Origin of the sequence: Oribacterium sp. FC2011, from assembly GCF_000701645.1 — a bacterium.
Lineage (GTDB): Bacteria > Bacillota > Clostridia > Lachnospirales > Lachnospiraceae > Oribacterium.
Map to the genome: position 1 here is coordinate 1 of NZ_JNJM01000025.1, position 55585 is coordinate 55585.

Consider the following 55585-nt stretch of genomic DNA (forward strand, 5'->3'; position numbering starts at 1 on the left):
GTAAGGCAGGTTACCCACGCGTTACTCACCCGTCCGCCACTCGCTTGAGAATCACTAGGTTTCATCTCTCGCTCGTTCGACTTGCATGTGTTAGGCACGCCGCCAGCGTTCATCCTGAGCCAGGATCGAACTCTCATATTAAATACGAAAGAGATTTCTCTCTTTTAAGTTCTTCCCGTTCAGAACTAAAAGCTTGGCTTTATTTGTTCTGTCCGTTTTCTTTACTGCGATTGTATTATTCGCTTTAGACCTTTTGGTCTCGCTTCAGATCTTTAAAGATCCTCCGCTTCTGAATCTTCTTTATAGAATCTTCAGGGTCTGTGTATTAATCGATCTTTGATTTTCAAGGTTCTGTTGCGTTTGCAACTCGGACATAATATCAAAGTTATGATAGTTTGTCAAACGCTTTTTTAACTTTTTTTAAAAGTTAAAACGGAGCAGGAGGGATTTGAACCCTCGCGCCGGTTTTATCCGACCTACACCCTTAGCAGGGGCGCCTCTTCGGCCTCTTGAGTACTACTCCACTTTGAATCATAGAGTTTAATCTATTATTCTTCAAACGTCCCTACCAAGGTTTTTGTTTAAGGATCGTTTATATCACCCCTTTTTTGAGGTGCCTTAGTATATTAACAATAAAACATTTGTCTGTCAACTAGTCTTTATACAATTTTTATATACTTGATATGTATAAATCTTTGAAATCTGAATATAAAAAATGACATGGTCTTTTCTATGACCATGTCATTTTAAGTTTAATCCTGAATAACTATTTGGAAACCCCGCTAAGTTCTGTAAATCCTATTTTTTATACATAAATCTGTATAAAATAAATATCTTTATCAAAACCTGATTAACGATTGATCATTTTACTCCTGATCATTATCGGACTCTTCATTCAGTTGTTCTTCTTTCTTTAAATCAGCTTCTGTTGTTGATTCTCTGACTTTGGCAATTGAAGCTATAACAACATTTGAAGCAGGATCTATATTCATGAATTTAACACCTGAAGTATTTCTTCCGATATCCTTGGCATCCTTTAAAGACATTCTGATGATAACGCCTTCATTTGTTATAAGCATTATCTCTCTTGATTTATCGGTAAGCTTAAATCCTACAAGATTTCCTGTTTTTTCAGTAATCTTATAGCATCTTAATCCTTTTCCGCCTCTCTTCTGAAGCTTAAATTCATCAGTACTGGTAAGTTTTCCCATGCCCTTTTCGGATACGACAAGAACAAAGTCTCCCTGACTGATTTTCTGCATACCAACAACTACATCATCATCTGTTAATGTAATTCCTCGTACACCATATGAACTGCGTCCTGTAATACGAACATCTCTTTCGTTAAATCGAATAGCCATTCCGTACTTTGTTCCGATCATGATATCTTCATCCTTATCGATGAGTTTTGCTTCTATAAGCTGATCATCATCTCTGAGTGCAATTGCTATCAGACCTGATTTTCTTATGTTCGTATACTCTGAAATCGGAGTTTTCTTTACTGTTCCGTTCTTTGTTGCCAGGAGAAGGTACTGATCTGATTCAGCATAATCATCATCAATTGCAAATGATGCAGTTACATATTCGTCGGGAGCCAGCTGCAACAGATTAACCATAGCTGTTCCTCTGGATGTTCTTGATGCCTCAGGAATCTTGTAAGCTTTAATTCTGAAGCAGCGTCCTGTATTGGTGAAGAACATAATATAATGCTTATTTGTCGTCATAAACAAATCTTCTATTATGTCATCATTTATGGTCTGCATGCCCTTAATGCCTTTACCGCCACGATTTTGCTGCTTAAAGTTTTCAGGAGACATACGTTTAATGTATCCTAATCTGGTGGCTGCGATGACTGTATCATCATCCGGGATCAGATCTTCATCATCCAATGAATCATCAAAACCGAATTTTGTCATTCTGTCATTTCCATACTTGTCGGCAATGACATTAATCTCTTCCCTTATAACTCCGAGCATTTTTTTAGGATCATTCAGTAATTCATTAAAATATGCGATTTTTTTCTGAAGATCATCATATTCTTCCTTAAGCTTTCCTCTTTCGAGACCTGTTAATGCTCTTAATCGCATATCAACTATTGCCTGGGCCTGCACATCATCAAAACCAAACATTGCAGAAATATTCAGTTTTGCTTCTTCTGTATTGGCAGCCGCTCTGATGGTATGCACAATTTCATCTATATGATCAACAGCCTTTAAAAGTGCTTCTAAAATATGTGCTCTTTCCTGAGCTTTATTCAGATCATATCTGGTTCTTCTGGTGAAAACATTAACCTGATGCTTGAGATATTCTTCCAATATCTCCATGAGGTTTAATGTTTTCGGCTCACCATTAACGATGCACAGCATAATTACACCAAATGTTGTCTGAAGCTGTGTATGTTTATACAGCTGATTCAGAACTACATTCGGATTTGCATCTTTACGTAATTCTATATTTATCTTTGCAGTAGATCCTTTACCTGATGCATCATTTATGTATGTGATACCGTCAATCTTTTTATCTTTTACAAGCTCAGCTATGTTTTCGATAACTCTTGAACGATAAACAACATAAGGCAGTTCTTTAACAACTATGCGATGTTTACCGTTCTGCATAGCCTCAATTTCACATACGGCACGGATCTTTATCTTACCTCTTCCGGTTCTGTATGCTTCTTCTATACCTTTTCTTCCGAGTATCAGTCCTCCTGTGGGAAAATCCGGACCCGGAATTACTTTCATGATATCTTCGATGGTTGTTTCTTTATCATTGATTCTGTTATCGATGATAAGATCAACAGCATTTATAACTTCTTTAAGGTTATGAGGAGGTATATTTGTAGCCATTCCAACTGCAATACCTGTCGCACCGTTAACTATAAGATTAGGGAATTTTGCAGGAAGTACAGTGGGCTCATCATACTCATTTGAGAAGTTAGGCATAAAATCAACAGTATCCTTGTTGATTCCTGCCAGCATTTCTCCCGCAAGCTTTGACATTTTTGCCTCAGTATATCTCATTGCGGCAGGTGAATCACCGTCATCTGAGCCAAAGTTACCCTGCTTATCCACCAAAACATGACGCATTGACCATGCCTGTCCCATATATACCAGGGCACCGTAAATAGATGAATCTCCATGGGGATGATATTTACCCATACATTCACCTACTATGGTCGCACATTTTTTGGTTTTTTTATCAGGTGTTACTCCTAATGTCTGCAAAGAGTACAGAACTCTTCTTTGAACAGGCTTAAGTCCGTCTCTTACGTCAGGGATAGCTCTTGATACAATTACACTCATGGCGTAATCAATGTAAGAGTTTTCCATGGTTTTTTTGAGATCTACATCCTGGACCTTATCAAAAACATTTGGCTCCAAAATCTTTTCCTCCAATTATGTTAAACATCAAGATTTGTTACATATTTTGCATTTTCTTCGATGAATTCACGTCTGGGCTCTACCTGGTCACCCATCAAAGTAGTAAATGTAACGTCAAGATCGGCCTTATCATCGTCAACCATATTGACCCTCAGTAAGGTTCTGGTTTCCGGATCCATGGTGGTTTCTGCCAGCTCTTCCGTATCCATTTCTCCAAGACCCTTGAATCTGGATACATCAGCTCCTTCAGCTCCGATCTGCTTTAATACTTCCTGATATTCTTCATCAGAATAACAATAATAGTGTTTCTTATTTTTAGTTATGTTAAATAATGGCGGCTGTGCAAGGTAAACATGACCCTGCTTTATAAGCTCAGGCATAAAGTTGTATATGAATGTTAACATCAGTGTTGCTATATGAGCACCATCAACATCGGCATCAGTCATTATGATGATCTTGTTATATCTCAGCTTTGAAATATCAAAATCTTCTTTAATGCCTGTACCAAAGGCTGTTATCATTCCCTTTATTTCTTCATTGGCATAGATTCTGTCCAGTCTTGCCTTCTGAACATTCAGTACTTTTCCCCTGAGTGGAAGAACTGCCTGTGTATTAACATTTCTTCCGTCCTTGGCAGGTCCTAATGCTGAATCTCCCTCAACAATGAATATTTCACATTCATTAGGATCCTTTGAATTACAATCAACAAGTTTTCCGGGAAGTCCAACACCATCCAGAGCAGATTTCCTTCTTGTAAGATCTCTTGCTCTTCTTGCTGCAGCACGGGCTCTCTGGGCTAAAACCGATTTTTCGCAAATAGCCTTTGCTACACCGGGGTTCTGCTCAAGAAAATATGTCAATTGTTCGCTGACAATACCCTGAACCGCTGTCTGGGCTTCTGAATTTCCCAGTTTCTGTTTTGTCTGACCTTCAAACTGTGGATCACCTATTTTTACAGAAATAACTGTTGTTAAACCTTCTCTTATATCATCACCGCTTAAGTTTGGTTCAGAATCCTTAAGAAGCTTGTTTTCTCTGGCATAGTCATTTAATGTCTTTGTCAGCGCATTTTTAAAACCTGTCAGGTGTGAACCACCTTCAGGTGTATTTATGTTATTTACAAATGTGTAGGTATTTTCGGAGTAAGAATCATTGTGCTGCATCGCAACCTCAACAAACACACCTTCTCTTTCACCTTCACAATAAATAACATCGGAATACAAAGGTTCTTTACCTTTGTTAAGATATCCCACAAATTCTTTTATTCCACCTTCATAGTGGAATGACTTTTCATGGACTTCTTCGTCTCTTACATCACGAAGAGTTATCCTGAGAGCCTTTGTCAAAAATGCTGTTTCACGTAATCTTACTTTTAATGTTTCGTAATCATATACTGTTTCTTCAAAAATCTCAGGATCCGGAAGGAAATGTACTTCTGTACCATGTTTTTCAGGATCGCATTCACCTATTACGGTCATATCCTGAATAACCTTTCCTCTTTCAAATTTCATGTTATAGATCTTACCGTTTTTAAATACCGAAACTTCCAGATTCTTTGAAAGAGCATTAACAACAGAGGCACCTACTCCATGAAGACCTCCTGATACTTTATATCCGGATCCTCCGAATTTGCCTCCTGCATGAAGAACTGTAAATACAACTTCAAGTGCCGGTTTTCCTGCTTTTTTCTGGATATCAACAGGTATACCTCTTCCGTCATCAGTAACTGTAATGGAATTATCCTTGTTTATGGTTACCAGAATACTGCTGCAAAATCCGGCAAGCGCTTCATCAACAGAGTTATCAACAATTTCATACACCAAATGATGAAGACCTCTTATGGAAGTAGATCCTATATACATTCCGGGTCTTTTTCTTACAGCTTCCAGACCTTCCAGAATTTGAATCTGATTCGCATTATAATCAGCAGAACCCTTCATAAGTTCTTCTTCTTTTAACAGATCATCATTTTTTTCGATTGCCATTTATTTTTCCCCATATTCAATGTGTATCATTTTAGATTACGTTGTAATCTAAGATAATATTTTTGACTTATCATTTATTTTTGTAACTGTTCCTTTTACTACATGAAACAGCTCATCAATATGAAAACGGTTATTGATAAAATCATCAAGTCCGGTGCAGGTTATAATATTTTGTGTCTCACTTAACATATCCAGAAGATAATTCTGTCTTTTTGAATCAAGCTCCGACAGTACATCATCCAGTAAAAGTATGGGATCATCATCAATTCTTTTTCTCACCAGCTCAATTTCGCTAAGCTTTAAGGCTAATGCAGCCGTTCGCTGCTGTCCCTGAGAACCGAATTTTCTTATGTCCTTGCCATCTATCAAAAAAAGAAGGTCATCTCTGTGTGGTCCGACTAAGGTTATATGCTGTCTTATCTCGGATTCTCTCATACGGGATAATGTATTTTGAAAATCCTGAGAGCCTGCATTCGCATCATAAACTATCTCTAATTTTTCAACTCCACCTGTTAAATGATGATGTATGTCAATTATTATATCTTTAAGCTCTTCAATAAAAATATTTCTTATCTCGATTATTTTAGTCCCATACTTTATGAGCTCATCGTCCCATACAGATAAGGTATCGATTAATGAAGGCTTTATAGCAATATCCTTTAACAGTTTGTTTCTCTGATCCAGAACTCTGTTGTATCTTGTTAAATTGTAAAGATATATTTTATCCAACTGACATAATTCAAGATCCATGAATCTTCGTCTTACAGCAGGTCCATCCTTTATCAATCCTAAATCTTCGGGACTGAAGCTGACTATATTGGCTATACCAAACAGTTCTGACGCTTTTCTTATGGGTATCTCATCTATCGCAATTCCCTTTGATTTATTTTTTTTCAGGTGCATATCTATCCTGTAAGGCACATCATGTTTCCTTACTTCCATTTTGATATGCGCTTCATCATTACCAAACTGTATGAGATCCTTGTCCTTTGCAATCCGGTAGGATTTGGAAGTTGAAGCTAAAAAAATCGATTCAAGAACATTGGTTTTTCCCTGAGCATTATCCCCATAAAATATATTGGTTCCCGGACTCAAACTCACCTTTAAGGATTCATAATTCCTGAAATTTTTTAATTCTAATGAATCTATTATCATTTAATAATTACACTGCATCTGCATTAAAATTTACAGGTAAGATCATATAATTATAGGATTTACTGTCATCCCTGATAAAACACGGTGAACGTGGAATGGACATATATATCGAAATTTCCTCATCCTCAATATTCTTGAGTGCATCTACCAGGAATTTCGGATTGAATCCTATCATCAGATCATTACCAATCTTTTTAATAGCAACTTCAGCATCCATTGTTCCTAGATCTGTTGTGATCTTTAATCCCATAACATTTTCTTCAATCTTCAGAACAAGTGGCTGTTTATCGTTATCTCTGACAAATATCGTAGATCTTTCAAGACAATCAAGGAGATTTTTACGGTTTACAGTGATTTTTGTTTCATAATCCTCTGAAAGCATCTGTGCTACGTGGAAATATTCGCCATCTATCAGTCTTGTTACAACTAAAGTGTTGTTAAACTCGAACATGATATGATTTTTTGAAAAATACATGATCACTTCGTCATAAATTCCACCATTCAGAACCTTCACAAGTTCATTTAATGCTTTTCCGGGAACGATTGCTTTAGCAGAATCATAAGAATTATTAAGCTTTACCTGTCTTATGGAAATTCTGTGACCGTCAAGTGATGTTACTGTAAGGTTATCATCCTGGATTTCAAATAATTCACCTGTCATTTTCTTGTTGCTGTCATTCATGGCAATAGAAAAGATAGTCTGTGAGATAATCTGCTTAAGTGTAAATTGTGAAAGTGATAAAGACTGAGTTTTATCAATCTTTGGTAATGCAGTAAACTCGTTTCCATCACGTCCCGCAATTTTAAATACTGAATTCTCGCAGGTAATTACTGTATTATTTCTTGAATCTGTTTCGATAGTAACCTCAACATCCTGAGCTTCCGGTAATCTTCTGATAATTTCTGAAAATATTTTAGATTCCAATGCAACCTTACCTGGCTCAACGATACTTCCTTCACAAACAGTTTCAATACCAAATTCAGTATCATTTCCAACAAGCTGTATCTTTCCACTTGATGCATCAAGAAGTATACATTCCAATATAGACATTGTAGTTTTCGATGGTACAGCTTTTGATACTATATTAATAGCATTTGTAAGATCACTTTTCTTAAACTGTAATTTCATAAAGCAGCCTTTCCTTTAAATTAATTATTTATTTTAATTCTTAGTAGTACTAATAGGTGATGTGGAAATGTGAAAAAGTAAAATTAATGGCTCTATCACTTGAAAAATCCACTTTAATAACTATGTTGATATCGATTTTATAAAATGTTTATAAAATAAATGCTATGGAGATATCTTCTTTTTCAAAGTTTCAATTGTGGAATTCAATTGTTCATTTGTGCGTAATTCTGTGGATATCTTGTCTATTCCGTGCATTATAGTAGTATGATCTCTGCCTCCCAGATATTCTCCTATATTCTTTAGAGGTGCATCTGTCATGGTTCTGCAAAGGTACATAGCAATCTGTCTTGGAAATACAATCTCTTTATTCTTCTTCTGTGAAGCTATTTCAATATTTGTAATTCCGAAATGTTCCGCAACAGTAGTTATTATAAACTCAGGTGTGATTTCCTTTGGTCCGTCAGGAGTTATATGATCCTTTAGTAGTTCTTCCGCAAGGGTTATATCTATGGATTGTCCTTTGAGTCTTGACATAGCTACTATTTTTGTAAGAGCACCTTCAAGTTCTCTGATATTTGATTTAATGTTTGTAGCTATGTATTTTATTATTTCATTATCAATGTTTACATGCATTAGCTCTTCTTTTTTACGAAGAATAGCCATACGTGTCTCAAAGTCCGGCATCTGTATATCTACTATAAGTCCTACCTCGAATCTGGATCTCAGTCTGTCTTCAAGATTATCTATATCTTTAGGTGGTTTATCAGATGCTATTACTATCTGCTTTTTATTTTCATATAAAGTGTTGAATGTGTGGAAAAACTCTTCCTGGGTTCCCTCTTTTCCGATGATGAACTGTATATCATCAATCAAAAGTACATCCAATTCTCTGTATTTATTTCTGAAATCAGCCGGAGACATATTATTCTTATTTCTTATGGAGTCTACAAATTCATTAATAAATGTCTCTGATGTAACATAACGTATCTTTGCTGTAGGATTATTTTTCAGGATAAAATGAGCAATTGAATGCATAAGATGTGTTTTACCGAGACCGGCTCCTCCATAAATGTACAGAGGATTATATATTTCACCCGGTGATTCTGCCACAGCTAATGACGCAGCGTGAGCCAGATTATTGCTTGATCCAACAACAAAAGTATCGAATGTATATTCCGTATTCAGATTTGCTTCTTTCAGAGTTTCTTCTAATATAATAGAAGGATCTTTTTTATCATTGATAGCTATCTGTAATTTCTTTACATATTCCCTTGCTTCACTTTCAATTACAAAAAGTACATTAACAGGAATATTTGTTTTTTCCTCGATTGCTACCTTTAAAAAAAGAGAATACTTTTTATCAAGGATCTTTTTATATCCTTCTTCAGGTACTATTATCAGAAGTTCACCGTTAATAAAATCAAATAATCTTAAGGGTTTTAACCATGTGTCAAATGATACCTGCAAAATATCATGTTCTTCTTTCATGTTTTTCAGAATATCATCCCAATTCTTCCGAATTAACTCAAAATCACTCATGTGAGGATCTCCTTAATAGATAAAATCACAGAGAAATTATATCAAAGTGTGGATAATATTTCAATCTAAGATGTGGATAAGTATACATATAGGGATATTTTTCCACACTAAGATTTTTTAAATATTAGGTAATAATTAGGTTTTTTATTAACATTGATTACACTTATCCACATAGATATACACATTTTGTTGATAAATTATTATACTGTGGAAATGTTGGTAAATTTGTTGATAAACATAAAGAAAAAAACATTGACGAAAAATAGGTATTTCCTTATAATATACAAACGATGTTTACCCTAGATCTGAAGGTACTTCAGGACTAAGGGCTATTAAGGGGTCCTACATTGAAAATTTAATTATCAATGGAGTCCTGAAAGTTTATCAGAAAAGGAGGTGTCAGTATGCATAAGGGAAAGATGACATTACAGCCTAAGACAAGACAGAGAGCCAAGGTTCATGGATTTAGAGCTAGAATGGCTACAGCAGGCGGAAGAAAGGTACTGGCTGCCAGAAGAGCAAAAGGTAGAGCAGCATTAACAGTATAATAATTTATTTGAATTATGATTGAGACCGCTATTAAATGGCGGTCTTTTTTCATTTAATATTTGATAATGTGGGGTTTTGAAAATGAAACGTTTTCCTTCTATCAAAAAGAATAAAGATTTTCAGATTGCCTACAAAAACGGTATTTCTCATGCGACCGGTGCTCTTGTTATGTATATTATTGAAAATGGACTTGATCATAACAGAATTGGTATTTCCTGTTCAAAAAAGATCGGTAATTCCGTAGTAAGGCATACATTTGCAAGAAAGATGAGAGAAATCTTCAGATTAAATGATAATAAAGTAAAAAAGGGTTTAGACATCGTTATAGTAATTCGTTTTAAAGCAAACTTTTGCAATTACAATCAACTTGAATCACAATATTTAAATTTATTGAATAGGCATCATATCTTAGTATAAACGATAATAATCGTATTTTAGAGTTTTGAAGTGAGCTGACATATATTACTTAGATTGATTTTTCTATTTTTTGGAGTTCTATATGATATCAAAAGTAATGATTTTTTTAATCAGGTGTTATCAAAAAGGTATTTCACCATATATAGGTGCTCACTGTAAGTATACTCCTACTTGTTCTCAATACGCCGTTGAGGCAATTAAAAAGTATGGTTGTATTTATGGTAGTTGTTTGGCCATTTGGCGTATTTTACGCTGCAATCCCTGGTCAAAAGGCGGTTATGATCCTGTTCCTTAACCGGAGGTAAATCCTTGGATAGTTTTTACTTAGTATTATTAACTAAAAATACTTCAAGTCTTCCGATACTTGGCAGTATTTGGAATGTTATAGTTGAAATTCTCGGGATGATCATGAATGTTATCTATAATACTCTCGAGAGTTTAGGTATCGGAAATATCGGACTTTCAATCATTATATTTACAATTGTAATGAGAATAATACTTTTCCCCACCAGTTTTCGTCAGCAGAAATCTTCACGAATGATGCAGCTGATGCAGCCTGAAATGAAAGCAATTCAGGAAAAGTATAAAAATAAAACTGATAATGCATCTATGATGGCACAGCAGGCTGAAATGAAGGCATTGTATGAGAAGTACGGTACATCCATGACCGGTGGATGCCTTCCTCTTTTACTTCAGATGCCGGTTATTTTTGCACTTTATCGTATTATTATGAACATACCTGCCTATGTTCCTTCTGTTTACATAATTTATTCTAATGTTTTGAACGCAATAGGCGGTGATTCTGCAGCTCAGAAGCTTGTAGAATTTGGCAATAACAATAATCTTACTGCTATACTTAAGCAATTGCATAATCTTGGTATTGAAGAGAATGCAAGCTATTCTTCTGAACAGGTTTCAAATTTTATTGTCGATTTTCTTTATAAATTAAATCCTACTCAGTGGAGTAATCTTGCTTCTGTATTTCCTGATGCATCTCAGGTTATAGAAAAAGCTTCAGCTGATGCAGAACGTATTAATAACTTTTTAGGAATCAATCTTTCTACAGCTCCAAGTTCAATGGGTTTGGTACCTAATGTTTATTGGATAATTCCTATTTTGGCAGGTGTATTCCAGTATTTAAGTACAAAACTTATGTCAAGTTCCAATAAGGCCTTATCTGATGGAAATGATCAGTCTGCGCAGATGATGAAGAGTATGAATTTGACCATGCCTCTTATGTCAGTTTGGTTCTGTTTTTCTTTTGCATCAGGTATCGGTCTTTACTGGTGTGCATCTTCAGGCGTTATGATCATTCAGCAGTTACTTTTGAATAATTATTTCAGTAAGATTTCAGATAAAGAAATGATCGAAAAGCAGATTGCTGCTGCAAATGCTAAACGTGCAAAAAAGGGACTGGCTCCAATTGATGAAAAATCTGTTGAAAATCGTATTTTGGCTGCTAAAGACAAAGCTGAAACTTCAGAGAATAATCGTTTGGAAGTTATAGCAAAGCAGAATTATAAAACTAAGGAATCTACTGATTATTATAATAAGAACGCAAAGCCCGGATCTTTAGCTTCAAAAGCAAATATGGTTCAGCTTTATAATGAAAAGAATGAAAAAAGTGATAAGAAGTAAATAACGAGGGATATTATGAATAATAGTATAAGAGTTTCAGCTAAAACTAAAGATGAAGCTATAACAAAAGCCCTGATACAGCTTGGAATTACATCTGACAGATTAAACTATAATGTTGTAGTTGAAGGAAAAGCAGGTCTGTTTGGAATAGGAGCAAAACCCTGGATCATTGAGGCTTCTGTTAAAGAAACAAATGAACAAAATGATTTAGCAAATATTGAAAAGGATATTGATAAAATCAGATCCAATTCTTCAGTATCTGAAAAGAATGATCTAAACACTAAAAAAGAAACAGTTGTTTCTGATAAAATCGAAGAGACAAAAACTGAAAGTTCAGAGTTTAATAAGAAAGAGAAATCTTACAAGTCTGATAAGGATAAAAAGTCTCGTAGACATGATAAAAGAGATTTTTCTAATATGTCTGTGGATTCTGAATCAAGTGTTGAAACAAAAAAACAGCATGAGATCAAGCCAATTTCAGAGGAAGAAGCAAATGCAGCTATTAAAGATGCTGAATCATTTATCGTCAGTGTTTTAAACGGCATGAATATGGATGTTAATCCAAAATCTCATTTTAATCATGAGATAAATGAATTGCTCATCAACCTTGAAGGTTCTGATATGGGAGTATTGATAGGTAAGAGAGGACAGACACTTGATTCCCTTCAGTATTTAACTTCTTTGGTTGTTAATAAAAATCATAAGGAAGATTACATTCGTATAAAACTTGATACTGAAGATTACAGATCAAGAAGAGAGGCTACTTTACGAAATCTTGCTAAAAATATAGCTTATAAAGTAAGAAGAAATCACAAAGCTGTATCTCTTGAGCCTATGAATCCTTATGAGAGACGTATTATTCACAGTGCTTTACAGAATGATAGATTTGTTACAACAAAGTCAGAAGGTGAGGAACCATTCAGACATGTAATCATCTATATGAAAAAAAGAGATAGGAAGAATTATTCAAGAGACAATTCTTATTATAAGAAAGAATCAAGAAGAGAGAATAGTAACGGAAATGTTGGAAATGACAATACTGAGAATAGTTAATTCCACATTTTAACATTGAATCTTGGTAGTTTTGTGGATAACCCTTAGCGTTTTATTCGCCAAGGGTTATTTTTTTGTTTTATATATCGATTAAAACTTGAAAATAACATATTCTACAATTAGAATTATTGAAGTTTTTAATGTGGATAATCTATCCTTTTTCCAGGATCCAATTAAATCTGTAACAGTAAATCTGGAATAGTAAGTTATAATCTTTTGATTATTGAGGAGAAATAAATGTTTAATGATACAATTTGTGCACTTGCAACAGCTGCTGTTGAATCAGGAATAGGTATCATACGTATAAGTGGTTCGGAATCAGTACAAATTGCTTCAAAGTTTATCAGGTCTAAAAGTGGGAAGCCGGTTGATATTTCAAAATCACATCAGGTTAAATACGGATTTGTTTATTCAGACAATGATCCTCTTGATGAAGTTCTTGTGATAACTATGCTGGGACCTAAATCTTATACAGGTGAAGATACTGTTGAAATTGATTGCCATGGTGGTGTGTTAATGATGAAAAAAATCATTGATGTTGCAATAAAAAATGGCTGTCGTTTAGCAGAACCCGGAGAATTTACCAAAAGAGCATTTTTAAATGGTCGTATTGATCTCTCGGAAGCTGAAGCAGTAGGTGACATAATTAGTTCTGAAAATGAATTTGCATTAAAAGCCTCTATAAATCAGTTAAGAGGTTCAGTTTCTGATAATATCAAAAAATACAGGGCTCAAATACTTGAAGACCTTGCTTACATTGAAGCAGGTCTCGATGATCCTGAACATATTGATATCAGTGGGTTTACTGGAACTTTATCTAATCATATTACATCTATCAAAAATGATCTTTTATATATGATAAGTTCTGCTGATGATGGAAAGATGTTGAAAGAGGGCATAAAAACTGTAATTCTTGGGAAGCCTAATGCCGGTAAATCTTCATTGCTTAATTCACTGGTAGGATCTGACAGAGCTATTGTTACTGATGTAGCAGGAACCACCCGCGATACTTTGGAAGAACACATAAATCTTAAGGGTGTAAGTTTAACTATCATTGATACTGCGGGAATCAGAGATACAGAGGATACTGTTGAAAAAATTGGTGTTGAAAGAGCACTGGAAGCTGCCAATAATGCAGATTTAATTATCTATGTGGTAGATTCCTCAATAAGATTGGATGTATCTGATTATAAAATTATAGATAAAATAAGAGATCGTAAATGTATAGTACTGTTAAATAAGACGGATTTAATACAAATAATTGATCAAAAAGAATTAGAGGAACTTACCGGTAAAAAAGTAATACCTTTCAGTGCGAAGACTTCTGTAGGTATTGATAAACTGGAGTCTGAAATCCATGAACTCTTTTTTAGCAATTCTATAAGTTTTAATGACCAGATGCTGATTACAAATGTCAGACATAAAAATTGTCTGATTAATGCAGAAGGTTCTTTAAATGAAGTTTTAAATTCAATTAACCTTGGATTGCCTGAAGATTTTTTCACCATTGACCTTTTGCATGCTTATGAAGAGTTGGGATATATTTTAGGTGAGGAAGTTTCGGAAGATCTTATAAATGAAATCTTTTCTAAATTCTGTATGGGTAAGTAAGAGAGGTTTTTTATGGCGTTTGTTGAAGAATCATATGATGTAGTTGTTGTTGGTGCAGGACATGCCGGTTGCGAAGCAGCTCTTGCCTGTTCAAGGCTTGGTTTGGAAACTATTGTTTTTACCGTAAGTGTTGACAGTATTGCCCTGATGCCTTGTAATCCGAATATAGGGGGTAGTTCTAAAGGCCATTTAGTCAGAGAACTTGATGCTTTGGGCGGAGAAATGGGTAAAAATATTGATAAAACTTTTATCCAGTCAAAAATGCTAAATAAATCAAAGGGGCCTGCAGTACATAGTTTGAGAGCACAGGCTGATAAACAGGCTTATACAAGGGAGATGCGAAAGACTCTGGAGAATCAGGAACATCTTACAATCAGGCAGGCTGAGGTATCAGAGGTACTTACTATCGATTTAGATGATGGTTCCAAAAAAGTAACGGGGGTAAAAACAACATCCGGTGCTGTTTATAAGGGTAAATCTGTAATTCTTTGTACCGGCGTATATCTTAATTCCAGATGTTTAACAGGAGATTTAATAGAATACACCGGTCCTAATGGGTTAAGATCTGCTACTAAACTGACCGATTCTTTGATCAATAATAACGTACGTATGTTTCGTTTTAAAACCGGAACACCTGCCAGAGTCGATAAACGTACCTTGGATTTTTCAAAATTTGAAGTTCAGAAAGGTGATGTACCAATTATACCTTTTTCTTTTTCTTCTGATTTTGAATCAATTCAAAAAGAACAGGTTGATTGCTGGCTGGTTTATACCAATGAGAATACACATAATATTATAAGAAATAATATTGATCGATCACCTATGTACAATGGTTCAATTGAAGGTGTCGGACCCAGATATTGTCCTTCTATTGAAGATAAGGTCATGAAATTTCCTGAAAAAGACAGACATCAGATATTCATTGAGCCTGAGGGACTATATACAAATGAGATGTATTTAAGCGGAATGTCAAGTTCTATGCCTGAAGATGTTCAATATGATATGTATCATTCAATGGAAGGTTTTGAAAATGTACATATTGTAAGGAATGCTTATGCAATAGAATATGATTGTATCGATTCTACACAGCTTAAATCTTCTCTTGAATTTATGAATATTGATGGATTATTTGCGGCCGGTCAGTTTAATGGTTCTTCCGGATACGAGGAAGCAGCTGTTCAGGGTCTTATGGCAGGAATAAATGCATCAATGAAGCTGTTAAATAGACCAGCTATTATACTTGATAGGTCTCAGGCATATATTGGTGTTCTTATTGATGATCTTGTTACAAAGGAAAATTTTGAACCATATAGAATGATGACAAGCCGTTCTGAATATAGATTATTGTTAAGACAAGATAATGCCGACTTACGATTAAGAAAGATAGGACATGACATTGGTCTTATTTCAGACGAAGAGTATCAGAAAACATTAAATAAAATTGATCTTATTAATAAAGAAATGGATCGACTTAAAAATACATATGTAAGTAACAGTGATTCTGTAAATGAATTTTTGATTAAAAACCATTCTAATGCTCTTAATTCCGGAGTGTCTCTTGCGGATCTTATTAAAAGGCCTGAGCTTGATTATGAACTGTTAAAAGAAATAGATGTTAATCGACCATCATTACCTTATTTGGTAAGAGAAGAGGTTGGTATCGAAATTAAATATGAAGGATATATTAAAAGACAACTATCTCAGGTTGAGGGATTTAAACGTTTAGAGAGTAAACGAATTCCGTTAGATATAGATTATAATGAAATCAAAAATTTACGTTTAGAGGCTAGACAAAAGCTTTCTAGAATTAAACCTGAAAATATAGGAATGGCAAGCAGAATCAGTGGAGTAAGTCCAGCAGATATTAGTGTTCTTCTTATATATATTGAATCTTATAAGAAAGATAAAGCTTAAAATTATATTTTATTATTCTATCCTCCAAAATGTTTCACGTGAAACACTTTTGGAGGATAATGTCTTATTAAAATTAAGGAGGAAATATGACAGATTCTTTTTTAACAGATATCAACTTTAATACTAAGAAACTAAATATTAAACTTAACGATCTTCAAATCGAACAGTTATATAAGTTTTATGAGATGTTGGTTGAAAAAAATAAAGTAATGAATCTTACTGCAATTACAGAAGAACATGATGTAGTTGTAAAACATTTTATAGATTCTATGAGTATCTTCAATTTAAAGATTGATGGTAAGGTTGTAGATTATAATTTTTTTGACAATAAATCAATGATAGATGTAGGTACCGGAGCTGGTTTTCCTGGACTTGTACTTAAAATAGTATTCCCTGAATTAAAAATCATTTTATCTGACTCTTTAAATAAAAGGTTAAAATTTTTAGATGAAGTAATTAATACACTTAATTTAAACGGTATTAATCTCGTTCATGGAAGAGCTGAAGATTTGGCACATAATGATATTTATAGAGAAAAATTTGATTTTTCAACTTCCAGGGCAGTGGCTAATTTATCTACTTTGTCTGAATATGATCTGCCGTTTGTAAAGAAAAATGGATATTTTATATCCTATAAATCCGGTAAAATTGATGAGGAACTTAAATTAGCAGAAAAAGCAATAAGAATTCTGGGTGGAGAAATAGATGGTATAAACTCATTTAAATTAACAGATGATGTTACAGACAGGTCTATTATAGTAATAAAGAAAATTTCCAAAACTCCAAAGAACTATCCAAGAAAAGCTGGAGTTCCATCTAAAGATCCTTTATAAAAAAAATCTCTGTAGTTAATTCTACAGAGATTTTTTTTCAGGTAGTGACCACGTGTCGTGCGCTGTTATAAGTTTTGTCGGATGAAAACAATTTGACACTACTTAGATGTTGAAGTAAAATATCGGTACTAAACATATATCTTAAATTTACTTTTCTGATGTTTCACGTGAAACATTCTATATAAAAAATCAATTAAAAGAATATAAATCAAATATAAAATCATCAATTATTTAACTCAAATTATATATAATTACATGAAATATCATTAAAGAAATAAAATAACAGGTAGGGAGAGTTATGGGTAGAATAATCGCAATTACAAATCAGAAGGGCGGAGTAGGAAAAACCACAACCGCTATTAACTTAGCAGCATCACTTGCTGAAGCAAATCAAAAGATATTACTACTGGACTTTGATCCACAGGGAAATGCTACAAGTGGATTCGGCATTGAGTTAGATGAAGCTGAAAATACAATATATAGTGTATTAACAGATGAATGCTCAATGGATGAAGCAATACTGGTTGATGTAATAGACAATTTGGATTTGATACCATCAGACATGAACCTGGCTGCAGCAGATATAGAGTTTGTTTCACAGGAAGATAAAAATTTGATTCTTAAAAATCTTCTTACACCATATAAAAATAAGTATGATTACATTATTATAGATTGCCCTCCTAGCTTAGGAACTATTACAGTAAATGCTTTAACAGCAGCTAATTCAGTAATAATTCCTATACAATGTGAGTATTACGCACTGGAAGGATTAAATCAGGTATTAAATACAATTAGCATCGTACAGCAGGGATTAAATAAGGATCTCGTTGTAGAAGGAATTGTATTCACAATGTATGACGGAAGAAATAAGTTATCACAGCAGGTCGTTGAGACTGTACAAGAAAACTATAATGGAAATATATATGAAACGTTAATCCCAAGAAATGTGCGATTAGCAGAGGCACCAAGTCATGGATTACCGATTACATTGTATGAATCATCCTCTACAGGAGCCGACAGTTACAGAAAACTTGCAGCGGAAGTAATGAGTAAGGGAGACGAAATATATGGCTAAACAGGAAAGAGGTCTTGGAAAAGGTCTGAATGCGATATTTGGAAATACACAGTTAAATACAGAAAAAAAACACAAGACATACAAAACAGTAGCAGAAACAGTAGCGGAAAAAAATGAAAGAGAAAAAACAGATACTGTAACTTCTGAAATAGATGAAAATATAGATACTGTAACTCAGGAAATAGATGAAAATATAGATACTGTAACTCAGGAAATAGATGAAAAACCGGATACTGTAATTTCAGAAATAAATGCTAAAACAGATATCGTAACTCCGGAATCAAATGAAAAAGAAGATATCATTGTAGAGGAAATAGATTTTTCTGAAGAAGACAATAGTGATTATCAGAATGAAAATTCGATAAATGAGAATAATGAAAATATCGGTGCATTCTCAATTAAGCTGAGCAGAATCCAGCCTGATAAGAATCAGCCAAGAAAGTATTTTGACGAAGAAAAGCTTCAGGAATTGGCTGACAATATAAAAGAATATGGTGTCATCGAGCCAATTGTAGTAAAAGAAAATGGCGCTTTTTATGAGATAATTACAGGTGAAAGAAGATGGAGAGCGGCCAGGATGGCTGGTCTCAAAGAAATCCCGGTAGTAATTAAGAATGTTGATGATAGAACCAGCAGAGAAATGTCTATCATTGAAAATATTCAGAGAGAGGACCTGAATCCGGTAGAAGAAGCATTAGCATACCAGTCTCTGATAGAAGATTTCAACCTTACACAGGAAGAGGTTGCAAAAAAAGTATCTAAGAACAGATCTACCATAACTAACAGTCTGAGATTGCTGAAGCTTGATGAAGATATTCTTGAAATGCTCAGAGATGGAAGGATAACACAGGGACATGCACGTGCATTACTTGTAATAGACGATCGTGAACTGAGAAAGAAGATTGCGGATAAATGTGCGGCTGAAAATCTTTCCGTTAGAGAGATAGAAAGACTTGTTAAGCTTGATAAGCTATCTAAAGAAAATAAGAGCAGGAATGAATCTCCGGAAGCAGAAGAACTTAAGAGATTAAAGATATTATATAAAGACCTTGAGAAGAAGATGAAAGCAAAACTTGGAACTAAGGTAAATATCGTTCCAAAAAATAAGGATAAGGGCAAATTGGAAATTGAATATTATTCTCAGGATGAATTGGACAGACTTTATATGATTTTAAATTCATCAAGAGAAGATTGATTAATGAGAGAAAAGTTTGAAAGTAAACTTTCAGGCTTAATTGGTGGGTCAGATATAAATCTATAATAAGTGGACTTGTGTCTGACTCATGGAGGTTAAAATGTTTGATTTGAATATAGTTCTTATCGCAATAGCAGCGGGGGGACTCTTTGTAGGTATTCTGGCTTTGATTATTGCGGTAAGAGCCAATGTTAAGTACACAAAGCTGTATAAACAATATGATTACTTCATGAGGGGAAAGGATGCGGAAACATTAGAAGATTATTTTGTAGAATTACAGCGACATGTTGAAAACCTGGAAATTGAAGACCAGAAGAATAAGGAAGTGATGCGTATTCTCAATAAAAATATAAGAGCATCATTCCAGAAATTCGGTCTGATAAAATATAATGCATTTGGCGGTTTAGGCGGAAATATGTCTTTTGCAGTGGCATTGCTGGATTATACAAATACAGGATTTGTAATTAACTCAGTACATTCAAGGGAAGGTTGTTTTTTATATATAAAGGATGTAGACGCAGGTACAACTGAAGTGGAGTTAGGATCCGAGGAAAAACTGGCGCTTGAACAGGCATTAGGATATAGAGAGAAACAACAGTGAAGAAACATACTATAAATTTAATAAAAAGAACATTATTTATGAGCGGCATATTCATTGCTGCTCTTCTTGTTTATTTCTTTATTTCATTCAAATCTATGGAACATGCTATAGAAGTCTATAGCACACTTGATGAATCAAAACTTCCGGTTTTGTATGTAGAAACTAATGGATACATTATCAATCCAATGCATGCATATATTCAGGATATGGGAAATAAAGCAGTAAGAGATATGATTACAATACTTCCTGAAGACAGACAGCTTAAGCTTAATATTTGGGAATATGATCATACAGCAATTTCTGCTAAATACGAGATAAGATCATTGAATCTGGAACAATTAATAGAAAAGGGTGACATTAAGAGTATAGATAAAGATGGTAATAATACCAGTATCATTGTTCCCATTCAGAACCTTATTAAAAAGGATCAGCAATATTTACTGAAGGTAATTCTGGATACAGGTGAGAAAACATTAAACTACTATACAAGAATCCTGTGGACGGATAAAGATCATACCAAAGAGTTAGAAGATATAGCTATTGGATTTACACTATGTACATTTGATAAGAATGAAGCAAAGAATCTTTCAACATATCTTGAATCAAACAATATAGCTGACAATAATACTCTGGCTCATATAGATTTACATAATAGTTTTAACCAGATAACCTGGAGTGACACAGAAATGAAATTATCCGGTCAGTATTATGTAACATTAAAAGAATATGATGGGTTAATGTCGGAAATCCAGATACAATATGAATCCGAAATGGAAGATGAGGGAGAAAAAACAGTATTTGATAATGAAGATAATTATGTTCTAAGATATGATCCTAGCAGAATATATATAATGGATTTTGATCGAAAGACTCATGAAGTATATAACAAAAAATCAGATTCTGCCAAAAACAAGAAGCTCATACTTGGTATAGGGAATGATGAGGATATTTCAGTTGTAACATCAGAGAATAAGGATTATATAGCATTTAAATCAAATAAAGATTTATGGATATATGAACAGGGAAAGAATCCAAAAGCTACTGAAATATTTACTCTAAGAACAAATGACAGTCTTAGGCAAAATTACGATAAACATGATATAAAAATACTATCTGTGGAAGAAAACGGAAATGTAAATTTTCTCTTATATGGATACATTAACAGAGGACAACATGAAGGAAAAACGGGAATAGTCTATTACACCTATGATTATGCTAAAGAAACAGTTATTGAAAACTTCATTATACCTTTAGCTGAGTCTTATGAGGTTATCAAGAATAATGTCAACCGATTGGCATATCTTACAAAGGATAAAAGACTATATATGTATTACAAGGGAAATATCTTTGGTATAGATACAAATAGTTTTGAAGTATTTATGGTTGAATCGGGACTGAATGATATAGAATTTGCAAGTTCAGAAAGTCAGCGTTATGTAGCATACCAGGATCCAAAGGAAGAAGATATATACCATTCCAGGAAGATAACACATATTGATCTGGAAAATAATATAAAGATCGATATATTAAAAAATGATTCATACATCAGGGTTTTAGGATTCAATCAGGATGATCTGATATATGGAGAAATTGATGAGGGAAATGCAGAGAGTTTTACTTATGACAGTGATATTCCGGTAAGCGCTATACATATTACAGATGCTGAAACAAATGAGAAAACGGAATATAAAAAAGAGGGTCTTTATTTCACCAATATATTTGTAGATGGAATCAGAATAAAATTTGATGAAATTGAAAATAGTGTAAACGGAAACTATAGATTCGTAAAAAGTGAAACCATTATCTCGAATAAGAATACAAATGAAGAATCAGAAGTATTGGGAACGACAAATTCAGGCAAGTATGGAAAAGTAAAATATATCGAAATAAATGATATAGGAAATAAAGAGGTAAGATATCAGACGGCTAAAAACTATTCAATAGAAAGGGCCTCAAATATAGAGCTGAATATATCAGAGGCCTCAGAAAAAAACCACGTTTTCTATGCATACTCCTTGGGACATTACAGAGGTAAGGAAAGAACTTTAAGAGACGCTTATCGAAAAGTCCATGATGATTATGGATATGTAATAAATGAGGACGGAGATATTATCTGGAACAGGGCAGATAAGAGCGCTATAGTTAAGATTAATAAGGCAAGTGATAAAATAACGGAAATCTCACAGTTGCTTGCAAATGCAAACGTAAAAGAGACCATACAGAAAATTGATGAGTATACAGTTCTTAATGCAACAGGAATGGATATGATTTCAGCCCTGTATTATCTGAATAAGGGTTATCCGCTAATTGCTTACACAAATGATGAAATAAATTATATTACAGCTTATGATCAGCGGAATATAACTTTGACGGATATAAATGGAAACTCTCAAACTGTAATGGGAAGGGACGATGCTGAAAAGTTATTTGAATCCAACAGAAATCGATTCATAGCAATATTGCCATGAATTTAAACATCAATAAAAATGGGTCTCCTAAAATTATCATTGTTAAATAGTGTTTAAGCATGAAAAAAACATCTATGAATTGTTAAAGTACACAATTCATAGATGTTTTTTGTTATTTGTAAGATAAAAGAAGATTTGAAAGTGTGGCAAACTGCTCCAGCGATAAAGCTTCACCCCTTAGGGTTTCGCTTAAACCCATTTCATTTAATGCTCTGATCGTCAGGTCTTTAGAGATATCAGAACCGGAAAGCAAAGAATTTTGTAATGTTTTACGACGCTGACCAAAAGCAGATTTAATCAAAGAAAACATAAATGCTTCATCTCTTGTTACAACCGGTGGAATCGTATGCTTGGTCAGAAGGATTACAGCAGACCCCACATTAGGCCTTGGAATAAAACAGTTAGGTGGAACAAGCTGCACAATGGAAGGAACGGAATAGTACTGAACGGCCAAAGATAAAGCACCGTAATCTTTTGTACCGGGACCGGATTGCATTCGATCTGCAACTTCCTTCTGAACCATTACAGTTATGGATCGGAGAGGAGCCTTACTTTCAAAAAGACCCATTATGATTGGAGTTGTAATGTAATATGGCAGGTTTGCAACTACCTTTATGGGATTTCCATTATTATAGGTCGAGATGAGATCATTAAAATCCAGCTTTAACACATCAGAATGGATTATAGTGACATTGTTATAGTCCTTTAATGTCTCATTTAGTATTGGAATAAGATTTGAATCGATTTCTACTGCGATTACATGACCTGCCGCTTCAGCAAGGGCCTGAGTCATGGTTCCGATACCCGGACCGATTTCCAGAACGCAATCATCTTTTGTTATGTCAGAACTGGTAATGATTTTAGAAAGAACATTCTCATCAATCAGGAAATTCTGACCAAATTTTTTTTGAAATTTAAAATCATTGCTTTGAATGATTTTAATTGTCTCCTGGGGATTGATTAGTTTATTCATATTATCCTTTACGTGTACTATATTTTAGTTTCTTAAATCCTTCAGCTGCACTGACAAATGATTCCTGTGCAGCGATTATTTTATCACTTATGGTTAAAACGTATCCAAGCCTGGAGGTAGGGATAGAAGTAGCTAAAGGAAACATATGACTCCAAATAGCTTTTTTCTCTAAATCAGAAAGGAGAAAACCTTCATTTTCAGAATTTATAACGGCATCCTCCGGATGATAAAAGCAATACCATCGACCGTTATGAACATGCTTATCATCCTTATGATAGTCCACAAGACAGAAATCATGAAGAAGTCCAACTTTTGCGGCACTATCAGAATCAACACCTACCAGCCTTGCAAGTCTGCTTGAAAGAAAAGCTACTCTTACTGAATGATCAAATGTATTGGTGCATCCATGACGTGGAACCTGTCTAAGCTTGTCGTATTTGTCATTGTGGGTAATATAATTATGTTTTTCGGCAAACATATATTCTTTAAAAGATAAATTCATAATATCATCCCGGTTTACATAAGGATCATGCAAAATAACAAAAAGCTAAGTATTTACATGAACATATATTCTGATAATAATTTCGGAACTATATGTTCAAGTCAAAATATAGAGTATGAAAAATATTAAATCAACTGTATTAATAAAAAATTTACACAAACGTGGATTAAAGCACATACATTTAAGGAAAATGAAACAGATAATGGTACGTTAATTAAAAAAAACGACTTTTAAGGATGATTATTTAGAAAAAATGTACATTGATGCAATAAATAAATAAAATTAAACTTAAAGAATATATATGGGAAAGGATTTTTAATTAGTAGGGGAGGCAAATAAAGATAACACATTAAAGCAGCGTGTTACCTATATTTGATTATGAAAAAATTTTACAAAAACCACAAAAATCTGGTAACGGATGTGGAAACTATTTTGGCAGTGATCCTGGTATTTCTGTCAATGCTTTTGATGTTCAGTGTTAAATGGCTTATGGCCACATGGTCGGAGCTTACTGTAGACGAGATCATTTATCATATGGTTGCTCCGCTTCAGGGAACAAGTACTGCGATGCTGAATGAATACATATTACATTGCACAGTACCAGCAGCTCTGGTTTCCCTGTTTTTTATCGGAATATTCTTTGTTTTCAGAAAAAACAGAAAATATGGATACGCGCTGATTTTTGCATTTACAGGAGCTCTGTTCACAACAGGATTTACAGTGTTGAACGCCTGGGATGACCTTAAACTCGGCAATTATCTAGCATCACAATTTAAGAAGTCAGAATTCATAGATGATAATTATGTTGATCCGAATACTGTTAGATTAGGATTTCCGGAAAAGAAAAGAAACCTTATATACATCTATCTGGAATCTACGGAAATAACCTTTGCTGACAGTAAACATGGTGGAGCATTTAATGAAAACACTATTCCCGAACTGACCAGGATAGCTGTGGATAATGAGGATTTTTCAGGAGACGAAACTCTAAACGGAGGCTATTCCATGCCCGGATCAACCTGGACTATGGGAGCCATGTTTGCACAGACTTCCGGATTGCCATTAAAAATATCCATAGATAAAAATGCCATGGACACCCAGAAAACATTTTTTCCAGGGATTATAACCCTTGGAGATATCCTGGATAAAGAAGGTTACAAACAGGAACTGCTTCTTGGCTCTGTAGGCTACTTTGGAGGCAGAAAGCTATATTTTCAAAGCCATGGAAACTATGAGATAAAAGATTTCAGTTACTGGAAAAAGCAGAATAAATTTCCGAAAGATTACTGGGTTAACTGGGGATTTGAAGACAAAAAGCTTTATGAGTATGCAAAGGAAGAGCTTACGAATCTCTCAAAAACCGGAGATCCTTTTAATGTGACATTACTTACAGTTGATACACATTTTCCGGATGGTTATGTTTGCGAAATATGTCCGGACAATTTTGATGACCAGTATTCCAATGTCTATCACTGTGCATCAAAGCAGGTGGAAAGTTTTCTTAACTGGTGTAAAACTCAGGACTGGTATGAAGATACAACAATAGTTATAACCGGTGACCATCCCACCATGGATCACGATTTCTGTAATGAGGTAGACAAGGAATACGTCCGGAAGGTATACACTGCATTTATAAATGCTCCAAAAGAACCAGAAATAAAAGCAAAGAGAGACTATACCACCTTTGATGATTTTCCAACTACTCTGGCTGCATTAGGTGTGGAAATAGAAGGGGACAGATTAGGACTTGGAACGAATCTCTTCTCTGATAAGGAAACCCTGTCGGAAAAATATGGCAGGGAATATGAAAAAGAAGAGCTGGAAAAGAAATCAGATCTGATGATAAAGCTTGGTCAAATAGATAAAGGTGCGGCCATTGAATCAAAGGAAGCGAAAGAGCTCAAAGAGAAAGAAAAAGCTGCAAAAGAGTCGGAGGCAGAAAACAAATAGAAATTTCATCAAGAAAAGTCAGACGGTATTGTCTGACTTTTCTTGATTTTATAGGTCATGACCACGTGCTGCGTGCTGCTTCAAGCTTTGAGATAGAAAAACTATGAAGCACGTGGAACACAAACCCACCCGGTATGCGGGTGGGTTTGTGGTTTTTGTAATTAATTGTGTGTTGTAAGAGCCATTAGAGATTGTTCTGCATGATGAAAATCTAAGCCTATAGCACTTTTAGACGATTTAGATTAATGAAAAGATGAGTACTTTCAGATGGATCAAGCCGGATGATTACGGTTATAGTTTATGATGTAGTCCACCGCATCAGCCAGACCATCATCAAAGATAGAAGGACAGATATAGTCAGCAACAGCTTTACATTCGTCCTTGGCATTACCCATGGCAATTCCTATGTGACAATGCTCCAGCATGCCGATATCATTCCATCCGTCTCCCACAGCGGCTGCTTCATCTAAAGAAAAATTATAATGACGAAGGATCGAATCGATGCCGGAAACTTTGGTTATTCCCTTCTTAGTCAGATCGAAACTAAGTCCGTCGGACCATCTTACCATCTCACATCCGGTAAGATGGTCCTTCATTTTTATGGAATTATCGTAATCCATTACTGGAATCAGCATAAAAACAGGATTATCACCGGCACGGGAAAAATCCACAACCGGCGGAGTACCGCTTTTAATCTCATATAAGGTCTTCATAAGCTCATCAGAGATGAAATTGGCATAGATGGAACGCTCTTCTTCAACAAGGCAGGAAAAATGGTTTTTGCTGCAATAATCAAAGACAATCTGAACCTGATCCTTTGGAATTTCTATCTTCTGAACGCAGGTTCCGTTCAGTGGATCAAAATAGCAAAAGGGCTCAGTTTGATCGGAAAGATCAAAGACATATTCCTCTGTATGATGTGAATGTTCATCCAGTGATATAGCCTTGTCAACGATCGCCTTATCAAGAACATAGCAATATTCCCCATCCAGGGTAACAAATGCATCAAAGCGCATTCCTTTTATGAGATTTTCATTCTTTAATTCCATCCAGTGACGGCCGGTGGCAATGGCAGTAATGATTCCTGCTTCGTTGGCCCTTTTGATGGCAGCTATGGTTGTTTCAGGTATATTGCCTGTTTCAAAAGGTCTCAGAGTACCGTCGATATCAAAAAATATAATCTTGATCATATTAGGTGTATTCCTGTATGTGTATTATTACGTAATACGTAAATTATATGTGAAACATAATAATACGTATTAAACATATTCAATATTAGCATGAAAACAGCTGTTATGGATCGACATTTTACAACAGAAACTTATATGAAATATTGTACCGCGATTTTTACCCGCTATAAGAATCTTGTTAAGTACTGGATCACCTTTAATGAGATAAATATGCTTCTCCATATGTCCTTTATGGGAGCGGGAATCTTCTTTAAAGAGGGTGAAGATAGACAGACTGTTCTGTACAATGCCGCACACCATGAACTTTTGGCAAGTGCCAAAGCGGTTAAGCTTGCACATGAGATGATTCCGGGGGGTAAAATCGGATGCATGCTGGCAGCCGGTCAGTTCTATCCATACAGCCCGAATCCTGAGGATATCTGGGACGTTTTCCAGAAGGACAGAGAAAACTACTTCTTCATAGATGTACAGGCGAGAGGAAGTTATCCGGTATGGGCTTGGAAGAGAATGGAAGAAGCAGGGAGACGTGGTAAGAGCCGGAGAGCCTGTTATCAAGGTTGACATGGATGCTGTAAAGAGCTCCGGATGTTCAATGCAGACCTTTACAGTTATAACAGAGGTAAATGATGACGATAAGATAACTTTCATGACAAGCGGAAATGTAAAGAGCGGTCAGAAGGTTAATGCATAATTAAAACTACCCTGTTGCAGACCAGAGCTTATTATCCATAAGAGGGTAAAAATAATACAGAAAAAAATGAAATAAAACGATGAAGAGGGCAAAAACTGTATCAAACGGAATTTGCCCTCTTTTGTTTATATGGCAAAATTTAACAGTAAAAATTTTTTTCGTAATAAAAATATATAAAAACAGACTAAAACGTCATTTTTTAAATATAGATTGAAAAAATTTATCAGATTATAATATTTATAAACAGTAAATTAATTTTTACCCCATTAAGAAGCTGCTCGATCAAGGGAGGGTGAGGTGCACAGCTATGAAGTTATACAAGAGAAAGAATTATCTGCAGAAAATCAGGGGCTATTATCAGGACAAAAAAATGATAAAAATTCTTACCGGTATAAGGGGCAGCGGCAAATCATGTATCATGGAGATGATCATGAATGAGCTCCGTTGGAGGGGAAATTCAACCGCTAACCTCATTCATATCGATTTGGATGCAAAAGAGTTTAAAAATGTGAAAAATGCAGAAAAACTCCGCGGGGTCATCAATGAAAGATTAATTAAGTCAAGGGAGGGCATAATATATCTTTTTATTGATGAGATTCAGATGGTGGAGGGATTCGAAGAACTGCTCTTTTCTCTTTATCAGGAAGACAGATGCTCAATATTCCTTTCTGCTTCCAGCTCGTATATCCTGAGTGAGGATTTTGAGTCAAAGTTCAGGGACAGCTTCAAGGTATTTGAAATTTTACCCTTGTCCTATTCTGAGTACGAAGGAATGAAGGACTTTATGAATCTTAAGATAGAAGAAAACCCTATCCTTGAATTCTCACGTTATGTTCATGACGGCGGTATGCCTAAAATTCTTCAGTGCTCCGATTTACAGGAAAAAAGAAAATATCTAACGGGAATTCTTGAAGAAATATTCAAAAAAGATATAGCAAAGATGGAAAAAATCCGACATGTGTCATATTTCAAGACAGTGCAGGATTATATCATTGATACCTTCGGCGAAAGCATCAGCATGACCAAACTTACGGACTATTTCAGAAATGAGGCAGAGATTCCTGTAAAGCGTGAAACCCTGGAAAGATATCTGGAGATCATGGAGAAGGCCAAACTGGTTTATCGCTGCAACAGGTTTGATATCAAGACCGAGAAAGAGCTTCAGGGTGATCAGAAATATTATCTGACAGATATGGGCTTTTACTTTGTAAAAAAGACAGATTCAAAGATTGATTACAGCCTGATCATGAAAAATGTTATCTTCATGTATCTTAAGTCAAAAGATTACAACATCTCCACAGGACGAATCGGAAAGAGGGAGTGTGATTTTGTTCTTTCTGAGATAGTTGATTTTGACGAAGAGCAGCAGGACGATATGTCTATGAAAGATCTAAGTACAGCTTCGTCAGGTTCCGGTAAAGGTGGAAGGAACAAGGTTATCGCTCAGGTTGTTACTAAAAACAGTATTACCGAGAGGCTTAGAGCGGTCAAGGAAAAAGCTGATGCAAGGGCAAGAGAGCGCGCCATGGCTGCGGTAAGCCGAAGGACATTTGTTACCAGGGATAGAGCAGATGAGTTTAGAACATCAACAGAATTAGCTGAACCGGGTTCCCTGGCAGACGTTCTTGAGCAATATTTAAATGCTAATTACGGAGAAGTAAGTGAGAAGAAGGATAAGCTTGAAACTGTTGAAAGGTTTGAGGTTGATGACAAAGCCTTTGAAAATGCCATGGAGGCAGACAGCTATAGGTCTTCTGATGAGGAGATAAACGACAACAATACTTCAGATGTGGTGATGACAGATAGTTATAATTTTTTTGATGAGATGGCGGCAGAAGATGATCAGGCAGCTTCTTATCAGGAAAAAGAACGGGATGTGAAGGTAAGTTATCGTTATATCAAGTTTGCTATCTCAACAGCAGATCCATATATGGAGCGTCAGGAGTATGCTGCGCTTGACAGTATAAAAGATAATTATCCGAAGTACATGCTTACTATGGATTCGGTGACGCAGGAACATAACGGTACAGTTCATCTCAATGCCATTGAAGCCTTAAAAAATGAGTATAAATTCTGATAGCGGGGAATTAGAATAGAAGTATGAAAAGAAAGGGACCGGCGCGAGCCGGTCTCTTTTCTTAACAGAATTAAAAACTTGCTAGCGTATGAGGGTTGAAATATAATTAGACGGTAGTTTGGAAGAAATTTTCTGTATAAAGATGAAATTTTTAAAGTTATTTTTAGGAGGAGATTATGAAAAAGAACAAATTTTTAAAGCTTGTAACGGCAGCAGTGCTTGCCGGATCGGTACTGGTGGGTTGCGGAAGTGCGAAAACAGAGACAACTGCAGAGACCACTGCTGCGGCTTCGGCAGAAGCAGCAACAGAGGCAGCGAAAGAAACCGGTGCATCAGAAGAAGTTAAGACAGAATCAGAAGATTCAAAAGAAGCTGCAGCAGAAAACCCTCAGGAAAGTAAGGCAGCTGAGGAATCAAAGGAAGAAGAAACCTCTGCTTCAGTTGAGACAACGGAGACGGAAGCATTCGGCGACACATCGGAAGGAGCAGTAAGAGTCGGCTCTCTCAAGGGACCTACCACTATGGGCCTTGTAAACCTTATGAACGAAGTTGAGACCGGAGATAAGAACGGCTATCTTTTTGAGATGCAGACACAGCCGGATGTGATTCTCGGAAAACTTGTAAAAGGAGACCTTGATATAGCACTTATCCCTGCTAACCTTGCAGCCATTGCTTATAACAAAACAGAGCAGGGAGTCAGCGTTATAGATATCAATACACTTGGTGTCCTTTACTGCGTTACAGCTGATGACAGCATCAAATCAGTTAAGGATCTTGCGGGAAAGACACTTCTTTCCACGGGACAGGGAGCAACACCTGAGTATGCCATCAACTTCCTTCTTGATAAAAATGAAGTAACAGACTGTAACATTGAGTTTAAGTCTGAGGCAACCGAGATTGCAGCACTTCTTCAGAATGATCCGAATCAGATCGCAGTTCTTCCTCAGCCATTTGTGACTGTAGCAATTGCTCAGAATGATCAGCTTAAGGTTGCTTTCTCCCTTACAGACGAGTGGGATGCGGTTTCACCCGAATCAAAGCTCCTCACCGGAGTTACAGTAGTACGTAATGATTTTCTTGAGGCTAATGCTGACAAAGTGGAGGCATTCATTGAAGATCACAAGGCCAGCACCGAGAAGGCCAATTCAGACATCGAAGGAACTTCTGAGCTTATTGCAAAGTATGGAATCATTGCAAAGGCACCTATAGCAGCAAAGGCTATACCGAACTGCAATATCGTTGCAATAGCAGGAGATGAAATGAAAACAAATCTTTCCGGATACCTTCAGGTTCTCTTTGATCAGAATCCTAAATCAGTAGGTGGAAAGCTTCCGGGAGAGGATTTCTACAAAACAGCATAAAAAGGAACATCTATATATATGTTAAAGAAGTCTTTTATCGTGATTTTTTGGCTTTTGATATGGCATCTGACAAGCCTTCTGGTGCACAACAATATCATGCTTGCCGGCCCCGTTAACACGATTATAGCTTTAAAGAGAATGATTTTAACGGGGGAATATTGGCAATCCATACTGTTTTCGGCAGTAAGAATTATGGGTGGATTTTTTATCGGCTCGATAATCGGGATATTACTGGCATGGCTGTCTTATAGGGAGAAGTATGTGGAGGATATTCTGAAACCCTTCATAACTACATTGAAGGCAATACCTGTGGCCAGTTTTGTTATCATTTTACTTATCTGGGCCGGTAACAAAATTTTATCCCTTTACGTTAGTACACTGGTGGTTATCCCGGTTCTGTATCTGAATACGCTCAGCGGACTCAAGGCAACGGACCCAAAGCTTTTGGAGATGGCCGAGGTATTCAGAATGCCGATGCTCAGGAAGCTTTGCTACATATATTTGCCGTCCCTGTATCCTTTCTGGAATAGCAGCCTTCAGGCGGCCCTCGGTATGGCCTGGAAAAGCGGTGTTGCTGCAGAAGTTATCGGGCAGCCGCTGAAATCGGTGGGAAACAGCCTGTATCAGTCAAAAATATATCTTGAAACAGCAGACCTCTTTGCCTGGACCATAACCATCATACTGACGGCGATGATACTTGAAAAGCTGATACTGAAAGTATTAAAGATGTGTATAAAAGTCTGATTAAATATGAACGTAGTGTGAAAAATTCTTTCAATTACCATTTGCGACACTAACTGAAAGTGGAAGAATGGCGATTTATATGTATTCATTATGAAATAGTGAGGTGAATATCAGTGCTGATTCAATTCAGGGATATTACTAAAACATATGATGGGAAGATAGTTCTGGACCAGGTGAATCTCATGATTGATACAGCCTCGGATTCCAGAGACGTTCTCTTGAGAGGACCTTCCGGTATCGGCAAGACAACCTTGTTAAGAATCATGGCTGGTTTGGAGACTGCTGACAGCGGAAGCATTGAGATAACAATGGGAGAAGCTGCCGGAGGTGGAAAAAAGCTCAGGGTAGGTATGGTCTTCCAGGAAAACCGGCTTTTGGAGCAGTTTACTGCAGTGGAGAACGTGGCCTGTGTGGACCCCATGATCTCCCGGGTAAGAGCAAGAGAGGCTCTCGGGAAGATACTGGAGGAAGAGGCATTGGACAAACCCGTAAGGGAACTGTCCGGTGGAATGCAGAGACGTGTTGCCATAGTAAGGGCAATGCTTCCGGCTTCGGATATTCTTATTATGGATGAACCATTGACAGGACTTGACCCGGAAACCAGAGACAGAGTGATAAACTATATCATGGAAAACAAAGGCAGAAGACCAATTATCATAGCAAGTCATGAAACGGAAGGGCTCCCTAAGATGAGGGAATTGGTATTAACATAGAATTGATTCCTGACCGGTTTGAAGATTTTCAGATGACGGATTCCGGATAAAGAGGATATGGTATCTTTTGTTGTTATGGAGAGGAGAAAAATGTACGACATTGGACCTTACACGATTGAAGACAATCAGAAAAGAGAGGACAGGACAGAGCTCATCGATGGTTACATATACAAAATGAAGTCTTATCTTCCTATCTATGGTATATACCTTAGGAACCTTTACGGCATGATCATGAAGGCTTGTAATGAAGGCGAAGAGTACGGAAGACCCTTTATGTTTGTGGGTGTAAGGCTTGATAAGGATGACAAAACCGTCATAGTTCCTGATATTTGTGTGGTTAAGGATGAGGAACAGGTTGCCGGAGGGGAGTTTGTTGAAGGTGCTCCCAGAGTTACCATAGAGTTTTTGGGAAGTGACCTGGAAGACCGAAAAAGGGATCTCTATCTTAAGCTTCTAAAATATAAGGAAGCAGGAGTTCGGGAGTACTGGATCATCGATGTGGAGCATAAAAATCTGATGGTTTATGACTTTCAGGAGATAACGCTTCCTAAATTCTACAGTTTTAACGATAAAGTGCCGGCAGAAAACATTATGACAGGACTAAAGCTGGACTTTAAAGAGCTTGAGGAAAAGGTAAAGAAATTTTATGAAGCAGCGGAATTTGCCCGGAAGGTAAAAGAGAAAAAGGCTGCCGGGCAAAAATAAAAATGGAATCTATAGGGGTTTTGACAAGGAGGAGATGAAAAAAACAACTCCAAACGTCAAAACCCTTTAATTTTGACTAAGCAAATTGATATGTGGTCGCGAATAGAGGAAAAAGAGAAAAGAGTAAAACTATGATGGAAAGGTAAATATAGAAGACGCTGATATAAAAGGATTTTTTTGTTTGGTAATAATTATTGGGGTATAAATCCACAATTCAGAAGTATTAATGCAAAAAATTGTGGATATCCGATGACAAATTTCATTTAAAGAAGAATTTTTTCGAAAATTCATCAGAAAAACCGCATGAAATAAATGGATAAACAGGGTAAAATTGTGGATAAAAAATAAACAGAAAATAAAGAAAGTATAAACTTAATAGTGGAATGTAATCTTATGCAGATAAAAAATTAAGAGGGAATAATTTGATATATCAAATTATTCCCTCTTATAAATTTTTAACCCTTCATGCACTGAATAGCTTCCTTGGCAAGAGGTGAACGGACGCTGGAACCGGAATCGAACTGGATGATGGCACAAAGAGGTGAACCCTTCATGTGTTCCGCAGCATAAACCAGACCATTGTTACGTTTATCAAGTGTAGGAACGTCAATCTGACTCGGGTCACCGGCGATAACCAGCTTTGTACCGATACCGGCACGGGTTATAACATCACGGATCATGGTGCGGGAAGCATTCTGCGCTTCATCGCAGATCATATAAGTGTTCATAAGTGAGCGTCCTCGGATAAAATTGAGTCCGCAAACCTCGATGACGCCGTCATCAAACATGTCCTGCATCTGAGTCTGAACCTGCTGATGATCCTCCATATCCCGGCTGTTTCCTGAAAGCAGTACCTCGATGTTGTCATAAAAGCTCTGGTATAGGTTGAAAAGTTTATCGTTAAGATCACCCGGCAGATATCCGATATCCTCGAAGCTCTGGGCTGTAGGTCTGGATATCAGAAGCTTAATGTACTCGCTGTCGCTTCTTCTCTGGGTCTGGTAGGTTCCGTCAAGACCGGCGGCAAGAGAAAGGAAGGTCTTGGCACAGCCTGCAGGTCCAAGAAGAATAACAAGAGGAATCTCCTCAGCCGGAGCAGTAAGAGCCCACATTGCATACTTCTGCATGGCATTTTTGGGCTTAATGCCTCCGAACAGAGTTTGTTCTTTAATAAGATTAAGTTTTCCGTTACGGTAAACCGAAAGTGCAGACTGCTTTCCTGCGTGAAGAGTTACGAATTCATTGGCAAGAAGAGTATCCGAAATGTCCTCGGGAAGGATCAGAGATTTGTCGGCATATAAGGAGTTAATATACTCGGTTGGAACGTCAAGATCGATATGACCGGTATAGCCGCTGGTTTTTATAATGCTGTTCTTATAGCCTTCCACCTTTACTCCGCAGATGGTGGCATTGATACGCATGGAAATATCATTGGTAACAAGGATGACCGGCGTACGCTTGGAGTTTCGCTTGATGTGAATGCAGCTGGAAATGATACGGTTATCGGGAACCTCCAGTGAAAAGCCTTCCGGCAGGTACTCGCTCTTGACTCCGTCCGGCTCGATAGACAGCTTTCCGCCGTTAGGAAGCTTGATTCCCTTCAAAAGATCACCCTGCATACGAAGTTCGTCCAGAATCCTGCAGCATTCGCGGGCATTGTAACCTACTTCGCCGCCCACGGTCTTCTTTTTGTCAAGCTCCTGAAGAGTTGTCCCGCAAAGAATCACGTGGTTGTCCGCAAATCCGTCCACCATAGAGTGAGGATTCTCGAGCAAAATGTTCGTGTCCAGTAAAAACTTCTTGATCATATGTCACCTCCGATATCTACTATATCTTGGGATTTGTATTACCTATATTATACAACTTATTGTGTCTGATTTATAGAATATTTATAAAATTCAGTTTACGATTTTAAATTGTTTCTTTAAAAGTTCATTGACCGGAAACGTCTCAGGTGTTACGTTCATGCAGTAGCTAGCAGAAGCATGAAATCAGCCGGAATAAGCGAGGCATTATGAAAGAAAACAAGCTCTATACATTAGTAACAGCAAACACGGTAACAGTATTTTGGTATAAGCCACTGGATGCAGCAGATTTTGTCAGATATAAAGTGTATCTGGATGGAGATCTTCGCGGGGAAACGGATAAAACACATTTCACGGTAGATAAGCTTAAACCCAATCATAAATACAAGATAAAGGTTGAGTATGTTACAGATAAAAAACAGGGTAAATATCAAAAAATAGACAAGGTAAGCTTTATAACCAATAAGGAAAAGAAGATCATCAATGTAACTAAAGCTCCCTTCAATGCTGTCGGTGACGGTGAGACCATGAATACCAAAGCACTTCAGATGGCCATTGATGCAGCAGATGAAAAGGCACAGATATATATACCCGAGGGTGTATATATGACAGGCGCATTACATCTTCACAGCAATATGGAGATATATCTTGAAAAAGGAGCAGTGATCAGGGGGACTGATAACCCAAGGGATTATCTTCCGAAGATCCCCAGCAGATTCGAGGGTATCGAAATGCTCTGCTACTCAAGCCTTATAAACATGGGAACCATGGATCACAGCTCAGATACAAACTGTGAAAATGTACTGATATTCGGTGAAGGGACTATAGAGAGCGGCGGAAAAGTCCTTGCGGAAAATGTTATTAATGAAGAGAAGAAAAGCCTGGATTTGGAAAATGTAAATCTGGACGAATATGAGAAAGCAGAGACATTGCCGGGAAGAGCAAGACCCAGGCTCATAAACATTTCCAATTCCAAAAATGTCAGGATTTCAGGACTTAAATTAAAAAACGGAGCCTCCTGGAATGTACATATGATCTACAGTGAGAATGTTGTAACCGATAACTGTGAATTCTACTCAAAGGATGTCTGGAACGGTGACGGCTGGGATCCGGATTCAAGCCGAGACTCTGTGATTTTTGGCTGCAGGTTTTATACCGGAGATGATGCAATAGCCATTAAATCCGGAAAAAATCCCGAAGGAAATATCATAAATATTCCAACAAGAAATATCAGCATTTTTGACTGCATAAGTGAATTTGGTCACGGCATCATAATCGGATCGGAAATGTCCGGCGGAATAGAAAATGTCGAAATCTGGGATTGTGATATCACTAACAGCTCAAATGGCTTTGAAATTAAGACAACCGGAAAAAGAGGAGGTTATGTTAAGAACATCAATGTAAGAGATTCGGGATTCTCACGTATTCTTATTCACGGTGTCGGATATAATGATGATGGTGAAGCGGCAAAGTCTGATCCGAGTATAAGTGATTGTCATTTTAATAATATAAACATTATAGGTAAGTATCTTAATGAAGATGATAAGAGGATAGACTGTAATGCCATAGAGATAGAGGGATTCAGTGATATGAAAGGAGTAATGAGGGACATATATTTTGATAATATTAATATCTTTAATGACTCAGGCATATCACTTAAGAATATCAGCAATATCCACCTGGATAACATAAACTCTGAAATTGTTAAAAATTAGATTATTGATAGTGACATTAAAAACTAATAGTGTATAATAATACGCGGGTATATATGGCAGTATAACCCCGCAATGGATTACTGGCACTAAACTAAGAGAAAGAGGTAGAAACAGAAATGGCAAAGATTGATTTAACAAAGTATGGCATTACCGGCACAACAGAAATTGTGTATAACCCATCTTATGAGGATCTTTACACAGAAGAGAAAAAGGAAGGCCTCGAGGGATATGAGGTAGGACATGATACAGAGCTTGGCGCTGTAGATGTTTTCACAGGTATCTATACAGGACGTTCACCTAAAGATAAGTACATCGTAATGGATCAGAACTCAAAGGATACTGTATGGTGGACAACAGATGAGTATAAGAATGATAACCACCCGATGACAGAAGATACATGGGCTATCGTTAAGGACCTTGCAAAGAAGGAACTTTCAAACAAGAGACTCTTTGTAGTTGACGCTTTCTGCGGAGCTAACAAGGATTCACGTATGGCAGTTCGTTTCATCATGGAGGTTGCTTGGCAGGCACACTTCGTAAAGAACATGTTCATCGCTCCTACAGCTGAGGAAGAGGCATCATTCGAGCCTGATTTCATCGTTTACACAGCTTCAAAGGCTAAGGTTGAGAACTTCAAGGAGCTTGGTCTTAATTCAGAGACCTGCGTAGCTTTCAATGTTTCCAGCAAGGAGCAGGTAATCCTCAACACATGGTACGGCGGAGAGATGAAGAAGGGTATGTTCTCAATGATGAACTACTTCCTTCCTCTTAAGGGAATGGCTTCAATGCACTGCTCAGCAAACACAGATATGAACGGTGAGCACACAGCTATTTTCTTCGGTCTTTCAGGAACAGGTAAGACAACACTTTCAACAGATCCTAAGAGACTTCTCATTGGTGATGATGAGCACGGCTGGGATGACAACGGTGTATTTAACCTTGAGGGCGGATGCTATGCTAAGGTTATCAACCTTGATGCAGAGGCTGAGCCTGATATCTACAATGCTATCAAGAGAAATGCTCTTCTTGAGAACGTAACAGTTTCTGAAGACGGAAAGCTTGATTTCGCAGACAAGAGCGTTACTGAGAATACCCGTGTTTCATATCCTATCGATTTCATCGAGAAGAATGTTAAGAAGGTAAATCCTGTATCTGCAGGTCCTCAGGCTGATAATGTTATCTTCCTTTCAGCAGATGCATTCGGAGTACTTCCTCCTGTATCTATCCTTACACCGGAGCAGACACAGTATTACTTCCTTTCAGGATTCACAGCTAAGCTTGCAGGAACAGAGCGTGGTATCACAGAGCCTACTCCTACATTCTCAGCTTGCTTCGGACAGGCATTCCTTGAGCTTCATCCTACAAAGTATGCTCAGGAGCTCGTTAAGAAGATGGAGAAGTCCGGTGCAAAGGCATATCTTGTAAACACAGGATGGAACGGAACAGGAAAGAGAATTTCCATCAAGGATACACGTGGAATCATTGATGCTATCCTTAATGGTGATGTTCTTAAGGCTCCTACAAAGAAGATTCCTTACTTTGATTTCGAGGTTCCTACAGAGCTTCCCGGTGTTGATACAGGTATCCTTGATCCTCGTGATACATATGCTGATGCTTCTGAGTGGGAAGCAAAGGCAAAGGATCTTGCAGAGAGATTCCAGAAGAACTTTGTAAAGTATCAGGGCAATGAGGCTGGTAAGGCACTTGTTAAGGCAGGTCCTCAGCTTTGATTCTCAGATGAGAAACAAACTAATAAATGATTTAAGAGAGGTGAGTGCAGTAGGCATTCACCTCTTTTTTGTGATAAAATAGATCAAAAGAATGTACGTGATTTATAGTTGTATGTGACAGAATCAAACTTGGAATGGAAGAAAAAATAGCTTGTGGGATTCAACTATAAATATGAGGGGGATGTATGGCAGAAAATATTGAAGAAAAGAAAAAAAGAGTCAGCATAAAGGAAAAACTGGCAAATCCCGCTACCGGATTTGAATATGCTTTATCATTGGTATCGGGCAAATTTAAAATGCCGATTCTGTACACACTGTCTGTTTATCCTACAGTCAGGTTTAATGAGCTGCAGAGGTATATACATGACATATCCTATAAAACTTTAAGCAGAAATCTGAAAGAACTTGAATCTGCCGGACTTATAAACCGAAAGGAATATGCCCAGATACCTCCTAAGGTGGAGTACTCACTTACAAAGGACGGTCAGTCAATGATCGTGATTTTGGATGAATTCTCAGCATGGGGTGAGAATCACATGATGAAGCAGAAGAATAAGAATTCAAATGAGCAGAACAGATAGAATCTGAAATACTTTGGTAATCTGACTTTATAACTAAGAATAGGATGTTAAATCAAAATAGCCTCTCAGCATGATTTTTAGTATGCTGAGAGGCTTATTGTTTTAAATCTGTAAAAGTGAGCAAGAAGAATTAATCATCAAGTCAGATTCAGTCTTTCATGGCATTTTTGATTGCATTCAAAAGATCACTGTATTCTTCAAAAGCAGGAAGCTCAGGATGATCAGCTTTGATCTTTTCTGTACTTCTGAAAAGGAATCCGGCTTTTGATGCCTGGATCATTCCAAGGTCATTATAACTGTCACCGGAGGCTATGGTCTCATATCCTATGGACTGAAGAGCCTTAACGGTTGTGAGCTTGGATTTTTCACATCTCATCTTAAATCCGGTAATCTCTCCGTTTGGGGCTACTTCAAGAGTATTACAGAAGAGCGTTGGGTTACCAAGCTTCTTCATAAGAGGAGAGGCAAACTGCTCAAAAGTGTCGGAGATAAGTATTACCTGTGAGAAAGAACGAAGCTCATCGAGAAATGCTTTCGCTCCCGGAAGAGGATCGATGGTTGCTATCACATCCTGAATTTCTTTTAATCCAAGACCGTGTTCCTTTAAAATCCCAAGTCTCCATTTCATAAGCTTGTCATAATCGGGTTCATCTCTGGTGGTTCTTTTCAGCTCAGGAATGCCGCTGGCTTCTGAAAAAGCAATCCAGATTTCAGGTACAAGTACTCCTTCAACATCTAAACAGGTGATATACATAATGCCTCCCTTGTGTTATTTATGATTAAATACAGCTACATTAAATGAATTTAAAGCAAAATTATTGCTCATCCGGCTTTATTCTCAAACTGACAGGAAAGTAACCGGATCAATTGATAATGGTTTTAGACTGCCGGATTTCGGGTAGTTTACTGTCGATCCATTTATAAATATTATCATGAACCTCTTCTTTATTGGTTTCCCAAATCATTTCATGGCGCTTTCCCGGATATATCCGTAAAGATACATCGTGACCGGTTGAATGAAGCCAGGCATAAACTGAAGCAGGACCTTTACCATATTCACCCACGGGATCGGCTCCACCGGAGAAAATGTAAACAGGTATCATGGGGACACTGGCAGCCCATTTGTCTTCTCTTACAGAAATAATACCTTTAACCATTTCGTAGTAGGCACCTATGGTGAAACTTACGGACAAAGGATCTGCGGCATGTTGTTTACAGATTTCGTCATCGGTACAGCACCATGCACCGGCATTAACAGGATTTACTATATCTTTATTGAAAAGATAAGTCATAAACTCTCCATATTTTGTGGCCGGAGTCATGTGATCATGGAGCTTAAGGTCAGCTGTCAACACTCCCAGGGCAGAGTACAGGGAATAAACGAATCCTCCGGTTCCGCTGAGGATAAGTGCATCTGCGTCCTTTGGGAACTTCGTAACATAGGAACGTACGGCGAAGGAGCCCATTGAATGCCCAAAAAGAATAACGGGAAGTTCAGGAAACCATTTTTTTACTTTAAGGATAAGCCGCCGTATATCGTGTAAAAGGTACTCCCAACCGTGGGAGGGACCGAAGCTTCCTGCATGATTCTGAGATTTTCCGTGACCTTGAAGATCAAGCATTGCGACAGTGTAGCCTAAACCTGTAAGTTCCTCAGTCCAGGAAAGGTAACGACCGCTGTGGCTTTGCATTCCGTGAACTATGACGATGATTGCTTTTTGATCCTGTTTTTCATTTCTGTATAAGCAGTTATAAATCTTTCCATCACCGTTAGCGGATGGAGTGTACCATTCTCTTCTTTCCATAGTTATACCTGCATTATTCATATTGTTTTAAAGTTATAATAGCCATACATAACTATATCAAATATTTATATGTTAATCAATTTACCTGCAAAAAACAGTATTTTATGAATATAGGATATTGTAAAATGAACTGAATAGATTAGTAAAGAATTATGAATTAAATAAGTATAAAATATCACTGATTATAGCCTGTCAGGCTGCAACTGAGTGGAGATTACGGCTGACATACAGCGTTAATAGATGAGGAAAGAGTAATGATGAAGAGTATCATATATATAAATAAAAAGAGCAAAGATAAGGTGACAAAAGTCAAATCGATAGCATTATTGAAAAAGATAAAACTCGAAAGCGTCTCAGAAGAGGAGTATTCGTCTCTTCCCGAGGATGCGGAAATATTGATCATGAGGGGAATGGACAGAGTTTCCATGACGGATTTTTTATCAGCACTTAGAAAAAAAGGATTAAGTGTCGACTATAAATGTGTTGAGACGGAATCTAATAAAGACTGGCCCATAGATAAGCTGTATAAAGAAATAAAAGGTGAACATGAGGCAATGCAGAGACAAAGGACAGATTGAATTTATAAATCATGTCTGTTAAACTGTAACGCGAACTTTCAATGGGCAGATATTGCCAGTGTATAGAGCCAAATGGATTTGCATCTGTAAGTCAGAGATAAACGGCAATTTACATGCGTTTATATATGAGGAGAGCTATGGAAGATAACTTTTTTGAGATAACAGATAAAGATGATAAGAATATTTTTGATACTTCGGAAGAAGAGTTTTCGGAAGATAAGGCATCGGTAGACAATAAAAAGGATGATGACAAAAAAACGGTATCATCAGACGGTAAAGGGGATAAAGACAAAAAAACGTCTAAAAAAGCCGGCAATTCCGTGCTTGCTGAGATAATAGACTGGATAAAGGTTTTAGTGGTAGCCGGTTTTCTGGCTTTTGGCATTAACAATTTTATCATTGCCAATTCAACCATACCTACAGGCTCAATGGAAAACACCATAATGCCGGGGGCCAGGGTGTTTGGTTCAAGGCTGGAGTATACCTTTGGAGAAGTTCACAGGGATGATATAGCGATCTTTATCTATGGATATACATGTAAAAAAGACGGACAGATGTACAGGGAAAATTCAAATCATGCCTGTCCGAAATGCGGAAGAAAAGATGCGGACAATTCAGTGGTTTATTATGTAAAAAGAGTTATCGGTATGCCCGGTGATCACATTGAGATAAAACAGACCGGTACAGCTGATGCTTCGGAGTTCCATAACATTGAAATAGGTGTTAATGCAGACGGCACCACACCGCAGGTACCCATCGGAACAGTTTATGTAAACGGTGAGGCAAAGGAAGAAGTATACCTGCCTGAGCCTATGATCGTCGACGGAAGACAGTTCCCGGAGGTGGATGTGGTTGTCCCCGAAGGTCACTACTATGTTCTCGGAGATAACAGAAATAATTCAATGGATGCCCGTTTCTGGGGTGATTACAATATGGTGGCAAGAGACAGAATGTTAGCAAAAGTTTACTTTAAGTACTGGCCATTCAATGATATGGGATTTGTAAAATAAAACCGCAGAAATGTGCTGAAATGGTCATCAGCATCTGATGATCAGCTGTAAAAATAAAATCAGGATATATAGCTAATGTGAAAGGGCGGCAAATGCTAAGCCCTTTTTCACATTTTATACACATAAAGCGATTAGAATTCTAATTCACAGTATATTGTCGTATCAATACTGAAGATATAATAGTAATTTAGGTAATGATCTTTTAAATAAGAGTTATTATAGATTTTAAAACAGAGAGGATGAGCAGATATGTCAAAATCAGAAGGGCAGAAGCTTGAAGAAAAGCTTTGTTACAAGATCAAAAACATAGGCATGGAACGTCCGGAGGATGTGGAAAAGGCCAATGAATTTTGCGAAGGCTATAAGGTTTACCTTGATAATGCAAAAATTGAAAGAGAAGCTGTAAAGTATTCTCTGGAACTTGCGGAAAAGTATGGGTATAAGCCTTTTGAGAGAAGCAAAAAGTATAAAACCGGAGATAAGGTATATTTTAACAACAGAGGAAAGAACATTATCCTGACAACATTCGGAAAGAAACCTCTTATTGACGGAGTTCATTTTAATATTGCCCATATAGATTCTCCGAGACTGGATTTAAAACCGAATCCGCTTTATGAAAAGGATGAGCTTGCTTACTTTAAAACACATTACTATGGCGGAATCAAGAAGTATCAGTGGGGAGTGACTCCACTTGCAATTCACGGCCGTGTGATGCTGAAAGACGGTTCTGCCATTGACCTTAACATAGGAGAAAATCCCGGAGATCCGGTATTTGTGGTATCGGATCTGCTTCCTCATCTTTCACAGCAGCAGAATCAGAGAAAACTTTCTGATGGCATAAAGGGAGAGGAGTTAAACATTATCCTTGGTTCAACGCCTGTTCCGGACAAGGAAGTTAAAAAGGCATTTAAGTTAAAGATACTTTCAATCCTTAATGAAAAATACGGAATGACAGAGGAAGATTTCCTCAGAGCAGAGTTAACCATGGTTCCGGCACAGCATGCCGTTGATGTGGGTCTGGACCGTTCTCTTGTGGGAGCTTACGGACAGGATGATAAGGTATGTGCCTATACAGCACTTATGGCAGAGTTTGAATGCAAAAAGCCAAAGCACACAACTGTAACAGTACTTGTTGATAAAGAAGAGATCGGATCAACCGGCGTTACCGGCATGGAAAGCGATATGCTCCTTCATTACATGGAGGATCTTGTTGAAGCTGAGGGTGAAAGAGTACGGGATGTACTGAGAAATTCACTTTGTCTTTCAGCTGATGTTAATGCAGCATTTGATCCAACCTTCCCGGATGTATTTGAGACCAACAATGCTTCCTATCTTAACAGAGGTCCGGTGCTTACAAAGTATACAGGATCAAGAGGCAAGTCATCTTCAAATGATGCTTCAGCCGAGACTATGTATAAGGTTATCAAGCTGATGGAAGAGGATGACGTACTCTGGCAGATTGGTGAACTCGGTAAGGTAGATGCAGGTGGCGGCGGAACCATCGCCAAGTACATTGCAAATATGGATGTGGATACAGTAGACCTTGGTGTACCGGTCCTCTCAATGCATGCGCCTTTTGAGATAACTTCAAAGCTTGATGTTTACTACACCTACAGAGCATTTGTTGCATTTAATAAATAAAAACAATCTATCAAACAAAAAGAGGAGATAAATTATGAAAAAAAGTAAGTTTTTAATTACAGCAGTTGCTGCATTAACAGCTATGTCTATGGCTGCATGTAACTCAGGCAGTGTTCCTGAGGGAACAACAGGGGCTGAGACAACAGCTGCAGCCGATGGAACAACTGAATCAACAGCTGCCGATGGAACAGCTGAATCAACAGCTGCCGATGGAACAGCTGAAACAGAGGCTGTGGATCCTGCAATTGCAGAGCTTGAAAAAACCGAAGTACCTGAAATGCCTGAACTTAAGGATATGGGACATATCAAGCTGGTGGATTTAAGTACCATCACTGTGGAAACAGCACCAAAGCAGGTTGTGGATGAAGAAATGATAGATTCTCAGATAGACACTCTTTTGTCTATGCATAAGGATGAAGTTGATGAAGCTGCCAAAGAGGGTGATACTGTAAACATTGACTACGTAGGAACAGTTGATGGTGTTGAATTCGACGGAGGATCAGCAACAGGCTATAACCTTACTCTCGGATCAGGAACATTCATACCGGGCTATGAGGATCAGCTTATCGGTGCCAAGAAGGGAGAGAAGGTTACTGTTAAGGTAACATTCCCAGAGGACTATGGTAAAGAGGACCTTCAGGGCAAGGATGCAGAATTCGCTGTAACTGTTAATACAGTTTCAAGAACTCCTGAGCTTACAGACGAGTGGCTCAAGAAGCATGCTGAGGACCTGGAGACAGAAGCCAAGACAGTTGCTGAATTCAGAGATGAGCAGAAAGCACTTCTTAAGGCTCAGATAGATTATTCATATAACGAAGAAGTACGTTCAGATGCACTTCAGCAGATAGTAGATAAATCAGAGATCGGTATGTCTGATGCCATGAAGGAGTATGCTGAGGCATATGTTATAAAGTCACAGATTGATTCAGCAGCCCAGTATGGATTCACTCTTTCCAAAATGCTTGATATGTATGGCATGTCGGTGGATGAGTTCAAGGAAGAAATGTCAAGTTATGCAGCAGATTATGCAGCTCAGAGAATGATTGTGGCAACAATTGCAGATGAGCAGGGAATCAAAGCTACTGACGAACTCATTGATAAGCTTGTATCGGAGTATAGTACTCTTTCAGGTCAGAAAATCAATAAGGTAATGCTTATTGAGCAGTTCGGTGGAGATGCTGTAAAGGAAGAAGCTGTAAATAATGCAGTTTTCCAGTATATCCAGGACAATGTAAAGGTGGTAGAAAAAGAGGAAACTGCTGAAGAGACAGAAGCCGCTGCAGAAACAGAAGAAACCGAAGAAGAAACTGAGGAAGAGACAAAGGCAGGAAACGATCTTCAGGGCGAAGGCGGATTCAAGACAAAGAAGGTTGAAGAAGTTTACACAGCACCGTCAGATGAAGAGACAACAGAAGCTGAAAGCGAGAGCGCTGCAAAGTAATACAAAGCCATCGGAAAAAAATATTTAATCCGGCTGTACTTGAAATATCAGGTAATTGGTAACAGTTCATCCAGGGGCTAAGCAGAGAACCACCGACTGAACTGTTATGGTAATTGAAATAGGATGGAAAGAGATTTCCATCCTATTCTATTGACATCGGCACTTTAGCATGGTAGAGTGTTGAATTATAAAAAGATTGATGATCTTTGGGGACTGAGCCATCAATAAAAAATTCTGACCTGGTGGTGTCACTGCCATAGATCGAGGAGGAAAAATGAAAAAGAATCTTGCATTATTAATCACAGGAATCGTAGCAATGAGCGCATTAACCGCCTGCGGCTCAAGTAAGCCTGCAGAGACAACAGCTGCTGCAACCACAGCTGCGGCAAATGAAGCAGCAACAACAGCCGCTGCATCAGAGGCAGCAGAAACTGAGGCAGCTACAGAGGCAGCAGGAGAGCAGGGAGCAACAGTAACAACCGCAACAGGAAAATTCACTGTAGGTTTTGATCAGGAGTTCCCTCCAATGGGCTTTGTTGGCGATAATGGTGAATATACAGGCTTCGATCTCGTTCTTGCAGAGGAAGTTGCAAACCGTTTAGGACTTGAGTTCGTTCCACAGCCTATCAACTGGGATGCCAAGGATATGGAGCTTGAATCAGGAAATATCGATTGTATCTGGAACGGTTTCACCATGCAGGGAAGAGAAGACGGATATACATGGGTTGGTCCTTACATGGCCAACAATCAGGTATTTGTTGTTAATGCAGACTCAGATATTACATCACAGGCTGATCTTGCAGGCAAGGCTGTAGAAGTTCAGAAAGACAGCTCAGGACTTAACGCCATTAATGACAGTGCCGATCTTCTTGCATCATTAGGTTCACTTACAGAAGTAGCGGATTACAATACAGCTCTTATGGACCTTGAGTCAGGTGCCTGCGATGCCGTTTGTATGGATAGTATCGTAGCAGGATATCAGATCCAGTCATCAGGCAAGAATATGAAGATCCTTGATGATACACTTGCAGCTGAGGAGTATGGAATCGGATTCAAGAAGGGTGACGATGCACTGGCACAGGCAGTAAAGGATACACTCCTTGATATGGCAGCAGACGGAACCGTAGAGAAGATCTCCAATGAGTGGTTTGGTTCAAATGTATTTACATTAAAGTAATACATAATATAATTAAAATAGTACATAGTCGGAAGCGTTACTGTGGAAGTAATGCTTCCGTTTTTTTCAGTAAAAGGGACAGGTGAAGACTGTGAAGATATCAAAAGCAGGCATTATATCGGTATTGGCAGCAATGGTACTGGGCATCAGTGCATGCGTAGGCGGATCTTCAGGCGGAATGGGATCCGGCAGTTCATCTGGCGGAAATTCCGTAACCCTCATGGTCTACATGATCGGCTCCGATCTTGAGTCCATAAACGGTTGTGCATCCGAAGATATCAATGAAATGATCAAGGCGGCGCCCGGCAATAATGTTCATGTAGTTTTGGAGACCGGTGGCTCCAACGCCTGGACGACCCAGGAAATTTCCAGTGAAAAGATTCAACGCTGGGAACTCAGCGGCAGCGGCATTACCCTGAAGGAAGAACTGGACAGTGTCCGTATGTCTGATTCTGATACCCTGGCTGGTTTCCTAAAATGGGGAAATGAGAACTATCCTGCGGACCGGACAGCGGTTATCCTGTGGAACCACGGCGGCGGAAGTGCCCTGGGATACGGATATGACGAGCTGTACCCTGAGAGTATGCTGACGCTTCCGGGAATCCGGACAGCCTTTCAGGATGCGGGCGGCCATTATGCATTTATAGGATTTGATGCCTGCCTGATGTCCACGGTGGAGACAGGCGTCATGCTTTCCGACTTTGCCGACTATATGATTGCCTCGGAGGAGACGGAGCCCGGTACCGGCTGGGATTATACCAAGTGGCTGAGTAAGCTGGAGGAGAACCCGGGTATTTCCATGGAAGAACTCGGAAAAGTGATCACACAGGACTTCTTAGCCCAAAGTGAAAAGAACAAGTATGACACCTACACCCTGGCAATGATAAAACTGGACAAAATCCAGGACTTCATGAAAAAGCTGTCTGAGTATTTCTCAGATTCCGATGTCAGGATCCAAAAAGGAGAATACAGCACATTCGCATCAGCACGAGTCCGCAGCACAGAATTAGGCTTCGGACAGTACGAGCAGATCGATGTGGGCAATTACCTGAGTCAGGTAGACCCGGAAGACACCTCAGGTCTTACACAGGCTCTCAGTGATTGTATTGTATGCTTCGAAACCAACCTGGACGGCACCAACGGACTGGCTATGTATTATCCCTACCGTAACCTCCCCCTGTACTCGAAAATGATGCAGACCATTTCCGAAATCGGATATCCCGGAAGTTATTTTGATTTTTTCAATTCGTTCTGCTCAGTGCTTTCCATTGCGGATGCGGAAAACCCGGTACCCTATCAGGACACGGCAGGTATAACCGTACAGGCGCCAAACAGGGCCGCCTCAGCTGACGACACTCCTGTGGTCTCGCAATACGCATCCTTCCCCTGGTACAGGAATGACATCGTGAAGAAGTACTATCCGGAAGCCAGCATTGACTCCCATGAGGCCATACTATCGCAGTTTGCCACGGATGAATACGATTGCTTTTATTGGGTTGATCTTCCGGAAAAGGTAGAGTGGAAAAACATATGGTACCGCGAAGAGCGGCTCCTGCTGGATGATGGCGAGAAGCTGTTATTTATGGGCACGCAGGCCCATCAGGACCTCTACCAGGAAAAAACCGATTTTATCGTTTATAACCCGCTCTGGTTCTGCATCGGAAACACCGTGGTTCCCAGCTTTTTCCAGTATTTTGAGGAGCGGGACGACGGACTGATTAATGCGGTTCATTATATCCCGGCCATTCTGAACGGAAAGGAAAAAATCCAGATCGCCGTGAAGGAAGACACAGCCACCAGGGAGATGACTGTGTTGGGTTATTTTATCGAGGATAGCCAGAGTGAAATTGACGGAATCAGAATTCCTCCGAAAGCATACCTGCAATGCAAGAGGGAAGACAAGCTTCGGTTCCCCGTGGACAGCTATGATTACGACTACAATTACCTGGGCACGGTGCTGCTGGATGGCGAAATATCCTTCGAAGAGAATGAAATACAGATTGTGACCATAGGATATACGGGAAATCATTCTGCCAGGATCTCCATGGTATTAAAGGACATTTACAACAACTATATAAGCACACCGTGGGTAGAACATAAAAAGGAAGACACCGGAGACCTTCTGAATATAACATCGGAAGCGGACGCATGGGTCAAAACTGCCGCCCCCGGAAATGATCCGGAGTCAGTTGGCCTGCCCTACGGTGTAAGTATCAGCTACGGATTTAAGATCCGAAACGACAGCCCACATGATATCCGATGTATCTACTTTAAGCATGCTGACTACCAGGAAGACACGTATGCTGACATCCTCTACGAGCCGATCCCTGCCGGAATGAGTGTTGCATACGCTGACATTGACCATTATATCAACTGGGACTGCTCCACCTGGTCAATGAAGATAGTTGATGCCGATGGACGGACGAACCGGGAAGAATTCGTGTTTAATCCCTGGGTTGCTGAGGAGATCACCATTACCTGGAATGAGGAAAATGAAGACTTTGAATCTTCAGTAACCTACAAAGCGGAAGGCGATTACAAGAAGGATATCGCGGGGTACTGGCAGGAAGCCCTGGGCGGAGAGAAAGCTGAGTTGTCGGACGCAATGGCCTTCATTGGGAAGATTTCATTATGGGATTTCAAAATCGAAAACCGTGGACATGAAGTGATCACACACATGTATATGGCCCAGTCGGATACGGACATCTCGGAAAAAACGAAAGAGCTGTATGACGGTCTCTGGATCGGCGGCAGCGACCTTATTAGGGAGATGGTCATGCCAGGTCAGACCGTGGATTATGAGTGCCCTGTCGTCTTCGACGCAAGTCTTCCTATATGGGCGCTGTCCATCACAGACAATGAAACCGCTCTCCGTGATGCGGAACCGATGATCCCGTTCCCTGTATGGCAGATGTACGTTGAAGATCTTTCCGGGAACCGGTGTGAGAAATTGGAATTCCGACCCTGGGAAACATCCAAAATCGTCATTAAGGAAAAAACCGGAGGAAGCGAAGTAGGAAGCGACAACTTCTACGAATGCGAGATCACAGAGTAAGTAACAAGGGGCTTCGCTTTAGATGTTCAGTGCGAGAGCCCCTTGTTTTTTATGCTATTGATCGATTGAATAAGTTGCCATTGTGTAATCGACTATTAAAAGAGATACATAAGAACAATAAAGGATGTGGAGGGTATCCACATCCTTTACTTAGTTTCCATAAGATGTTCCTGATGCGATTCGAACGCACGACCTTTCGCTTAGGAGGCGAACGCTCTATCCTGCTGAGCTACAGAAACACGTCCTGGAACTATTTTCCCAGGCACTTTATATTAGCATATTTAACATTTCAGTTCAACAAAAAGGTCATTCATGGTAAACTATTTCTCGGCTATTTTGTAACAGTACACCAGATGAACCACTAACTGTGCCACATGGTCTACGGGATGAATTGTTACGCTGTTTCTCTATCGGTGGCAGCTTGATCACCGGTTAAATACACCAAAATAGCGGGGGTTGGAAGATGAAAGCATTGTACCGGAATATTCTCGGCATGATCTTTTCGGTCATGCTGATATTTATCATATTTGTTACCAGTTTTGAAGTTGTGTGCTACGGTTCGCCGGACTTTTACCGGAATGAGTTTATAAAATATGATGTAACGGGAAGCCTTGAAGCCTGGATGGGTGAGACCATGAGCCTTGATGATATGTGTCATGTACTGGACCAGACCATGGTATATCTGAGGGGTGACAGAGAGAACCTCATAATAGAAACCACCATAAACGGTGAACCGGCTTTCTTCTATAATGAAAATGAAGCCTCACATATGGCGGATGTAAGAGTCCTGTTTGTCAAATGCTTATTCCTAAGAGCGATTTTTATACTGTCAGCCCTGGCTATTGCAGGCTTCCTCATAGTTGTGGCAAAACCGGGTGGTGCTCTGTATTATTTAAGTACAAGTTTTATAAGAGTATGTGGAGCGATACTTGCCGTAGTCTTGCTGATCGGAGCCCTTGCGGCAACGGATTTCACAAAATACTTCACCATATTTCACGAGATATTCTTCAGTCAGGGAAACTGGATGTTTGACCCCAGGGAAAGCAGGATGATCAATATGCTGCCGGAAGGTTTCTTCTCCGATTGTGCTTTAAAGATTGTGCTGACTTTTATAGCATCGGTACTGGTTGTGATGGCTCTCAGTATAGTGATTACGGTTTTTACAAGGAAACATAAAGATGATAGATAATAAAGAACTGGATAAAAAAAGAGCAATCCTTGTGGGCGCCTGCATTGGTAATGATCCTGATTTTGACACCTCAATGAGAGAACTGGAAGGGCTCGCCGAAGCTGAGAATCTGGAGGTCATCGCCGACATTACCCAGAATCTTGATTCACAGGATTCTGCTTATTACATAGGTTCCGGAAAAGTGCAGGAGCTGAAGGCCCTGGTGTGGGAGATGGAAGCAGACCTTGTGATCGTGAACAATCAGCTTTCACCCTCACAGCTTGCAAATCTGGCCCATGACCTTGAAGTGGAGGTTATAGACCGCACAAACCTCATATTAAATATATTTGCCGACAGAGCAAGGACAAGGGAAGCCAAAATGCAGGTTGACTATGCAAAGCTTCAGTACATGCTTCCGAGACTTGTGGGGCTTCGTCAAAATCTCAGCCGACAGGGAGGAACCGGAGGCTCCATGTCCAACAAGGGATCCGGTGAAACCCAGATCGAGCTCGACAGAAGACATATAGAAAAGCAGATGTCGGAGCTTCGTAAACAGCTTCGGGAGATCAGCCAGAACCGTGACACCCAGCGCCGCAAACGCATGACCTCCGGAATACCCCAGGTTGCACTGGTTGGCTATACCAATGCAGGAAAGTCCACACTTCTCAACAAAATGATAAAGACCTATTGTCCGGATGAAGAAAAGGAAGTTATGGTGAAGGACATGCTTTTCGCCACACTGGATACAACAGTAAGGAAGATAACTCCCCCCGATCACCGGGATTTTCTCCTGTCGGATACTGTAGGCTTTATCAACGATCTTCCCCATGATCTGGTAAATGCCTTCCGATCCACACTGGAGGAGGCTGTTAATGCTGACCTTATACTTGAGGTCATAGATTATTCAGACAGGAATTATCAGATGCATATGGACGTTACGGCCAAAACCCTTAAGGAACTGGAAGCCGGACACATCCCTGTGCTTTACGTAATGAATAAATCAGACCGCAAATATCCCGAGTATCAGCTCCCCATAGACCGTGGAGACAAGATATACATTTCCGCGGAAAAGGGCTTAGGCCTCGAACTTCTCCTTCAGAAAATAGATGAAAAGCTTTTTTCCGATTACCTTACCATGGAGCTGATAATCCCCTATACAAAAGGCAACGTGGAGCATGATCTTCAGGAAAGAGCAAGGGTCATCTCTGTAAAGTATGAAGATGACGGCATACATATGACTGCGGATCTCAACCAGGAAATGATAAAGCGATATAAGGAGTTCATACAGTAGTTAATGGAACACGATAATTTACTTGAAGGTCGCATAGATGATCTTTCCAGGAGAGCCTATAACAATGATTATCTCACCTGTACCAATTTTTTGTCGGCCTCAGATATTGCTTCTTTTTACCGGATTCTGAAAGGCCGGGGGATATCTTCAAAGGTTAATGCTTTGAACGGGAGCACTTATGTTATTTACGGAGGTCATGAAGACGCAGACAGAAATGTTATATGTTTTCTTCCAAGCTACACAACTCCCGAAGAGTTTATCGTTTCGGAAGCTGCAGCAGGAGACATCATCAAATGTATCCATGTGAAGCCACTGAATAACAAATTTGCCGACGAACTTAGCCACAGAGACTTCCTCGGGGCACTTATGAATCTAGGTATCGAACGGGAACAGATAGGAGACATCCTGGTAGATGGGAGTTCAGCCTATATATTTGTTTTAAGTGATATGGCAGATACCGTGGCGAGAGAACTGACCCGGGTTAAGCATACATCTGTCAACTGTCGGGTTGTATCACCAAAAGAGTGTGATGTACAACCTAAATTCACTGAACAATCCGGATCTGTTGCTTCCCAGAGAGTGGATGCGGTGCTTGCCATGGTGTGGCATCTCTCCAGAGGAAGATCACAGGAAATCATTAAAGCTGAAAATGTCTTTATCAACGGGCAGACAGTGACTGATCCCGGATACAATTTAAAACCCGGAGACCGTGTGACGGTAAGAGGTCATGGTAAGTTTATCTTTGAAGGTACGGGAACCATGACTAAGAAAGGTCGCTTTTACGCAAACGTCAGGGTTTATTCCTAGGATATTAACCAATGTGAATTTGTATCCGGAAATTGTGGATTGGAAAACAACGACAAGTGAAATAATCTTACATATCTATCTTATAGCAAGAAATAACTTTTATAAAAAAACAATTGACAAAACGGTCATTAATTTGTAATCTATACAAGCATTAAAAATGCTTTGCACCTTTAGCTCAGTTGGTAGAGCAGCGGACTCTTAATCCGTTTGTCCAGGGTTCAAGTCCCTGAAGGTGCATTTTTTGTTGCAAAAATATTGAAGTCGTGTCCGAAGAGACATGGCTTTTTTCTTTTACTAAAGAGTTCTGTGAGATGGATGATATAGAGGCAGTATGATTTATTCAGTACAAAATCAAGTAATACAGCAACAATTATTGATATGTAATGACTATATGATATAGAATCCATTTGTTGGGCAAAAATAAGACTATTTATACGTTTGTTTATAAAGAATTCAGGAGATTAGAGGGATGGAAAAGAAAAGCACGGTCCAGGACATGACCAGCGGCAACATCATAAAGCAGATAATATTCTTTGCCATGCCCTTAATGCTTGGCAACATATTCCAGATGCTTTATAACACCGTGGATTCAATAGTGGTGGGAAATTTTGTAGGTACCGAAGCCCTGGCAGCAGTTGGCGCAACCACCATGATAGTGAATATGCTGGTGTTTTTCTTCAATGGCTTTGCAACCGGTGCCGGCGTTGTCATGGGAACCTATTTTGGAGCAAAAAATCTGGAAAAGCTTCATAGCGCAGTAGAAACAACCATGGCTGCAACATTCATACTCTCTGTGATTTTTTCCATAGTAGGTGTTCTGGGAGTAACTCCCATGCTGAATTTCATGTCAACTCCGGAAGATGTAATGGGAGAGGCTACACTTTACCTTAGAGTTTATATTGGCGGTATATCAGGACTTCTTATATATAACATAGGAAGCGGTATCCTGAGAGCGGTTGGTGACACTAAAAGACCTTTGTATTTTCTGATTCTGACAAGCGTTATAAACACAATTCTTGACCTTCTGTTTGTTATCGTATTTAAAATGGGGATATTAGGCGTTGCTCTTGCAACCATCATAGCTCAGTTCATTTCAGCATTTTTAACCCTGAGGTTACTGACAAAAACGGATGATATCTATAAACTCACCTGGCATGACATGAGGGTGGATATGCACATCTTAAAGAAAATCATGCTTGTGGGGCTTCCGGCAGGTATCCAGTCGGTTATTACGGCATTTTCCAATGTCTTCGTCCAGGCTTATATCAACTACTTCGGAGCAAGCTGCATGGCGGGATGGAGCTGCTACAACAAAATCGACCAGTTTATAATGCTTCCCATGCAGAGTATGGCCATGGCGTCCACCACCTTTGTGAGTCAGAATATGGGAGCCGGAAAACTGAAGAGAGCTGACGAAGGTACCAACACAGCTGTCAGTATGAGTTTTATGATCACCGGAGTCATAGCCACAGGGATCTTTGTTTTTGCCTCACAGGCTGTAGGGATGTTCACTTCGGATAAAAGTGTTATAGATTATGGTGTTCTGTTCCTAAGGACCAATGTTTACTTCCTGATGTTTAACTGTGTAAATCATGTGCTGGCAGGAGCCCTGAGAGGAAGAGGAGATTCAAAGGGACCGATGATTATCATGCTTGGGACATTTGTTGTCATAAGACAGATATACCTTTTCGTCATAACTCATTTTGTTGCAAACACGCCCAGGATAGTAGCCCTCGGTTACCCTGTAGGCTGGGTAGCCTGCTGTATTTTAGAGGTTACGTATTTTATCATTATAAGAAAAAGGCTGAAACACCAAATTATTAAAAATTAATACTATAAATACAAATTAAAATACAAATTTAATTGCGGAATTTTAAGAAAAAGGCTTGCAATTTAAAAAAACTATAGTATAATTAGAATTGTAAAGAGGAGATGAGAAAAGAAAGGGACCAGAAAAAACGGTTCGCTTCTCTTTAAACTAAGATCCAACCTAGATCTTAGTTGGGCAAACCCGGAGAAATCCGGCGACGCAAAACTACAGGGGCCGAAAGGCCAGCCAGTTGCAATCTTCATGGAGCTAAGGCTCCGAAGGTTAGTTCTCGAATCAGAATTAATTCAAGAAGGTTCTAGGTTAACTGGCACAGGGTACAAAACCCGGTGCCAATTTTATTTATCCCGATTCACTTAAATAGCAAACCCGGAGAAATCCGGCGACGCAAAGCTACAGGGACCGAAAGGTCAGCCAGCTGCACTTGAAAGGAAAAGAAAATGAGAAACCTTGTTAGAACAATATTCGTAGCAATCTTCTTCGCAGTAATGATGACACTTACATC

44 protein-coding genes, 3 tRNA genes, 1 rRNA gene and 2 riboswitches are annotated in these 55585 nt (G+C 38.4%); of the genes, 34 read left to right on the forward strand and 14 right to left on the reverse strand.

The window, feature by feature from the left end:
* The 7 genes from T357_RS0115590 to dnaA form a co-directional block, all read right to left on the reverse strand.
* Positions 1–141 (reverse strand): 16S ribosomal RNA (locus T357_RS0115590); the annotation flags it as partial.
* A gap of 292 nt (positions 142–433) precedes the next feature.
* Positions 434–523: transfer RNA gene (locus tag T357_RS0115595), tRNA-Ser, on the reverse strand.
* Between the two features lie 343 nt (positions 524–866).
* A complete protein-coding gene (gyrA, locus tag T357_RS0115600) occupies positions 867–3380 on the reverse strand; it encodes a DNA gyrase subunit A (RefSeq protein ID WP_031554660.1) in 2514 nt (837 codons plus the stop codon).
* A gap of 20 nt (positions 3381–3400) precedes the next feature.
* The gene (gene gyrB / locus T357_RS0115605) at positions 3401–5320 is read right to left on the reverse strand and encodes a DNA topoisomerase (ATP-hydrolyzing) subunit B (RefSeq protein WP_031554662.1); all 1920 of its coding nucleotides are present in this window, start codon (positions 5318–5320) and stop codon (positions 3401–3403) included.
* Positions 5321–5413: 93 nt separating this feature from the next.
* Positions 5414–6520 carry a DNA replication/repair protein RecF gene (gene recF, locus T357_RS0115610; RefSeq protein WP_031554664.1) on the reverse strand — a complete coding sequence of 369 codons (1107 nt, stop codon included), beginning with the start codon at positions 6518–6520 and terminating at the stop codon, positions 5414–5416.
* 7 nt (positions 6521–6527) lie between these two features.
* Positions 6528–7649, reverse strand: a complete 1122-nt coding sequence (dnaN, locus tag T357_RS0115615; protein ID WP_031554667.1) for a DNA polymerase III subunit beta — start codon at positions 7647–7649, stop codon at positions 6528–6530.
* A gap of 162 nt (positions 7650–7811) precedes the next feature.
* Positions 7812–9188, reverse strand: coding sequence for a chromosomal replication initiator protein DnaA (dnaA, locus tag T357_RS0115620; protein ID WP_031554669.1), 1377 nt, complete (start codon positions 9186–9188; stop codon positions 7812–7814).
* Between the two features lie 404 nt (positions 9189–9592).
* Here dnaA and rpmH point away from each other — a divergent pair, with 404 nt between their 5' ends.
* The 12 genes from rpmH to T357_RS0115675 all read left to right on the forward strand — a co-directional run bounded on the left by rpmH (position 9593) and on the right by T357_RS0115675 (position 22542).
* Entirely contained in the window at positions 9593–9736 is a 144-nt protein-coding gene (gene rpmH / locus T357_RS0115625) for a 50S ribosomal protein L34 (protein ID WP_029201227.1), read from the forward strand.
* A gap of 82 nt (positions 9737–9818) precedes the next feature.
* The gene (rnpA, locus tag T357_RS0115630) at positions 9819–10154 is read left to right on the forward strand and encodes a ribonuclease P protein component (protein ID WP_031554671.1); all 336 of its coding nucleotides are present in this window, start codon (positions 9819–9821) and stop codon (positions 10152–10154) included.
* 82 nt (positions 10155–10236) lie between these two features.
* Positions 10237–10449: a membrane protein insertion efficiency factor YidD gene (gene yidD / locus T357_RS20960; protein ID WP_081828211.1), complete on the forward strand. Its 213-nt coding sequence runs from the start codon at positions 10237–10239 to the stop codon at positions 10447–10449.
* Between the two features lie 14 nt (positions 10450–10463).
* Positions 10464–11792 carry a YidC/Oxa1 family membrane protein insertase gene (locus T357_RS0115635; RefSeq protein WP_049962492.1) on the forward strand — a complete coding sequence of 443 codons (1329 nt, stop codon included), beginning with the start codon at positions 10464–10466 and terminating at the stop codon, positions 11790–11792.
* 15 nt (positions 11793–11807) lie between these two features.
* Positions 11808–12845: an RNA-binding cell elongation regulator Jag/EloR gene (gene jag, locus T357_RS0115640; RefSeq protein WP_044917179.1), complete on the forward strand. Its 1038-nt coding sequence runs from the start codon at positions 11808–11810 to the stop codon at positions 12843–12845.
* Between the two features lie 237 nt (positions 12846–13082).
* Positions 13083–14456, forward strand: a complete 1374-nt coding sequence (gene mnmE / locus T357_RS0115645) for a tRNA uridine-5-carboxymethylaminomethyl(34) synthesis GTPase MnmE (protein ID WP_031554677.1) — start codon at positions 13083–13085, stop codon at positions 14454–14456.
* 12 nt (positions 14457–14468) lie between these two features.
* The gene (gene mnmG / locus T357_RS0115650; protein WP_031554679.1) at positions 14469–16370 is read left to right on the forward strand and encodes a tRNA uridine-5-carboxymethylaminomethyl(34) synthesis enzyme MnmG; all 1902 of its coding nucleotides are present in this window, start codon (positions 14469–14471) and stop codon (positions 16368–16370) included.
* A gap of 86 nt (positions 16371–16456) precedes the next feature.
* Complete coding sequence (rsmG, locus tag T357_RS0115655; protein WP_031554680.1) at positions 16457–17203, forward strand: 16S rRNA (guanine(527)-N(7))-methyltransferase RsmG; 747 nt, start codon at positions 16457–16459, stop codon at positions 17201–17203.
* A 298-nt stretch (positions 17204–17501) separates the two neighbouring features.
* Positions 17502–18278 carry a ParA family protein gene (locus T357_RS0115660; RefSeq protein WP_031554682.1) on the forward strand — a complete coding sequence of 259 codons (777 nt, stop codon included), beginning with the start codon at positions 17502–17504 and terminating at the stop codon, positions 18276–18278.
* Positions 18271–19473, forward strand: coding sequence for a ParB/RepB/Spo0J family partition protein (locus T357_RS0115665; RefSeq protein WP_081828212.1), 1203 nt, complete (start codon positions 18271–18273; stop codon positions 19471–19473). The genes T357_RS0115660 and T357_RS0115665 overlap by 8 nt, the downstream gene beginning before the upstream one ends.
* Before the next feature lie 100 nt (positions 19474–19573).
* Entirely contained in the window at positions 19574–20074 is a 501-nt protein-coding gene (locus tag T357_RS0115670) for a DUF4446 family protein (protein ID WP_090819024.1), read from the forward strand.
* Complete coding sequence (locus tag T357_RS0115675; protein ID WP_031554688.1) at positions 20071–22542, forward strand: hypothetical protein; 2472 nt, start codon at positions 20071–20073, stop codon at positions 22540–22542. Before T357_RS0115670 ends, T357_RS0115675 begins: the two co-directional genes overlap by 4 nt.
* A gap of 112 nt (positions 22543–22654) precedes the next feature.
* On the opposite strand, the gene rsmA is transcribed toward T357_RS0115675, so the two are convergent.
* Together rsmA and T357_RS0115685 are read right to left on the reverse strand one after the other, a co-directional pair.
* Positions 22655–23515 (reverse strand): 16S rRNA (adenine(1518)-N(6)/adenine(1519)-N(6))-dimethyltransferase RsmA, encoded by an 861-nt coding sequence (gene rsmA, locus T357_RS0115680; protein WP_031554689.1) that lies wholly within the window; start codon positions 23513–23515, stop codon positions 22655–22657.
* A gap of 1 nt (position 23516) precedes the next feature.
* Positions 23517–24017, reverse strand: a complete 501-nt coding sequence (locus tag T357_RS0115685) for an HD domain-containing protein (RefSeq protein ID WP_044917182.1) — start codon at positions 24015–24017, stop codon at positions 23517–23519.
* Between the two features lie 420 nt (positions 24018–24437).
* Here T357_RS0115685 and T357_RS0115690 point away from each other — a divergent pair, with 420 nt between their 5' ends.
* On the forward strand, positions 24438–25967 hold the full coding sequence (locus T357_RS0115690; protein WP_242840132.1) for a sulfatase-like hydrolase/transferase: 1530 nt from the start codon (positions 24438–24440) through the stop codon (positions 25965–25967).
* 272 nt (positions 25968–26239) lie between these two features.
* Here the strand turns inward: T357_RS0115690 and T357_RS0115695 are convergent, their stop codons facing one another.
* Complete coding sequence (locus T357_RS0115695) at positions 26240–27157, reverse strand: HAD hydrolase family protein (RefSeq protein WP_031554696.1); 918 nt, start codon at positions 27155–27157, stop codon at positions 26240–26242.
* Between the two features lie 105 nt (positions 27158–27262).
* Between T357_RS0115695 and T357_RS0115700 the strand changes: the two genes are divergently transcribed.
* The 7 genes from T357_RS0115700 to T357_RS0115730 all read left to right on the forward strand — a co-directional run bounded on the left by T357_RS0115700 (position 27263) and on the right by T357_RS0115730 (position 33448).
* Positions 27263–27718, forward strand: a complete 456-nt coding sequence (locus T357_RS0115700) for a family 1 glycosylhydrolase (RefSeq protein ID WP_031554698.1) — start codon at positions 27263–27265, stop codon at positions 27716–27718.
* Positions 27684–27848: a hypothetical protein gene (locus tag T357_RS20965; RefSeq protein WP_197027361.1), complete on the forward strand. Its 165-nt coding sequence runs from the start codon at positions 27684–27686 to the stop codon at positions 27846–27848. The genes T357_RS0115700 and T357_RS20965 overlap by 35 nt, the downstream gene beginning before the upstream one ends.
* Positions 27849–28155: 307 nt before the next feature.
* Entirely contained in the window at positions 28156–29925 is a 1770-nt protein-coding gene (locus T357_RS20535; RefSeq protein ID WP_049962494.1) for an ATP-binding protein, read from the forward strand.
* 176 nt (positions 29926–30101) lie between these two features.
* Positions 30102–31286: an ABC transporter substrate-binding protein gene (locus tag T357_RS0115715; protein WP_031554702.1), complete on the forward strand. Its 1185-nt coding sequence runs from the start codon at positions 30102–30104 to the stop codon at positions 31284–31286.
* 192 nt (positions 31287–31478) lie between these two features.
* Positions 31479–32030, forward strand: coding sequence for an ABC transporter permease (locus T357_RS0115720; RefSeq protein WP_197027362.1), 552 nt, complete (start codon positions 31479–31481; stop codon positions 32028–32030).
* 113 nt (positions 32031–32143) lie between these two features.
* Positions 32144–32743: an ABC transporter ATP-binding protein gene (locus tag T357_RS0115725; protein WP_031554706.1), complete on the forward strand. Its 600-nt coding sequence runs from the start codon at positions 32144–32146 to the stop codon at positions 32741–32743.
* Positions 32744–32833: 90 nt separating this feature from the next.
* Positions 32834–33448 carry a Uma2 family endonuclease gene (locus T357_RS0115730; RefSeq protein WP_031554708.1) on the forward strand — a complete coding sequence of 205 codons (615 nt, stop codon included), beginning with the start codon at positions 32834–32836 and terminating at the stop codon, positions 33446–33448.
* Positions 33449–33903: 455 nt separating this feature from the next.
* On the opposite strand, the gene T357_RS0115735 is transcribed toward T357_RS0115730, so the two are convergent.
* Positions 33904–35256 (reverse strand): PhoH family protein, encoded by a 1353-nt coding sequence (locus T357_RS0115735; protein ID WP_031554709.1) that lies wholly within the window; start codon positions 35254–35256, stop codon positions 33904–33906.
* A 206-nt stretch (positions 35257–35462) separates the two neighbouring features.
* On the opposite strand from T357_RS0115735, the gene T357_RS0115740 reads away from it, so the two are divergent.
* The 3 genes from T357_RS0115740 (at position 35463) to T357_RS0115750 (ending at position 39279) form a co-directional block, all read left to right on the forward strand.
* Positions 35463–36968, forward strand: a complete 1506-nt coding sequence (locus tag T357_RS0115740) for a glycosyl hydrolase family 28 protein (RefSeq protein ID WP_044917183.1) — start codon at positions 35463–35465, stop codon at positions 36966–36968.
* A gap of 116 nt (positions 36969–37084) precedes the next feature.
* Positions 37085–38698, forward strand: a complete 1614-nt coding sequence (gene pckA / locus T357_RS0115745; protein WP_031554714.1) for a phosphoenolpyruvate carboxykinase (ATP) — start codon at positions 37085–37087, stop codon at positions 38696–38698.
* A gap of 185 nt (positions 38699–38883) precedes the next feature.
* A complete protein-coding gene (locus tag T357_RS0115750) occupies positions 38884–39279 on the forward strand; it encodes a winged helix-turn-helix transcriptional regulator (protein ID WP_081828216.1) in 396 nt (131 codons plus the stop codon).
* A 148-nt stretch (positions 39280–39427) separates the two neighbouring features.
* Here T357_RS0115750 and thrH read toward each other — a convergent pair whose 3' ends face one another.
* Positions 39428–40033, reverse strand: a complete 606-nt coding sequence (thrH, locus tag T357_RS0115755) for a bifunctional phosphoserine phosphatase/homoserine phosphotransferase ThrH (protein WP_031554718.1) — start codon at positions 40031–40033, stop codon at positions 39428–39430.
* 109 nt (positions 40034–40142) lie between these two features.
* Positions 40143–41084, reverse strand: coding sequence for an alpha/beta fold hydrolase (locus T357_RS0115760; RefSeq protein WP_031554720.1), 942 nt, complete (start codon positions 41082–41084; stop codon positions 40143–40145).
* 254 nt (positions 41085–41338) lie between these two features.
* On the opposite strand from T357_RS0115760, the gene T357_RS0115765 reads away from it, so the two are divergent.
* The 6 genes from T357_RS0115765 (at position 41339) to T357_RS0115790 (ending at position 49986) form a co-directional block, all read left to right on the forward strand.
* The gene (locus T357_RS0115765; protein WP_031554722.1) at positions 41339–41662 is read left to right on the forward strand and encodes a DUF3783 domain-containing protein; all 324 of its coding nucleotides are present in this window, start codon (positions 41339–41341) and stop codon (positions 41660–41662) included.
* Positions 41663–41799: 137 nt separating this feature from the next.
* A complete protein-coding gene (lepB, locus tag T357_RS0115770; protein WP_081828218.1) occupies positions 41800–42672 on the forward strand; it encodes a signal peptidase I in 873 nt (290 codons plus the stop codon).
* 249 nt (positions 42673–42921) lie between these two features.
* On the forward strand, positions 42922–44313 hold the full coding sequence (locus tag T357_RS0115775) for an aminopeptidase (RefSeq protein ID WP_031554726.1): 1392 nt from the start codon (positions 42922–42924) through the stop codon (positions 44311–44313).
* 34 nt (positions 44314–44347) lie between these two features.
* Positions 44348–45754 carry a trigger factor gene (tig, locus tag T357_RS0115780; RefSeq protein ID WP_049962496.1) on the forward strand — a complete coding sequence of 469 codons (1407 nt, stop codon included), beginning with the start codon at positions 44348–44350 and terminating at the stop codon, positions 45752–45754.
* A 274-nt stretch (positions 45755–46028) separates the two neighbouring features.
* Positions 46029–46931 (forward strand): amino acid ABC transporter substrate-binding protein, encoded by a 903-nt coding sequence (locus tag T357_RS0115785; RefSeq protein WP_031554730.1) that lies wholly within the window; start codon positions 46029–46031, stop codon positions 46929–46931.
* Positions 46932–47022: 91 nt separating this feature from the next.
* Positions 47023–49986: a clostripain-related cysteine peptidase gene (locus T357_RS0115790; RefSeq protein WP_031554731.1), complete on the forward strand. Its 2964-nt coding sequence runs from the start codon at positions 47023–47025 to the stop codon at positions 49984–49986.
* A gap of 165 nt (positions 49987–50151) precedes the next feature.
* On the opposite strand, the gene T357_RS0115795 is transcribed toward T357_RS0115790, so the two are convergent.
* Positions 50152–50225, reverse strand: a tRNA-Arg gene (locus tag T357_RS0115795).
* A gap of 224 nt (positions 50226–50449) precedes the next feature.
* Here T357_RS0115795 and T357_RS0115800 point away from each other — a divergent pair.
* The 5 genes from T357_RS0115800 (at position 50450) to T357_RS0115820 (ending at position 55083) form a co-directional block, all read left to right on the forward strand.
* A complete protein-coding gene (locus tag T357_RS0115800) occupies positions 50450–51175 on the forward strand; it encodes a TIGR01906 family membrane protein (RefSeq protein ID WP_044917185.1) in 726 nt (241 codons plus the stop codon).
* Positions 51165–52445: a GTPase HflX gene (gene hflX, locus T357_RS0115805; protein ID WP_031554735.1), complete on the forward strand. Its 1281-nt coding sequence runs from the start codon at positions 51165–51167 to the stop codon at positions 52443–52445. The genes T357_RS0115800 and hflX overlap by 11 nt, the downstream gene beginning before the upstream one ends.
* Before the next feature lie 3 nt (positions 52446–52448).
* A complete protein-coding gene (locus tag T357_RS0115810; protein WP_031554737.1) occupies positions 52449–53252 on the forward strand; it encodes a YlmH/Sll1252 family protein in 804 nt (267 codons plus the stop codon).
* Between the two features lie 164 nt (positions 53253–53416).
* A tRNA-Lys gene (locus T357_RS0115815) sits at positions 53417–53489 on the forward strand.
* 232 nt (positions 53490–53721) lie between these two features.
* On the forward strand, positions 53722–55083 hold the full coding sequence (locus tag T357_RS0115820; RefSeq protein ID WP_044917187.1) for an MATE family efflux transporter: 1362 nt from the start codon (positions 53722–53724) through the stop codon (positions 55081–55083).
* 163 nt (positions 55084–55246) lie between these two features.
* A riboswitch (cyclic di-GMP riboswitch) is annotated at positions 55247–55320 on the forward strand.
* Positions 55321–55432: 112 nt separating this feature from the next.
* Positions 55433–55506, forward strand: a riboswitch (cyclic di-GMP riboswitch).
* Positions 55507–55585 lie beyond the last annotated feature (79 nt).

Coding starts and splice junctions, on each gene's coding strand:
- gyrB (WP_031554662.1), bottom strand. CDS start 5,320: ATGAAGGGTTCTGCTGATTATAATGCGAATCAGATTCAAATTCTGGAA.
- recF (WP_031554664.1), bottom strand. CDS start 6,520: ATGATAATAGATTCATTAGAATTAAAAAATTTCAGGAATTATGAATCC.
- dnaN (WP_031554667.1), bottom strand. CDS start 7,649: ATGAAATTACAGTTTAAGAAAAGTGATCTTACAAATGCTATTAATATA.
- dnaA (WP_031554669.1), bottom strand. CDS start 9,188: ATGAGTGATTTTGAGTTAATTCGGAAGAATTGGGATGATATTCTGAAA.
- rpmH (WP_029201227.1), top strand. CDS start 9,593: ATGCATAAGGGAAAGATGACATTACAGCCTAAGACAAGACAGAGAGCC.
- rnpA (WP_031554671.1), top strand. CDS start 9,819: ATGAAACGTTTTCCTTCTATCAAAAAGAATAAAGATTTTCAGATTGCC.
- yidD (WP_081828211.1), top strand. CDS start 10,237: ATGATATCAAAAGTAATGATTTTTTTAATCAGGTGTTATCAAAAAGGT.
- jag (WP_044917179.1), top strand. CDS start 11,808: ATGAATAATAGTATAAGAGTTTCAGCTAAAACTAAAGATGAAGCTATA.
- mnmE (WP_031554677.1), top strand. CDS start 13,083: ATGTTTAATGATACAATTTGTGCACTTGCAACAGCTGCTGTTGAATCA.
- mnmG (WP_031554679.1), top strand. CDS start 14,469: ATGGCGTTTGTTGAAGAATCATATGATGTAGTTGTTGTTGGTGCAGGA.
- rsmG (WP_031554680.1), top strand. CDS start 16,457: ATGACAGATTCTTTTTTAACAGATATCAACTTTAATACTAAGAAACTA.
- T357_RS0115660 (WP_031554682.1), top strand. CDS start 17,502: ATGGGTAGAATAATCGCAATTACAAATCAGAAGGGCGGAGTAGGAAAA.
- T357_RS0115665 (WP_081828212.1), top strand. CDS start 18,271: ATGGCTAAACAGGAAAGAGGTCTTGGAAAAGGTCTGAATGCGATATTT.
- T357_RS0115670 (WP_090819024.1), top strand. CDS start 19,574: ATGTTTGATTTGAATATAGTTCTTATCGCAATAGCAGCGGGGGGACTC.
- rsmA (WP_031554689.1), bottom strand. CDS start 23,515: ATGAATAAACTAATCAATCCCCAGGAGACAATTAAAATCATTCAAAGC.
- T357_RS0115685 (WP_044917182.1), bottom strand. CDS start 24,017: ATGAATTTATCTTTTAAAGAATATATGTTTGCCGAAAAACATAATTAT.
- T357_RS0115695 (WP_031554696.1), bottom strand. CDS start 27,157: ATGATCAAGATTATATTTTTTGATATCGACGGTACTCTGAGACCTTTT.
- T357_RS0115700 (WP_031554698.1), top strand. CDS start 27,263: ATGGATCGACATTTTACAACAGAAACTTATATGAAATATTGTACCGCG.
- T357_RS20535 (WP_049962494.1), top strand. CDS start 28,156: ATGAAGTTATACAAGAGAAAGAATTATCTGCAGAAAATCAGGGGCTAT.
- T357_RS0115715 (WP_031554702.1), top strand. CDS start 30,102: ATGAAAAAGAACAAATTTTTAAAGCTTGTAACGGCAGCAGTGCTTGCC.
- T357_RS0115720 (WP_197027362.1), top strand. CDS start 31,479: ATGGGTGGATTTTTTATCGGCTCGATAATCGGGATATTACTGGCATGG.
- T357_RS0115730 (WP_031554708.1), top strand. CDS start 32,834: ATGTACGACATTGGACCTTACACGATTGAAGACAATCAGAAAAGAGAG.
- T357_RS0115735 (WP_031554709.1), bottom strand. CDS start 35,256: ATGATCAAGAAGTTTTTACTGGACACGAACATTTTGCTCGAGAATCCT.
- T357_RS0115740 (WP_044917183.1), top strand. CDS start 35,463: ATGAAAGAAAACAAGCTCTATACATTAGTAACAGCAAACACGGTAACA.
- pckA (WP_031554714.1), top strand. CDS start 37,085: ATGGCAAAGATTGATTTAACAAAGTATGGCATTACCGGCACAACAGAA.
- T357_RS0115750 (WP_081828216.1), top strand. CDS start 38,884: ATGGCAGAAAATATTGAAGAAAAGAAAAAAAGAGTCAGCATAAAGGAA.
- thrH (WP_031554718.1), bottom strand. CDS start 40,033: ATGTATATCACCTGTTTAGATGTTGAAGGAGTACTTGTACCTGAAATC.
- T357_RS0115760 (WP_031554720.1), bottom strand. CDS start 41,084: ATGGAAAGAAGAGAATGGTACACTCCATCCGCTAACGGTGATGGAAAG.
- T357_RS0115765 (WP_031554722.1), top strand. CDS start 41,339: ATGATGAAGAGTATCATATATATAAATAAAAAGAGCAAAGATAAGGTG.
- lepB (WP_081828218.1), top strand. CDS start 41,800: ATGGAAGATAACTTTTTTGAGATAACAGATAAAGATGATAAGAATATT.
- T357_RS0115775 (WP_031554726.1), top strand. CDS start 42,922: ATGTCAAAATCAGAAGGGCAGAAGCTTGAAGAAAAGCTTTGTTACAAG.
- tig (WP_049962496.1), top strand. CDS start 44,348: ATGAAAAAAAGTAAGTTTTTAATTACAGCAGTTGCTGCATTAACAGCT.
- T357_RS0115785 (WP_031554730.1), top strand. CDS start 46,029: ATGAAAAAGAATCTTGCATTATTAATCACAGGAATCGTAGCAATGAGC.
- T357_RS0115800 (WP_044917185.1), top strand. CDS start 50,450: ATGAAAGCATTGTACCGGAATATTCTCGGCATGATCTTTTCGGTCATG.
- hflX (WP_031554735.1), top strand. CDS start 51,165: ATGATAGATAATAAAGAACTGGATAAAAAAAGAGCAATCCTTGTGGGC.
- T357_RS0115810 (WP_031554737.1), top strand. CDS start 52,449: ATGGAACACGATAATTTACTTGAAGGTCGCATAGATGATCTTTCCAGG.
- T357_RS0115820 (WP_044917187.1), top strand. CDS start 53,722: ATGGAAAAGAAAAGCACGGTCCAGGACATGACCAGCGGCAACATCATA.